Source organism: Desulfoconvexum algidum (genome assembly GCF_055382125.1).
This window is the reverse complement of sequence record NZ_AP042394.1, coordinates 1,786,165-1,843,835: the sequence shown is the minus strand read 5'-3', so window position 1 is coordinate 1,843,835 and position 57,671 is coordinate 1,786,165. Positions and strand designations below refer to the sequence as shown.

General features: G+C 45.9%; 42 protein-coding genes and 1 riboswitch (2 of these 43 only partly in view). Of the genes, 14 read left to right on the top strand and 28 right to left on the bottom strand.

The genetic code is table 11. The features are described 5' to 3' along the window. Both ACZ45G_RS08410 and ACZ45G_RS08405 read left to right on the top strand, forming a co-directional pair. Nucleotides 1–147, top strand: the 3' portion of a protein-coding gene (locus ACZ45G_RS08410) for a class I SAM-dependent methyltransferase (protein WP_464176944.1). Its footprint begins 573 nt before the window's first position; the window shows 147 of its 720 coding nt (coding positions 574–720); its start codon lies off the left edge, out of view; the stop codon is at nt 145–147. A gap of 119 nt (nt 148–266) precedes the next feature. Next, nucleotides 267–1,346, top strand: a complete 1,080-nt coding sequence (locus tag ACZ45G_RS08405; RefSeq protein ID WP_464176941.1) for a ChaN family lipoprotein — start codon at nt 267–269, stop codon at nt 1,344–1,346. A gap of 27 nt (nt 1,347–1,373) precedes the next feature. Here ACZ45G_RS08405 and ACZ45G_RS08400 read toward each other — a convergent pair whose 3' ends face one another. Genes ACZ45G_RS08400 through ACZ45G_RS08385 form a run of 4 tightly spaced genes read right to left on the bottom strand, consistent with a single transcriptional unit; the run spans nt 1,374 to nt 8,491 of the window. Next, a complete protein-coding gene (locus tag ACZ45G_RS08400; protein WP_464176939.1) occupies nt 1,374–4,685 on the bottom strand; it encodes a BTAD domain-containing putative transcriptional regulator in 3,312 nt (1,103 codons plus the stop codon). After that, complete coding sequence (locus ACZ45G_RS08395; protein WP_464176937.1) at nt 4,682–5,419, bottom strand: response regulator; 738 nt, start codon at nt 5,417–5,419, stop codon at nt 4,682–4,684. The genes ACZ45G_RS08400 and ACZ45G_RS08395 overlap by 4 nt, the downstream gene beginning before the upstream one ends. Beyond that, complete coding sequence (locus ACZ45G_RS08390) at nt 5,397–7,295, bottom strand: ATP-binding protein (protein WP_464176935.1); 1,899 nt, start codon at nt 7,293–7,295, stop codon at nt 5,397–5,399. Before ACZ45G_RS08390 ends, ACZ45G_RS08395 begins: the two co-directional genes overlap by 23 nt. Further along, complete coding sequence (locus tag ACZ45G_RS08385) at nt 7,292–8,491, bottom strand: ABC transporter substrate-binding protein (protein WP_464176933.1); 1,200 nt, start codon at nt 8,489–8,491, stop codon at nt 7,292–7,294. The genes ACZ45G_RS08390 and ACZ45G_RS08385 overlap by 4 nt, the downstream gene beginning before the upstream one ends. Before the next feature lie 210 nt (nt 8,492–8,701). Here ACZ45G_RS08385 and ACZ45G_RS08380 point away from each other — a divergent pair, with 210 nt between their 5' ends. The 3 genes from ACZ45G_RS08380 to ACZ45G_RS08370 all read left to right on the top strand — a co-directional run bounded on the left by ACZ45G_RS08380 (nt 8,702) and on the right by ACZ45G_RS08370 (nt 14,950). Continuing rightward, nucleotides 8,702–11,461, top strand: coding sequence for an SNF2-related protein (locus tag ACZ45G_RS08380; RefSeq protein ID WP_464176931.1), 2,760 nt, complete (start codon nt 8,702–8,704; stop codon nt 11,459–11,461). 10 nt (nt 11,462–11,471) lie between these two features. Further along, entirely contained in the window at nt 11,472–14,006 is a 2,535-nt protein-coding gene (locus tag ACZ45G_RS08375; RefSeq protein ID WP_464176929.1) for a helicase C-terminal domain-containing protein, read from the top strand. Between the two features lie 86 nt (nt 14,007–14,092). Beyond that, nucleotides 14,093–14,950, top strand: coding sequence for a YitT family protein (locus ACZ45G_RS08370; RefSeq protein ID WP_464176927.1), 858 nt, complete (start codon nt 14,093–14,095; stop codon nt 14,948–14,950). A gap of 87 nt (nt 14,951–15,037) precedes the next feature. Here ACZ45G_RS08370 and proX read toward each other — a convergent pair whose 3' ends face one another. The 3 genes from proX to proV all read right to left on the bottom strand — a co-directional run bounded on the left by proX (nt 15,038) and on the right by proV (nt 18,217). Next, nucleotides 15,038–16,072: a glycine betaine/L-proline ABC transporter substrate-binding protein ProX gene (gene proX / locus ACZ45G_RS08365; RefSeq protein ID WP_464176925.1), complete on the bottom strand. Its 1,035-nt coding sequence runs from the start codon at nt 16,070–16,072 to the stop codon at nt 15,038–15,040. 66 nt (nt 16,073–16,138) lie between these two features. Then, nucleotides 16,139–16,978 (bottom strand): ABC transporter permease, encoded by an 840-nt coding sequence (locus ACZ45G_RS08360; RefSeq protein WP_464176923.1) that lies wholly within the window; start codon nt 16,976–16,978, stop codon nt 16,139–16,141. A gap of 33 nt (nt 16,979–17,011) precedes the next feature. Further along, nucleotides 17,012–18,217, bottom strand: coding sequence for a glycine betaine/L-proline ABC transporter ATP-binding protein ProV (gene proV, locus ACZ45G_RS08355; protein ID WP_464176921.1), 1,206 nt, complete (start codon nt 18,215–18,217; stop codon nt 17,012–17,014). Between the two features lie 334 nt (nt 18,218–18,551). On the opposite strand from proV, the gene ACZ45G_RS08350 reads away from it, so the two are divergent. After that, the gene (locus tag ACZ45G_RS08350) at nt 18,552–19,052 is read left to right on the top strand and encodes a MarR family winged helix-turn-helix transcriptional regulator (protein WP_464176919.1); all 501 of its coding nucleotides are present in this window, start codon (nt 18,552–18,554) and stop codon (nt 19,050–19,052) included. A gap of 65 nt (nt 19,053–19,117) precedes the next feature. On the opposite strand, the gene ACZ45G_RS08345 is transcribed toward ACZ45G_RS08350, so the two are convergent. Further along, the gene (locus ACZ45G_RS08345; RefSeq protein WP_464179901.1) at nt 19,118–20,689 is read right to left on the bottom strand and encodes an SDR family NAD(P)-dependent oxidoreductase; all 1,572 of its coding nucleotides are present in this window, start codon (nt 20,687–20,689) and stop codon (nt 19,118–19,120) included. Between the two features lie 372 nt (nt 20,690–21,061). Here ACZ45G_RS08345 and ACZ45G_RS08340 point away from each other — a divergent pair, with 372 nt between their 5' ends. The 3 genes from ACZ45G_RS08340 to ACZ45G_RS08330 all read left to right on the top strand — a co-directional run bounded on the left by ACZ45G_RS08340 (nt 21,062) and on the right by ACZ45G_RS08330 (nt 23,465). Next, nucleotides 21,062–21,601 (top strand): gamma carbonic anhydrase family protein, encoded by a 540-nt coding sequence (locus ACZ45G_RS08340; RefSeq protein WP_464176917.1) that lies wholly within the window; start codon nt 21,062–21,064, stop codon nt 21,599–21,601. Between the two features lie 39 nt (nt 21,602–21,640). Beyond that, a complete protein-coding gene (locus ACZ45G_RS08335; RefSeq protein ID WP_464176915.1) occupies nt 21,641–22,294 on the top strand; it encodes a hypothetical protein in 654 nt (217 codons plus the stop codon). Between the two features lie 190 nt (nt 22,295–22,484). Next, complete coding sequence (locus tag ACZ45G_RS08330; protein WP_464176913.1) at nt 22,485–23,465, top strand: gluconeogenesis factor YvcK family protein; 981 nt, start codon at nt 22,485–22,487, stop codon at nt 23,463–23,465. Nucleotides 23,466–23,523: 58 nt separating this feature from the next. Here the strand turns inward: ACZ45G_RS08330 and ACZ45G_RS08325 are convergent, their stop codons facing one another. From ACZ45G_RS08325 to ctlX, 9 genes are all read right to left on the bottom strand, one after another. Next, nucleotides 23,524–26,274: a cache domain-containing protein gene (locus ACZ45G_RS08325; RefSeq protein WP_464176911.1), complete on the bottom strand. Its 2,751-nt coding sequence runs from the start codon at nt 26,272–26,274 to the stop codon at nt 23,524–23,526. Between the two features lie 21 nt (nt 26,275–26,295). Next, on the bottom strand, nt 26,296–27,342 hold the full coding sequence (locus ACZ45G_RS08320; protein ID WP_464176909.1) for an ABC transporter permease: 1,047 nt from the start codon (nt 27,340–27,342) through the stop codon (nt 26,296–26,298). Nucleotides 27,343–27,380: 38 nt separating this feature from the next. Further along, nucleotides 27,381–28,415 carry an ABC transporter permease subunit gene (locus tag ACZ45G_RS08315; protein WP_464176907.1) on the bottom strand — a complete coding sequence of 345 codons (1,035 nt, stop codon included), beginning with the start codon at nt 28,413–28,415 and terminating at the stop codon, nt 27,381–27,383. Further along, nucleotides 28,412–31,033 (bottom strand): alanine--tRNA ligase, encoded by a 2,622-nt coding sequence (gene alaS / locus ACZ45G_RS08310; protein ID WP_464176905.1) that lies wholly within the window; start codon nt 31,031–31,033, stop codon nt 28,412–28,414. Before alaS ends, ACZ45G_RS08315 begins: the two co-directional genes overlap by 4 nt. Nucleotides 31,034–31,150: 117 nt before the next feature. After that, nucleotides 31,151–32,179 carry a recombinase RecA gene (gene recA, locus ACZ45G_RS08305; RefSeq protein ID WP_464176903.1) on the bottom strand — a complete coding sequence of 343 codons (1,029 nt, stop codon included), beginning with the start codon at nt 32,177–32,179 and terminating at the stop codon, nt 31,151–31,153. A 10-nt stretch (nt 32,180–32,189) separates the two neighbouring features. Next, the gene (locus tag ACZ45G_RS08300) at nt 32,190–32,693 is read right to left on the bottom strand and encodes a phosphatidylglycerophosphatase A family protein (RefSeq protein WP_464176901.1); all 504 of its coding nucleotides are present in this window, start codon (nt 32,691–32,693) and stop codon (nt 32,190–32,192) included. 15 nt (nt 32,694–32,708) lie between these two features. Continuing rightward, nucleotides 32,709–33,926: a nickel pincer cofactor biosynthesis protein LarC gene (larC, locus tag ACZ45G_RS08295; protein WP_464176899.1), complete on the bottom strand. Its 1,218-nt coding sequence runs from the start codon at nt 33,924–33,926 to the stop codon at nt 32,709–32,711. Further along, nucleotides 33,927–35,069, bottom strand: coding sequence for a M20/M25/M40 family metallo-hydrolase (locus ACZ45G_RS08290; RefSeq protein ID WP_464179899.1), 1,143 nt, complete (start codon nt 35,067–35,069; stop codon nt 33,927–33,929). Nucleotides 35,070–35,272: 203 nt separating this feature from the next. Further along, nucleotides 35,273–36,274 (bottom strand): citrulline utilization hydrolase CtlX, encoded by a 1,002-nt coding sequence (gene ctlX, locus ACZ45G_RS08285; RefSeq protein WP_464176897.1) that lies wholly within the window; start codon nt 36,272–36,274, stop codon nt 35,273–35,275. A gap of 387 nt (nt 36,275–36,661) precedes the next feature. On the opposite strand from ctlX, the gene ACZ45G_RS08280 reads away from it, so the two are divergent. The 3 genes from ACZ45G_RS08280 to ACZ45G_RS08270 all read left to right on the top strand — a co-directional run bounded on the left by ACZ45G_RS08280 (nt 36,662) and on the right by ACZ45G_RS08270 (nt 41,131). Beyond that, nucleotides 36,662–38,128: an MltF family protein gene (locus tag ACZ45G_RS08280; protein ID WP_464176895.1), complete on the top strand. Its 1,467-nt coding sequence runs from the start codon at nt 36,662–36,664 to the stop codon at nt 38,126–38,128. Nucleotides 38,129–38,237: 109 nt separating this feature from the next. Then, nucleotides 38,238–38,379, top strand: a riboswitch (cobalamin riboswitch). 107 nt (nt 38,380–38,486) lie between these two features. After that, entirely contained in the window at nt 38,487–40,055 is a 1,569-nt protein-coding gene (locus ACZ45G_RS08275) for a sodium:solute symporter family protein (protein ID WP_464176893.1), read from the top strand. Nucleotides 40,056–40,096: 41 nt separating this feature from the next. Further along, on the top strand, nt 40,097–41,131 hold the full coding sequence (locus ACZ45G_RS08270; protein WP_464176891.1) for a methyltransferase: 1,035 nt from the start codon (nt 40,097–40,099) through the stop codon (nt 41,129–41,131). 15 nt (nt 41,132–41,146) lie between these two features. Here ACZ45G_RS08270 and ACZ45G_RS08265 read toward each other — a convergent pair whose 3' ends face one another. Beyond that, the gene (locus ACZ45G_RS08265; RefSeq protein ID WP_464176889.1) at nt 41,147–41,794 is read right to left on the bottom strand and encodes an NAD-binding protein; all 648 of its coding nucleotides are present in this window, start codon (nt 41,792–41,794) and stop codon (nt 41,147–41,149) included. Between the two features lie 248 nt (nt 41,795–42,042). On the opposite strand from ACZ45G_RS08265, the gene ACZ45G_RS08260 reads away from it, so the two are divergent. Together ACZ45G_RS08260 and ACZ45G_RS08255 are read left to right on the top strand one after the other, a co-directional pair. Continuing rightward, the gene (locus ACZ45G_RS08260) at nt 42,043–44,706 is read left to right on the top strand and encodes a DEAD/DEAH box helicase (protein WP_464176887.1); all 2,664 of its coding nucleotides are present in this window, start codon (nt 42,043–42,045) and stop codon (nt 44,704–44,706) included. A gap of 47 nt (nt 44,707–44,753) precedes the next feature. Continuing rightward, nucleotides 44,754–45,782: an SWIM zinc finger family protein gene (locus ACZ45G_RS08255; RefSeq protein ID WP_464176885.1), complete on the top strand. Its 1,029-nt coding sequence runs from the start codon at nt 44,754–44,756 to the stop codon at nt 45,780–45,782. Nucleotides 45,783–45,952: 170 nt separating this feature from the next. Here ACZ45G_RS08255 and ACZ45G_RS08250 read toward each other — a convergent pair whose 3' ends face one another. From ACZ45G_RS08250 to ACZ45G_RS08205, 10 genes are all read right to left on the bottom strand, one after another. After that, nucleotides 45,953–46,756, bottom strand: coding sequence for an enoyl-CoA hydratase-related protein (locus tag ACZ45G_RS08250; protein WP_464176883.1), 804 nt, complete (start codon nt 46,754–46,756; stop codon nt 45,953–45,955). A gap of 44 nt (nt 46,757–46,800) precedes the next feature. Continuing rightward, a complete protein-coding gene (locus tag ACZ45G_RS08245) occupies nt 46,801–48,603 on the bottom strand; it encodes an AMP-dependent synthetase/ligase (RefSeq protein WP_464176881.1) in 1,803 nt (600 codons plus the stop codon). 127 nt (nt 48,604–48,730) lie between these two features. Then, a complete protein-coding gene (locus ACZ45G_RS08240; RefSeq protein ID WP_464176879.1) occupies nt 48,731–49,891 on the bottom strand; it encodes an acyl-CoA dehydrogenase family protein in 1,161 nt (386 codons plus the stop codon). Between the two features lie 42 nt (nt 49,892–49,933). Continuing rightward, nucleotides 49,934–50,731: a TIGR03084 family metal-binding protein gene (locus ACZ45G_RS08235; protein ID WP_464176877.1), complete on the bottom strand. Its 798-nt coding sequence runs from the start codon at nt 50,729–50,731 to the stop codon at nt 49,934–49,936. Between the two features lie 77 nt (nt 50,732–50,808). Beyond that, the gene (locus tag ACZ45G_RS08230) at nt 50,809–51,960 is read right to left on the bottom strand and encodes an acyl-CoA dehydrogenase family protein (protein ID WP_464176875.1); all 1,152 of its coding nucleotides are present in this window, start codon (nt 51,958–51,960) and stop codon (nt 50,809–50,811) included. A 111-nt stretch (nt 51,961–52,071) separates the two neighbouring features. Next, nucleotides 52,072–53,832, bottom strand: a complete 1,761-nt coding sequence (locus ACZ45G_RS08225; protein ID WP_464176873.1) for an acyclic terpene utilization AtuA family protein — start codon at nt 53,830–53,832, stop codon at nt 52,072–52,074. A 41-nt stretch (nt 53,833–53,873) separates the two neighbouring features. Further along, nucleotides 53,874–54,659, bottom strand: coding sequence for an enoyl-CoA hydratase/isomerase family protein (locus ACZ45G_RS08220; RefSeq protein ID WP_464176871.1), 786 nt, complete (start codon nt 54,657–54,659; stop codon nt 53,874–53,876). 1 nt (nt 54,660) lies between these two features. Continuing rightward, the gene (locus tag ACZ45G_RS08215; RefSeq protein ID WP_464176869.1) at nt 54,661–55,221 is read right to left on the bottom strand and encodes a biotin/lipoyl-containing protein; all 561 of its coding nucleotides are present in this window, start codon (nt 55,219–55,221) and stop codon (nt 54,661–54,663) included. Nucleotides 55,222–55,238: 17 nt separating this feature from the next. Beyond that, nucleotides 55,239–56,720, bottom strand: a complete 1,482-nt coding sequence (locus ACZ45G_RS08210; protein ID WP_464176867.1) for an acetyl-CoA carboxylase biotin carboxylase subunit — start codon at nt 56,718–56,720, stop codon at nt 55,239–55,241. A gap of 69 nt (nt 56,721–56,789) precedes the next feature. Beyond that, nucleotides 56,790–57,671: the 3' portion of an acyl-CoA carboxylase subunit beta gene (locus ACZ45G_RS08205; RefSeq protein WP_464176865.1), read on the bottom strand. It continues 735 nt past the right edge of the window; 882 of the gene's 1,617 nt are visible here — the last part of the coding sequence; the start codon falls outside the window, past its right edge; the stop codon is at nt 56,790–56,792.

The following is a 57,671-nucleotide window of genomic DNA, read 5'->3' as shown; positions in this document are numbered from 1 at the left end:
GATTCAACCCTTGTAAATCTGTATCACCGGATCCTGGTCTGGGATTTGATGAAAAAACCAAAAATCACCACATTTGTGGACAGGCTCCTTAACCCGATTTTGGGGAAAAGCCTGGTTCTCTATTTCAAAAAACCTTTGGAACATTGATTCACTGCCAGCATGTAACCCAAGGCTAAATTTTCAGGTTTCTTCTTGAAGGTGGAAAATATTCTAAAAAAAAGTTATATTGTCTCGAACACTTTTTTTAACTTAAGGTGAGGACACCCATGACCCGATCCTTGTTCCATTTACTCCTGTTTTTTGTCGTTCCCATGATATTTGCCTGTGCCACGGCCCCAAAAGTGCCCATGCGACAGGACCCTTTGATTGATAAAATCATCCATACCGCCACCCGACACCCCATCCCTTTTAATACCCTGGTCACGCGCATTGCAGATTTTGATGTGATTTATCTGTCTGAAAAACATGACAACCCCATGCACCACGCCATCCAGCACAGAATCATCCAGCACCTTGTTGAACAAAAAAAAATCCCCATTCTTGGGTTTGAATTTTTTTCCATGGACGACACCCCTCTGTTATTAAACTTTTCCGACTCAGGCAGGGCGCCCCACTCCCCTAAAATGGAAACGGCCCTTGAACAAAAAATCCGAAAACAATTAAACTGGGATTCCCAGTCCGATACCATGTGGGCCTATTACTATGATCTTCTCAAGCTTGCCAGGGAAAATCAACTGCTTATTTCAGGCCTTGACCTGTCCGTTTCACAAAAACGCAGAATCACCCGAAAGGGGTTGGAAGGGCTCACAAATATCGAAAAAAAATTGATTTTTTCATCTCAATTTTCCAATGAACCCTATGCGGCATACATGAAATCTGTATTCAAAGAGGTTCACTGCGGCATGGGCCATGGCAAAATGACCTCCCGGCTCTATGACACCTGGGTGGCCAGAAATGATAAGATGGCCTTGTCCATATCACAATTATATGAAACCCAATTATATGAACAGGGTGCCAAGGGGCCCATCGTGATCATCATTGGAGGGGGGCATACTCAATATGGATTGGGGGTCATGGACAGGGTAAGGGCAATCAATCCTGACATTTCCCAGGTGAATATCTCACTAAGCGAAATCACAAGAAAACCTTCCAACCTTGGAGAGTATCTGGAACCCCTTGAACTGGAAGGATTTGAACCGGCGCTGCCCGCAGACTACCTCTGGTTTACCCAGCGGGTCTCTTATAAGGATCCCTGTGAAGAATTCAAAGCATCCCTTAAGAAGATGAAATCAAACCAAATGAAATCAAACCAAATGAAACCAAATAAGATGAAACCAAAAGAATAGATCCTATTTTTATATCAACCCCATTTATTACAACTTTTTGATCCTGGCATAAATCTGTTGGGTTTGAAATTCTGGTTCTGTGTCCAATTCTCGTTTAAGAATTCCTCGACATTCCTTGAACACATGAAGGGCTTCATTTTTACGGCCTGCGTCTGCATACAGAATCATCAGATTCCGGTAGGCTGCCTCAAAAAAAGGATCGTTTCCAAGGATAGCCCGCCAGGTAGCAACCGCTTCTGTCCATTGGTCCATCTCCTCATGGAGCCGCCCTTTTTTTTCCAGAATCTCAATATATTTGGACCGCAACAGATCCCTGCGCGGGCCAAGCCATTCCAGATAGGGATCTTCAACAAAATAATCTCCTTTGTACAATAGCGTTGCCCGGGAATAGCAGGCAAGGGCCTCATCTGGTTTATTCCCGGATTCCAGGCGGGCAGCCTTTGCCCCCAGGGCCATAAAAAGATCAATATCCAGGCAGACCAATTCCAAATTCAGGGAAACCAGGCCGGATTTCTGGAGAACATAGGCATATCCGAATTCCTTTACAGGAGAAGGCTCCAGCCCCTTTCTCAGTCGGTGAAGATTAATCTTGAAATTTTTTTCCCCGGCACTGGCGCTGGCATCGGGCCAAAGGGCATCAATAAGAATCTCCTTGGGAATATCCCGGGAACCGTTCATGACAATGGCCTTTAAAAGGGATATGGGTTTTGCCCCTTCAAAGACAGATTTATCCAATAGGGTATCATTAATCCAGACATTGAATTCTCCCAGGGTGTTGATCCTGATTTTGGGCTGCGTTAGTTTGTAGAGAGTTTTAAGTTGTTCTGTCCGCCTGGCCCGCTCCTTTTTGTTCCCAGAAGAAAGTGCCTGGATAATTTCACCCCGAATATAGGAGGCAAGATCTCTGGAAACCAGCTGAACAAAATAGGCGGCAAGATCCTGGTTTTCTATGGTCCCAGGGGAAAGGGTCCTGATCAGATTGATTTGGACAAGAACCTGGGCCAGAGTTTTCAAATCCAAAAGGGGGAAATAGGTGTACTGATTTCCCATGGCCTTTAAAAAACCTGCATTCAGATAGGTTCCCGCCTTGTTTTCGGCCTTGATCCCAAGGCAAATAAGCCCCAGGATGAAACTGGTTTCACAAAAATACAAATCAGATGAAATCCGGCTAAAATAGGCAAGAACTGGTTCAAGCTCTTGTTGGGCTGCCACAAAATCTCCCGTGTAAAAAAGAGAAAACCCATGGATTTGTTTTGCCAGAAAATAATGGATATCCCCCCGTTTGGACACCCCAAGCTCATTAACCGCCAGTAAGGCCGCTTCCTTTGCCCTAGTATATTTTTTTTCCTTTAAAAAACTCATGGCCTTAATGCGGTGGGAAATTCCCAGATAAAAATCATTCCCCTCCAGGATTGAAAAATCCGACAAATGCTCTGCCGTCTGAAGGGCCTGGGTAAATTGTCGGGTACTCACAAAATAAATGGCCCTTGCTTCCACAAACCCGGGATATAAAAAAATAAGACCAAATTTTTCAATATCTCGCTCAGAGGTTTCCAATAGGGTCCCGGCAAGCGTTAGCTCCCCTTTTTTCAGGGCATAGTCAATTTTGGTAATATTTTTAAGGGCCCGGTATTCTGGATGGCGGCCCTCCTGGGTGATATCCCGGATCTTTTCCAGCATCTCCCTTGCCCGGGTAAAATCCCCGGACTGAACAAATCCCAGGGTCAGTATCACCGATGCGTTGAGCAGCAAATCGGAATTTTCAATCCGCTGGGCCAGTAAAATGGCGTTGCGGCAAGCCGATATCCCTTTGGGAATATCTCCGTTGCCGGCAATATATCCCAGACCGATTTGCTGCCAGAGAAGGGTCCTGGCCCAGGTATACCGATGTTTTCCCTTCAGATTTTTTAAGCATGCTTCCCCGGCCAGTATCCAGGTTAAAATTACCTGGGACGGTTTTCGAATAAAAACAGCCGCCTCAATCAAATAGGCAGTACACAACAAAATCCCCCTATCATCCCCACTCTTTTTAAAAAATCCCAGGGCCTTGCCAAATGCCTGGATATTTTTTTCTCCGCCCTTTATTCTGCGGGTCATGGTGTCAAAAAAAATCAGCCAGGGATCCTTGTCCACCATTCCTCGGGGAAGGGCACGGATACATTCGGCAAGCCCAGCTGATCTTCCGGTAATAACATAATCGGTTCCCTTGATCCGGATGATCCTGGCAATATCGGAATAGGCTTTGGCAACAATGAAAAACCGGATGGCTTCCTCGTGGGCATTTCTCTCCCAAAAAAGTTTCCCGACCTTTTCGTGCAACTGACCATAGGCAGTTTCATCAAGGGTATTAAAAAGGTCTGCCTTTAAAAAATCCCGGAACAAATTGTTATATTTAAACACGGGCCATTGGCTGTCGGAATCGATCTGCTGGATAAAAAGGTTCCGCTTTTCCAGCTCCCTTAAAATCGCTACAGGATCAATGTCAGTAAAAAATTTTGTGAGCACCTGGGTGTCCAGGACATCAAACACAGCCGTTTGCATCAAAAACAATCGGGTTGCCCCGGGCAGGAAATTATATATTTCCCTTGAAAAATAGGAGAAGGCTTCCGAGGAAAGACGATGGGGTAATTTTTCAAGGTCATGGGAGCGCCTGACAGATTCAGATACCAGGATAAGCCCCCCGGCCCATCCTTCGGTAATTTTGAGAATTTTTTCAACCTCTTTTACCCCCATGGGGGTTGCCCTGAAAAACGCCAATGTTTCATCCAGGGTAAAGGCAAGGTCCTCATTGTTGATCACCATAAGGTCCTGCCTGATTTTCAATTGGTGAAGGCTTAAGGGGGGCTGGGTTCTGGACAAAAGAAAAAATCTCACCGTGCCAAAATTTTCCTGAATTAACTGCTCGACGAATGAAAAAGAAGACCCTTGTTCATCAAGGGATTCCAGATCATCCAATACAATATTCAAGGGGGAAGACATTTGCGTAAAAACCATGGTCAGAGTTTCGATCTGGCGAAAAAAGTCTTCCCGGGTGCCCAGGGTGGTCTGGGGAATCTGAATCTTTTGGATCTGTTCCTGATCTTTGAATAAATCATGAATCCCATTGATGAGGATCTCAAAAAGCCGGGTGTGATCCGAGGCATCTGCCGTAAGATGGCACCAGAGACTGGGATTTGCCTGTCCCTTGAGAAAAGAGGCCACCAGGGTGGATTTACCCTGGGCTGCCTGGCCGGTCACCAGAAAGACACGGCAGCTTTCATGGCGGCCAAGCAGGGCCAAAAGCCGTTGCCGTAAAACGATATCAGGCACCAGCGGAATATTGTATCTACCCTGGGTCAAGGGGTGGACTCCCCCGATAATGTATCGGTTGACTCACCGGTTAATTCGCTGGGCAATTCCGGTTCAATGGTGGCCATTTTATCCATACCGGCCATCTGGAAAAAACGATAATAATTATAGGAAAGTCCTCTCATGGAAATGCCGATTCCTCGTTCCTTCATCTGCTGAACACTTTCCATGAGCAGGGTGATCCCTCCGCGGTCTATGGAAAAAGTTTCGTCAAAGCAAAAAATCACCCGGGAATCCTTGTCATTAAATCCTATCAGCCCTTCAAAGGCACCTCGTGCACAAAGGGATAATTTTCCCTGGATATGGATCTCACTGGGGATGGTTTTTGGGTCTATCCGCAATTTAAACCCTTGATCTTGTGGCATCCTAGCTCTTTTTTCAGCCCGGGCCAGGGCAGAATTCAAGGCCTGGCGTTCCACTGGTTTATTGATAAAATCCGATGCTTCCAGGTCCAGGGCTTCAACCGCCTTTTCCATGTCCCCGTGTCCGGTGATGATAATCACCTGGGAGGTTTGATTTAATTTTCGGATTTGCCTTAATACCTCAAGCCCGTCTATTCCCGGCATACGGATATCCGTAAAGACAATTTCCGGCCAGAACTCCTTAAACTGTGCCAATCCTGTCTCCCCGTTTTCAGCGGTTATCACCTCGTACCCATAGGCCGTCAGGAAAAGTTTGAACATGGAAAGGGTGGGCTTTTCATCATCTATGACCAATATTTTCATGTGTTGACTCCTTTACAATTTTTTGAGGTTGGGCCGGGAACACTATTCTGAAACTGGTATGGCTGCCAGGGGTACTTTCCACGCTGATGGATCCGTTGTAGTCCCGGACAATGCCCTGGATAATAGGCAACCCCAGACCTAGCCCCTCCCCCATTTCCTTTGTGGTAAAAAATGATTCAAATATATTTTTCATCTGAGACGGTTTAATGCCAATGCCATTATCGGCAACGGCCAGGCCCACCATTTGGTTATCGGAAAAGGTAGAAATTTCAATTCTTCCCTGATCTATATCCATCCGTGTTTCAACCCGTTCATTGACCGCATCCCTGGCATTGGTCACCAAATTAAAAATCACCTGTTCCATCCGATTGTTATGGGCCAGAATATTGGGAAGGGGCTCGTCCAGACAAAGAATAAAATCGATATTCTGCAGGGTAATCTGCCGGCCAATGATCTTGTGAACAGACCGGACACAGTGGTTTAAACTAATCAGTTCCCTTGAAAAATCAGCCTTCCTTGAAAAAGTTTTTAACCGCCCCACAATTTCTGCAGCCCTTGTCACCTGGGAACTGATCTGGGTGAGCACCATTTTAAGATCAGCAGGCTTTACTGCTCTTTTCTGTTCTTCCATCATGCACAGGTATTCACTCCCCATTTTAATGGCATTTAAGGGCTGGTTAATTTCGTGGGCAATCCCCACGGACATTTTCTCAAGATTGGTCATTTTAGAGGCCTGGATCAGTTGGGAATCCTTTTCAACCAGCTCTGTAATATCGGTTACCGCCACAATGATCACATCCTTGTCCCGGTATTCAGCAGGACTTGCATGGATATTGACAAAGACAGATCCCCCGTCCTTTTTAAAAAACCGCACCTTGGAAGAAATCACCACCGATTCCCCCACAGGATAGGTCCTGGTAAATTTATCATCTTCAAGATTTCCCAGGCTCAGCAGGCTCCGGCCGATGAGTTCATCGCCTTGATACCCGAATAATTCAGTGGCTTTGGGGTTGGCATCCAAAATTTCAAAACTTCGCTTATGGATAACAAATATAGAATTGGGTCCGCTGTGAAACAAGGAGCGATATTTTTTCTGGGACTCCATGAGATTATCCGTGGAGAGCTTCAGCTTTGCTGTCATCTTGATAAAAGAGTTGGTCAAGGCGGCTATTTCATCGTCTCTGCCCCCCAGATCCCTGGACATGGACGCCACATCTTCCTTGGAAATCACACTGAAATTACTTGTTGTCAACTGATCCGTATACCGGATCAAAGCGGCCACAGGCTTTGTAATGTGCAGGGCCAGTTGATGGCTTAGAAAAAAAAAGATAATAGAAACCACAGACAAAAAACTGATAAATACCAGTCTAAGCCGGGATATCAAGCTTTCAATATGCTGCTGGTCAACCCCCACCTGGACCGAGCCAATGGTATAAATTCCTTCCATTACAGGAACAGATACATGGAAGACCGAATGATGGTCCACCTGGATGGGAACAATACTTTGGATCCCATGATCCCCTTTGTCCATATGGGCTTTCAATTTGTTGGGAAACCCCGTGGTAAAAGTATGACCCAAAATTGTGCCGGCCTTGTCAGTGATCAAAAGATAACGGACCATATCCTTCCTGTTTCCCAGACGGGCATCATAGGCAAGGGCTGTTAACTCGGCCCTGTTTTTGGTGAGAATAAATACCCGGGAGCCGTCTGCAACACTCTGGGCAATGCCCACTCCCCTTTTTTTCAATTCATTTGTCAAACTGGAAATCAAAAGGGCCCGGGTGAAAAGAGCAATCAAAACACTGACAATCAGGGTAAACCCCAGACAGGAAATAAAAATCTTATTTTTCAGTGTCAGTTCATTGAAAAAACTCATTTGATCAGCACCAACCTGCCCTGTTTTATTTGTGTAAAATAAACCCGGGTAAGACCCTGGTAATCATTTTTCCCAAAGGACAGGGGGTTTAAAATCCCCAGATCAAACTTGTGAATGGACTCAATGGCCTGGATAAAGCGTTCCCGGTTGATCTCTTTTCCGGCTCTTGTCAACCCCTCTACCAAAATTTTTGCATTGATATATCCTTCAAGGCCCACAAAACTGGGCCGACTTTTGGGGTAATATTTTTTTAACAGATCAATATATTCGGTAACACCGGGTAAGGTCCCATCTTTTTCGCCCGTATGGGGGGGGGGCACCACCTGGGTGACCAATACACCCTCACCAATGGGTCCCAGTCTTCTGGCAAGCTCCTTGGACCCCACAAAGGAAACATTGTGAAAGAGCGGAGAAAAATTTTGGTCCCGGGCAAGCTGTATGAACCGGGCACAGGAATCATAGGTACCAATCATGACCACTGCCTGGGCTTGGGACTCAATAATTTTGTCAAGTCCTGCTTCCACATCCAGGGTTCCCCTGACATAGGATCCCTTTGCAACAGGAATCAGCCCATAGGGTTTCAGGGCAATCTCCGTTCCCCTGAGCCCGTCAAACCCATACTCATCATATTGGTAAAACACCGCCACCTTGTCTAATTTCATCTTTTGAACAAAAAAATCAACGGCCGCCTTTGTCTCCTGGTAATAGGAGGCCCGGATATTAATCAAATAACGATTGATAGGCTCCCTCAACCGGTTGGCACCGGTGAACATACCGACAAGGGGAATCTTTGCCTCATTGACAAGGGGGATAATCCGCACGACTGTGGGGGTTCCCACATAGCAGAACAAAGAAAATACTTTTTCTTCAAGGATGAGCTGCTGGGTGTTGTAAAGACACCGGGTGGGATCATATCCGTCGTCCAGAGCGATAAGATTAATCATCCGGCCATGGATACCACCGGTTTCATTGATATGATTGATATAGGCTTTGGCACCGTGGAGCATCTGGCTGCCCAGGTAGCCGGCATGGCCTCCCAGGGCCAAAGAAGACCCGATGCGAATTTCATCTAGTGTAATCCCGGTGCGGTTTTCCTTAAGCGATAGGGGATTCTCTCCCTTGTCACAACCCAACACCACCAAAAGAATCAATAGGATCCATAATTTTCGAATAAAAAACCGGCCTGGCAACCCCATGTGAATCACGCGTTCTCCCCTGTGCTGAGTATCTTTATCTCTTCCATGTGTCCATCCACATCCAGACAATAAAATAGCGGCGCTATAATGTCAATCAAACAAAGTCTGAAATATCCAACGGGATAAAACGGTTCAAGACCCTGTGTACATGGACCACTTTTGGCAAGCAAAAGGGTTGATATGAAGCAATTTGCTTGTTAAGATGTCCCAATGACTGCTACAAATCCCAGGTCTAAATTGACCGCATCTAAATATACACCGGGCCAGCGATGGATCAGTGAAGCCGAACCGGAGCTTGGAATCGGCATCCTGGTTTTCCATGACAAAAGAACCATCAAGGTTCATTTTCCCGCTGGCGATTGTCATCGGCAGTATTCCAGAGCGGCTGCCCCTGTCAAGAGAGTGACCTTTAAAATTGGGGACAGGATACAACCCCGTGACACCGAAGAATTTTGTGTTGAAAAAATCCAGGAGTCCAATGGGTTATACTTTTATTGCCAGGGGGAAAACTGCATTTGCGAAACAGACCTTTGCGATACCATGGGGTTCTCTCTTCCCCAGGACCGACTTTTATCCGGTCTTGCCGGTTCCAGCAGGGCCTTTGATCTGAGAGTGTCTATCTTGACCCAGAGAGCCGCCTATGAAAAATCTTGCGCCAGGGGGTTTCTCGGAGGGCAGATTGATTTAATTGCCCACCAGTTTTTCATTGCCAAAGAAATCACCTCACGGGCCACCCCCCGGGTGCTGTTATCCGATGAAACCGGTCTGGGCAAAACCATTGAAGCCTGTTTGATTCTCCACCAACTGCTTATCAGCCACCAAATCCAAAGAATCTTAATCATTCTTCCCGAATCCCTTGTTCACCAATGGTTTGTGGAACTTTACCGAAAATTTAACTTAACTTTTCGAATTTTTAATGAAGAAAATTGCCGGGAGATGGAATTGACAGCCCCCGGCGAAAACAGCACAAACCCCTTTTTGGATGCCCAGGAGGGCATTTGCAGCGTGGACTTTATCCAATCCAGTGAAAAACGAAGACAGCAGGTCCTTTCGGCCGGATGGGATATGGTGATCCTGGATGAGGCCCATCATATTCTGGACCACCCCCATTTTTACACCTTCATGCAGGCCCTTGGGATCAGGACAAAGGGGCTGATGCTGCTGACGGCCACCCCGGAACAAATGGGACTCAACACCCATTTTTCCCAATTACAGCTCCTGGATCCCCACCGATATTTTGATTTAACAACATTTCAGTCAGAAACCAGAACCTATGGGAAAACCGCCCGCCAGGTAGCAACCCTTATCAAAGAAAAAAAAGATCCAGGCCCCCTATTGGACACCTATGGACCGGGCCGGGTCATTTTCAGAAACAAACGAGCGAGTATCAAAGGATTTCCCAAAAGAAAGGCAAGGCTTATTCCCCTTAAAGGCGCTGCTGAACAAATTCGATGGATCAACCAGGAATATGAAGATCCCCATTGCCTTCCTGCACAAGGATTGGGCAAGGACCCCAGGATTGCCTGCCTGGCAGCCCTGTCCAAACAGATAAAGCCAAAAAAAATACTGGTTATCTGCAGTTCCAAGACCAAGGTGGAAGCCATTGACAGGGCATTAAAAGAACATTTGGCCATTGATGTGGCCAAATTTGACGAAACCATGAGCCTGCTGGCCCGGGACAAGAATGCCGCCTGGTTTTCCAGGGAAGATGGGGCAAGGCTTCTGATCTGTTCTGAAATCGGCAGCGAAGGCAGAAATTTTCAATTTGTTCACCACCTTTTTTTATTTGACCTGCCGGAGAACCCAGAGCTTTTAGAACAGCGCATCGGCAGGGTAGACCGCATCGGTCAAAAACATGAGATCCAGATCCATGTTCCCTTTGTATCAAATTCCATTGGGGAGGTCCTTGCCCTCTGGTATATGAAGGGGCTGGACCTTTTTGAAAAAAACATCAACGGGGCCCATGCCATATTCAAACAATTTGAAGACAGGCTGGACCATCTGATCCTGGAAACCAGGGCCCTGGGAAGAATTCCCTTAAACGTTCAAAAAAACTTGCTGGAAAAAGCAGCCCTGTACACCGCCAAAACCCAGAGAGAACTTGCCTTTGGAAAAAATATTCTGCTGGAACTCAATTCTTTTAAGCCCGGGCCTGCACGGCAGTTAATCAAGGCTATTCAGGAGATGGACCAAAATCCCGCCCTGGAACAACTTCTTGAAACCCTGTTGGCCCATTACGGTATTGAAATGGACAAAACCATTGATATAAAAGGGGAACATATCATACGCCTCGGCATGGGCGACCTGCCCGTGGACGAAAAGTTTCCTGCCCTTCCCCGCCATGGAGAGGTGATCACCTTTGACCGAAAAACAGCCATTGCCAGGGAAGACCTAGGATTTTTCAACTGGGACCACCCCTTTGTCAACCAGGCCTTTGATTTTTTCATTACCCAGGCAGAAGGCATCTCATCCACTGCCTGTATAAAAGGAGAATCCAATCATGGGCTTTTTCTTGAAACCGTGTTTGTTCTGGAATGCGTGGCCCCGTCCCATTTGAACATTGAGCGGTTTTTATCCGCTGAACCCATTCGACTCCTGGTCAGTCACCTGGGCGTAAACCATAGTGATCAAGACCCTTTTCCAGATTTTTTGCGCCGTCTTGAGCCGGATGATCCGGGCTGGTTCATGGAATTTGAACAAATCAAGGTCCAATTAATTCCGGAATTGCTCGCCAAGGCCCTGGCCCTGGCCCAAAAGAAGGCCGATCACTTCCTGGCCGACGCCCGGAAACAAATTTTAAACACCATTGGCAAGGAAGCAAAAAGACTGATCACTTTGCAAAAAATAAACCCAAATATCCATAAAACGGAAATAAGTCTTGCCCAGAAAAATCTAAATGACGTATTGAATCACCTGGACCGGTCATCCCTGCGCCTGGATGCGGTTCGGCTGATCCGGGTTAAGCCCTGAAGGCAGGCAATTGAGCGAGAAAGAAACATTCAGGGTCTCTGTCAGGGACCTGATTGCAGCTATCGGTCAACGAGGAGACCTCGCCCAGGCATTTGTCAGCAGGACACGGGGCCTTGTGGGTATCCGGGAACATACAAGAATCCAGGCCACGCGGCCCTCCGGATATGAAAAGGAAGTCCCTGTCTCCATCCGGATAGACCATGATCTTTTTTTTCTGGATATTTTCGGACGGATCGACGGGATGATGGTAACAGAGGATCGGGTTTTAGTGGAAGAGATCAAGACCGCAAGACAGGACCCAACTTTTTTGTGCCAAAATCCCCTTCCCGCCCACAAGGCCCAACTCAAATGCTATGGGTATATGGTTGTAAAGAAAAAAGGTATTGCAACAATTGATCTTCAACTCACCTATGCCCACCCCCAGTCAAAAAAAACAGGAGAACAGACAAAAACCTATTCCGCCCTGGATCTAAAGATTTTTTTTGACAAAACCGTTGCCGCCTATGTCGCACAATTTAAAACCAAAGCTGACTGGAAGCATATCCGAAATCAGTCCATTAAAAGCTTAGGCTTTCCCTATGAAGATTTCCGGGAAGGCCAGCGGGAGCTTGCCGAGGCGGTTTATAAGATTATCAAAAACAAAAAGATCCTTTTTGCCAGAGCACCCACGGGCACGGGAAAAACCATTGCCACCCTTTTTCCCGCCATCAAATCCCTTGGCCTGGGTCAGATTGACAAAATATTTTATCTCACTGCCAAAACCCTGGGCCGAACCGTTGCCCACAAGGCCCTCACAGATTTAGGGAAAAAAGGGGCCAGGCTCAAAAGCGTTATCCTCACGGCCAAGCAGAAAATCTGTTTTTCGCCAGACAAGATTTGTGACATGGACACCTGCCCCTATGCCCAGTCCTATTATACCAAACTCAACCAGGCCATGGGCGAAGTGGCAAAACATGACCTCTTTGACCAGAGTCGAATCCAAACCATTGGACAAACCTATCAAATTTGTCCCTTTGAACTGTCCCTTGATATTTCCCTTGTCTGCGATGTCATTGTCTGTGATCTGAACTATGCCTTTGACCCCCGGGTATATCTGAAACGGTATTTTGACACGGCCACTTACAAAATTACCTTTCTCATCGACGAGGCCCATAATCTGCCCGACCGGTTGCGATCCATGTATTCGGCAGATCTCTTAAAATCAGATATCTTGAACACCCAGAAACTTGTCAGGGAGATTGCACCGGACCTGTCCGCTTGCCTGGTGAAGATGAACAAGGAACTTGTCCGTCTTAAATCAAGGGAATTGGAAAAAAATAAGGCCTGTAAGGTTCCCGGCCTGTTCCCTGATCCAGCCTGGGATCCGGATTTCAGGGAATTGACAGATCTGCCAAAGGACTACATGGCATCCATCGAAAAGTTTGTGGTCAAGGCAGACCTGTGGCTGGACAAGCACCCGAAATCCCCCATACGGGCTAGTCTTATGGAATTTTATTTTATGGCCGCAGCCTTTTTAGCCATCGCCCGGTTGTTTGACAGCCATTTCCGGTTTTTCATTGAAAAAAAAGGCAACCAGGAGATCAATACCAAGGTGTTCTGCATGGACCCCTCCTTGATCTTTTCCAGGCTGATTCAAAGAAGCGATTCAGCCATCCTGTTTTCAGCCACTTTTTTCCCCACGGCATATTACCAGGCCATCCTCTTTGGCAGTAAAGAGGATCCCAAGGGTTCCGATGCCACAAAACCGGATACCACAAAAACAGACGCCATAAACATGGCTGCCATAAAGACGGCTGCCATAAACATGGCTGCCCAAGAGACGACTGCCCAAGACGTTAAAAATATTCTCCCTTATTCCATTGTGCTGCCCTCCCCTTTCCCAAAGGAAAACTTCAAGCTTTTGATCCACAGCACTATCCAAACCACCTACAAGTCAAGACGGCAATCCTTTAGCCAGGTGGCCAGGGTTATCACCCAGACCGTGGACACCAAACCCGGTAATTATATGGTTTTCTTCCCTTCCTATGCTTACATGAACCAGGTGGTGGACATCATTGAACAAGAGGGTCAGATAGAAAATATCCAGGTCCAGGCCCCTCAAATGAGTGAACCGGAACGAGAACTTTTTTTAAATCAATTTACCCTGGACAGCCAGGTCCTGGGATTTGCCGTAATGGGGGGGATCTTTGGAGAAGGTATCGATCTTGAAGGGACTCGGCTCATTGGGGTGATTGTGGTGGGCGTAGGCCTGCCCCAAATCTGTCCAGAACAGGACCGGATACGGGCTTACTATGAGGAGTGCAATGAAGACGGATTTTTCAATGCCTACCAGATGCCCGGATTCAATCGGGTCATGCAGGCAACGGGCCGACTCATCCGCACAGAAACAGACCGGGGGGTTGTGGTACTCATTGATGAGCGGTTTACCAGGAAGGATTACAAAATTCTGTTTCCCGACGAATGGCACCCCTATGAAATCATTTCCAATGATCTGGAATTAAAGAAAAAACTCCTTTGTTTCTGGGGACAGAAAAACAAAACTTGATTTATTATTAAACTTTGATGAAAATAACTTGTTTTTCCATTCTCTTTATATTATTAGAAGTGCCTTTTTACACTTGAGGTAAACCAATGAAATTGCAAAACATTACCTATTCCGTTCCATGGAACCTTTTCCTGATCACTCTGGGAAGCGTCATCCTTGCCATCGGGCTTAAATCCATCATCATTCCCCACGGAATGATCACCGGCGGATTTTCCGGGCTGAGTATTTTACTGCTCTATTATTCCGACACCTTCACCCCGGGCCTGTGGTATCTGCTCTTGAATATTCCCGTCTTTATCATCGGCTGGAAATTTATCAGCAAACGCTTTTTGTATTACAGCCTTTACGGAATGATTGTCCTGACCATTAGTCTTGACCTTACAAATTTCAAGATTGAAATAGCGGATCCCTGGCTGGCCGCCCTTGCTGGCGGTATCTTGTCTGGGGCTGGTGTCGGTATTGTTTTCAGATCCCTTGGGTCCTCGGGCGGCAATGATATCATCTCCATCCTGCTCAACCAGAAATTTGGCATCCGCATCGGGACCTATAATTTTATCTTCAGCGTTATCCTCTTTCTCTTCAGTTTTGGCACCATGGACACGGATCTGATCCTCTACTCCATGGCCACAAGCTATATTGCTTCCCTGGTTATGGAATATTTCATGACCCTGTTCAACCAGCGGAAAATGGTCATTATCATCTCTGAAAAATCCCGCCCCATTGCCGATGCCATCAATAGAAAACTCAACCGGGGTGCCACCTTTTTAAAGGGGGAAGGGGCCTATACCGGCAGAAACAAGGATATCATCCTCACCGTTGTCCACACCTTTCAGATCAAACGCATCGAGGAAGTGGTCTTTGGCATTGACCCCGATGCCTTCCTGATCACAGAAAATACCCTTAATGTTCTGGGCAAAGGATTCTCCCAAAGAAAAGTTTATTAATAAAAAGCGTCATAAAAAAAACATCCCTGATCAGCGTGAAACCGATCAGGGATGACAGAACATAAAACTTAAATTAACTAACGAGACCTATTTGGCAGCATCTCTTGCCTGGTCAAGCCACTTGTTCCACTGGGCTTGATTTTGGGCAATCCATTCTGCGGCATGACGTTTCACATCCTTTTGGGATTTTTCACCTTCACTCATTTTTGTATTCTGAGCACTGACATCTGCCAGAGAAAGCGTAAATACTTCAAAGAATTTTTTGGCGGCCGGATTCTTTTCCATAAACTTTTTATTGGCAACGATACGAATATCGGAAACAACAAACCCCAATTTTATGGGATCACTCACAGCGCCGACAATCCCAGATTGTGTCATGCGGTCAACGGCAGACATCTGGGATTCTTTGGGGATAATTTTAGGAACGTTAATCCACATGACATCCTGACCGGGTTTAAGTTTATAAACGGTCCAGTTGGGCGTCCAGGTATAGAAAAAGACAGGCTCGCCCGCCTTAAATGACCCGAGAGCAGAGGCCATGCCGGCCTCATAGGAAGCTTTAACCGGATTAATATGATCAGACAGATCATAAACATCCATGTGATGTGTAATAACGCTTTCACAGCCCCAGCCCGGAGGACAAGCCGTCAGATCCGCTTTGCCGTCGCCATTTCTATCAAAGGCTTTTTTGACCTCAGGGCGTTTGAAATCATCTAAAGATTTGATATTGTACTTTTCGACTTCTCTTTTAGAAACCAGATATCCTTGAAGGCCGCCTGCTTTCATCACATAGCCGTAGGTATCTGCCACATCAAAAAAGTTTTTAGGCAACTGGGCGTTGTGCATGGGAAACCATCCGTTTGTCCAATAGTCCAGATCGCCCAGGGCCAACGATTTATAAAAAATTGGATTTGTAAGATCCTTGGCTTTTTTTACCTTATATCCAAGCTCTTCAAGTCCCTGTCTTACAATGGCTTCCTGGAAAAAACCGGTATTCCAGGTGGCCCTTGCAGGCTTAACCGTCACGCCTTCTCCGGGTTTGTCCGCCGATGCCCAGGCCGTTGAAATAGTCACCATGGTGCTGCATAACAAAACAAGCAATACTTTTTTTACAATACTCATACATCCTCCTACGGTTATCATTCGGTTATTGATTATCTTTAGGTTAATTGTTTATTGGTATTGTGATTATCTATTTGTATTTTTCCCTGCCATGGACTGGGTAATCCGGTCCAATACCATGGCAAGCAGAACAATACTTAAGCCCGCAGTTACTGCCAGCCCAATGTCAAGGGAATTCAGTCCCAAAACCACGGGGGAGCCAAGTCCGCCGGCACCGATCAAGGCTGCTATCACCACCATGGCAAGGGCCATCATGATAGTTTGATTAAGACCTGCCAGAATGGTCGGCATGGCAAGGGGCACCTGGACCTTTACCAGCACCTGCCATTGATTGGCGCCAAAGGCAAGAGCGGCCTCCACAAGTTCCGGGTGAACCTGCCGAATGCCTAAACTTGTCAGCCGGATGATGGGCGGCATACAAAAAATAATGGTGGCCAGCACTCCGGCCACGTTTCCAACGGAAAACAGCATGACAATGGGGACCAGGTACACAAAGGAAGGGGTGGTTTGCATGGCATCCAGAAACGGCCTGAGCACCTTGTCAAACCCATCACTTCGCCCGGCGGCAATCCCCAGGGGGATTCCCACAATAGTGCAGAACAATACAGAGGACAGCACCATGGCAAGGGTGGTCATGGTATCTTCCCAGAACCCCAGCAAGCCGATAAAAACCATGGCCACAATGGAAAAAACAGCCAGCCCCTTTCCAGAGAAACGCCAGGCAAGCAGGGCTACGGCCAAAATAACGACAACAGGGGACAAGAAATTTAATCCCATATCAAAGCCGGTTAAGGTCTTGTCAACAGGCCATTTGAGCAATTGAAAAAACTCTCTGTGATTCTCCACAAGCCAGTCAACAAGTCCTGTTACCCAAGCGTCCAGGGGAATCATTTTATCTTCAAACATATATTTATGTCCTTTGGTATTTTCGCAATACCCTTAGTTTCCGTTCTGATCTGATTTGTGAAGGGTTTTTAGAAACCGGTTTTTGGAAACCACGCCCAGGTACCGGTTATTGTCATCCACAACAGGTATGGGCCAAGTTCTGGAAGCAACCTCCGAAAGAATTTCCTGCATACAGTCATTGGCATTCACACTTCTTGCGTCCTTTATGAAACAGGTCTCAATGGGCTGATCCGTCCTGTTTTTATCAATGGCGTCTTGAAGGTTCTCAGCGGATAATATGCCCTTATATTGACGGTGGGAATCCAAGACATAGGCATGATTTCGATCCTTTGAACTTAATAGTTCATGGGCGGACCGAATTCCCCCAAGTTTTGTTCTAATAATGGTGAGTTGTGAATCTTTTACAATGTCTCCGGCCGAGATCACAGTGGTAGGATCAACGCCTCTAAAAAATGCCCTCACATAATCATCCGCAGGATTCTGCAGGATCTCTTCGGGAGATCCCACCTGCACCACTCGCCCGCCTTCCATGATCGCAATCCGATCACCAATTCTCAAGGCTTCATCCAGGTCATGGGAAATAAAGACAATGGTTCTCTTGGAGTTATCCTGGAGTTTGAGCAGCTCATCCTGCATTTCCGTCCGAATAAGCGGATCCAGTGCAGAAAAAGCTTCATCCATGAGTATAATATCAGGATCAACCGCAAGTCCCCTGGCAAGCCCCACCCGTTGCTGCATTCCCCCACTGAGCTGATCCGGATATTGATCTTCCCATCCTTCCAACCCGACCTGAGCAAGGGCTTCCATGGCCCGTAATTTTCTTTTTTCAGGGTCAACCTTGGAAAGTTCAAGACCAAATGCTGCATTTTCAAGAACGGTCATGTGGGGCATCAAGGCAAAGGATTGAAAGACCATGCTCATATGATTCAGCCGGAAACGAACCAATTCCTCCTGCTTCATGGCCGTTATATCCTTGCCGTTGATAATGACCTTGCCGCTGGAGGGTTTGATAAGCCGGTTCAGCATTCGCACAAGCGTGGATTTACCGGACCCTGAAAGACCCATCACCACAAAAATTTCACCCTCTTTTATGGTAAAAGAGGCATCATTCACTCCAACGTTCATTCCGGTTTTTTCAAGGACATCACTCTTGTCATGGCCTTGCTTGAGCATTGAAATTGCGGTTTTAGGATCAGGCCCAAAAACTTTATATAAATTTTGAATCTCTATTTTATCCATTCATTTTCCTTATATTGTCTGCCAAAGAATAATTAAAACGGGCAAACGCGTCAAAGACCTCACTATTAAACCTAGTGAAGTCAAAAAAATTAATATATCGTATACAATGCAGTTTGTCAAATCAACACAAGGCAAAAACAAGCTAAATTTTCACTCAAGTCCTTTTAAAATAATGGCTTAAATAATTCTTTATTAAATTATTACTTTAAAATATACTTAGAATACTTTGTTTAAATTGCAATGGATAGATCCTATATTGATCCATTTGTAAAAATAGAGTAAGATCATTTACAAAAACGCCAATGCTATATTTTTAAAACAGGAACTACAGGGAATGAACCGATTAGACGAACAACGATGCAGAGAGTTATTAATCGCTCTGAGAAAAATCATACAGGCAATTGATATTCATTCCAGAATGCTCAATAAGTCCTTTGGATTAACAGGGCCCCAGCTTATTGTGCTTCAAGAAATTTCAAAACAGGATAAAATCTCGGTTACGCCCTTGTCAAAAATCACAAGTCTCAGCCAGGCAACCGTCACAGACATTACCAAGCGCCTTGAAAAAAAAGGGTATCTCCTGCGCAGAAAACGAGAAGATGATAAGCGGGCGGTAAGTCTTTCTCTTTCAGAAGCCGGGAAAGAAATCATCAAAGAACTCCCCCCCCTCTTACAAAAAACATTCACCCAACGATTTTCCAAAATTAAAGACTGGGAACAACTCATGATCCTAAGCTCATTTGAAAGGGTGGTCAGCTTGATGTCTGCAGAAGAAATTGAAGCGTCGCCGATGTTGGTAACCGGCCCTCTCATTGACCTTCAAAAATCCTCGTGAGGTAGCATCTTTTCCCAAAGACAGGGTCCCTTGGCTTCCAGGCCTTGGAAGCCAGGGGCTGGATCCTACCAGTCGATGGGAAAATAGTCCTTTAAAAATTTACCGCACCAGTGTTTCCCCGTCAAAATACCGTGAAAAAAAGGATCACATATCCTGGCTGCCCCATCCACAATATCCAAAGGGGGCTGGAAATCATGGCGGTCCTCTTTGAGCCTTGCCAGGATAGCAGGGTCCTCATCGGTGACCCACCCCGTGTCCACGGCATTCATAAAAATTCCGTATTTGGCCAGATCCGAGGCAGCAGTATGGGTGAGCATATTCAGGGCGGCCTTGGCCATATTGGTATGGGGATGACGGCTGCCTTTTTTAAACCGCAAAAATTTTCCTTCCATGGCAGAAACATTGACCATGTGTTTTTGCCCGGTATAGTCCTGCTTCATTAAATCTGCCAGCCGATTGCACAGAACAAAGGGGGCCACGGCATTGACCAGCTGAATTTCCATCATTTCCGAGGTCTGGATATCCCCCAGACGTAGCCGCCAGGAATTGGTCTTGCGCAGGTCCACCTGCTGGAGGTCGGCATCCAGTTTTTCCGCCGGGAAAACAGCAGGCACATCCAGTGAATGGTCATAGGAGTAAGGAACTTGGGACAATTGAGCAGACATGCGCAACCCCACCCCCGGAGCCGTACCATTCCAGGTCACGGGCAGGGCCTTTTCAGCGCCCAGATTGGCTATTTCCCCATATTCCAATTGGGAAATACAGGCCTGGTGCTCTCCCAGCAACGCCTGGGCATCTGCTGGCAATTGACCCACATCCTTTGCTTCAATATCCATAAGATGGGCATAAAACCCCGGAGGCCGCCGGACGGTCTGGGCAGCATTGTTGATCAGAATATCCAGCCGCTGGTAGGTATTTGCAATATAATCGCAAAACAATTCCACGCTGGGCGTATGGCGAAGATCCAGCCCGTAAACCTGGAGCCTTGTGCCCCAATCGGAAAAATCAGGTTCACGGGAAAACCGCAGCGCCGAATCCTTGGGAAACCGAGTGGTGGCAATCACCTTTGCCCCAGCTCTTAGCATCATCACAGTGGCCTGGTAGCCGATCTTGAGCCGGGAACCGGTTATCAATGCCACCTGCCCTTTTAAAGAAGCCGTCTGGAAACGTTTCTGATAATTAAACGCTGCACATTCCGGGCACATGGTATCATAAAAATGATGGAGGACTTTAAACTCGGCCTTGCACACATAACAGTTCCGGGGCGTTTCCAGGGTCTTAGGATTTTCTTCCATCACAGGTTCTGGACCGCAAATCTGTTGGGGGGCGGTAAAAACGGCATCCTCACGGGCCCGGCGAATCCCGGTGCCAGCCCGAAGACGTCGCTCTTTTTCAACTATGGCGTTGCGTTTCTGGGCTTTTTTGTCTTTATTCCGCTTTTTAATCTCTCGTTTGTCGGGCCGGGATATTTTTCCTGCGGCCACTATCAAAGAGATGCGCTGGGATTCGGGCAAAAGGGCCAAAAGCTCGGACTGATCTGCCAGGGTTTCCAGAAGGGGGATACACTCCCCCAGGGCTGTCAGAATCTGTTCTTTCTGCCCAATAGGGGGCTCAGAATTGTTTATGTCTGTGATCATATCTGGTTGTTTGTCCGATTGTTTGCCCGATTTTTCGTCTGGGCTGTTGGGGTCCGTGCCGATGGGGCTCACTTTAAATTTATATCCTTCAAGTTCCGGTAAAAAATCTGGTTGCCCCTATTGAATAAAAATAGGAGCCAATATTTTAAAAGAATGAAATTATTATAGATTTTTAACTCTTTTGTCAATAAAACTTACCATTCCCGATGTCAGGAACTCTCTCAAACCTCTGTTTTCTCCTGTTTCAAACGACCCGGTTTCTTTCTTTTATTAACTTGATATGAGTATCAAAAAAAATATCACTGGAAATAAATTAATTTCACCCCTATAACTCAAAAATGATTAACATTAAGACCACTGCAAGGAGACCCCATGACCCTCTATTCATATAAAAACTATGACCCCCAACTCCACCCGAGTGTTTATATCGCACCAACAGCCCAAATCATTGGAAATGTGGTTATTGGCAAAAACACCTCTGTCTGGTTTCAATCGGTTCTTCGGGGTGATTTGGCGAGCATCAAAGTTGGTGAACGAACCAATATCCAGGATCTTTGCACCTGTCATGCCGATGAAAATATACCATTAAAAATTGGAAACGGGGTTACCATTGGCCATAGAAGTATTCTCCATGGCTGTACAATTGCCGACGATTGTCTCATCGGGATGGGGGCCATCGTTATGAACCAGGCAGTGATCGGACGTGGGTCCATAATCGCTGCGGGCGCTGTTGTGTTGGAAAAAACAATTATCCCCCCCTATTCACTTGTGGTGGGTTCCCCGGGGAAGGTTAAAAAAACATATGAGAATCGAGAAAAAATTGAACAGGATATAGAAACCATGTCTAAAAGTTACATGGATAACGCCAAAAGCTTTGGATCGCCCCAGGTATTTTATGAAATAAAAAGATAAAAACCCATTTTAAACCTATCCCACTTAAGGAGATTCCCCATGACCGATGCAACCCTTCTTGCTCTGGACGGCCTCAGAGACTTTTCCATGCTCAAATGGTATGTCATCCCCCTGCTGTCCATCACCTTTTATATTTATACCCGGGAAATTAAGGAAGCCCGCCAGACCCAAAACTGGAATGCGGTCTTTGCTGGGCTTACCATCTTTGGAGTGGATTTTTTCAATGAGACCTGGAACTCCTGGGTCATGGTTCTTTCCGGCCGGTCCGCCTTCTGGACCACCCCCGGGGACACGGCGCTTCGAACACTGGTCGGCTGGAACATTGAAATCATGTTCATGTTTTCCATCCTGGGGATTGTCTACTACCATTCCCTGAACGAAGACAGAACGGCCAAAATCCTGGGGATCCCGGACATGTGGTTCTGGGCCATCGGCTACTCAGCCTTTAGTGTCTTTATTGAATGTTTTCTAAATCTGGGCGGCCACCTGGTATGGGAATATCCCTTCTGGGGAAGGTCATTTGGGGGTGTCTGGCTGATTTTTCTCATCGGTTATTTTCATTTTTTCTGCGCCGCCATCTTTGTGATCACAAGAAAAACCACAAAAGCCAAACTGATCACCATTGGGATCATCTATCTTATCCCCATTCTCATGAATATCCTGGGGCTGGGTGTCTTTAAATGGAATTATTAATTCCCAAACCATTCCAATGGATTGTAACGTGATCCCCCGGTAAAAATAAAACCGATCGAGGGTTAATGTTGAACTCTCCTCTAGGAAAATGTAAAATTTTCAAACTAAGATTTTTTACATTCCCTTTTTTGTCTGGTATAGGCTTTTTAAGAATTGATGCGTCAAGATGAAATTTAAAAAAAGGCGGTCCATGGAAACCAAAGAAAAAAAATTAGTGACAATCGGTGGAGGGAGCGGACAATTTGTCCTGTTGTCCGGGTTAAGGGAACTTGAGGACATACAGATAACGGCAATCGTTTCAATGGCAGATTCAGGCGGCAGTACGGGCCGACTAAGAGATGAACTTGGGATCCTGCCGCCGGGGGATATCCTAAAATGCATATTGGCCCTTTCCCCTTATCAGCAGACCTGCCGCTCTATCCTTCTGAAACGCTTTAAAAAAGATCGTCGTCTGGCAGGCCACAGCGCAGGGAACATGCTTTTAACAATGCTTTCAAGATATACGGGAAATTTTCCCACAGGCGTTGCCGCCCTTGCTGAAATACTGGATGTAGACGGCACGATCCTTCCGGTTACCATCGACCGGGCAACTTTGGTGGCCGAATTGACGGACGGAACAAGAATATACGGAGAAGAGGCAATTGATTTACCAAGGGGAACCCAGCGTGAACAAATAAAAGAGGTGTTCCTTGTGCCGCACCACCATTCTTCAATCTCTGTATACCCACCCGTTTTAGATGCCATTCGAGATGCCGATTATATTTTTATCGGACCGGGGGATTTGTTTACCAGCATTATTCCAAACCTTATCGTTCCCGGAGTTAAAGAAGCCCTTAAAACCACCTGCGCAAAAATTTATTTCACCATTAATATTATGACAAAATTTGGGGAAACCCATAATTTTTCAGGAATAGATTTTATCAACAATTTAGAAGATTGTCTTGGACGACAGTTTGACGGCCTTATCGGGAACAGCACAAAACCTGCCCAAAGGGTGTTGGATATCTATGCCGAGCAAAAATCCAATTTTGTTCAAATAGACCCAATAGATCCATTTTGGGCGAATCGTGGATTACTATTGAGCGATGTTTTGGATTCCAATACAATGATTGCCAGGCATGACCCCAAAAAAATAGCCGCTATTATTCAACGAATAATACACCCAGATTAAAAGATGATGAGGCCTCATTTAAAGATGGGTTCCATGTAACCCAGAGGATATAGCCCCTTTAAAAAATCGATTGTATGGGCAGTTTTATGATAAACTTTGTCCCTTTTCCCACCTTTGATTCAACGCCTATCTCTCCGCCATGATCATCCACTATAATAAAATAAGAGACCGAAAGGCCAAGGCCAGTGCCTTGATCCACACGTTTTGTTGTAAAAAACGGTTCAAAAATCCGTTTGCGTGTAAGAATGTCCATTCCAGGACCATTGTCCTCTATTTCAATATAAGCCGATTTTTGTTTTGCATAAAGGCGAAGGATTAACCTAGGCGTTTTCTCTTGGGATTTTTCAGCCCCCATGGATTCCGATGCATTTTTCAACAAATTAAATAACACCTGCTGAATTTTACTTGCTTCACATAAAACCTTCGGAACCGGGCTGAATTCTCTGATTATTTTAATTTGTTTAAAATCATATTTTTTCTTAAGGTTGTAATCATTTTGAGCAAGATCCAGGGACGCTTCGATTAACTCGTTTAAATAATGTTGAGTTTTAATGGAATCAGTTTTCCTTACAAAACTTAACATATTCTTGACAATTTTTGCCGCATTCCCGCCAGCTTGGTTGATATTTTCAAGCTGTTTTAATATTCCTCTTTTTTCCATGAAACTTTTTATGACCGCCATTGAGGTGCCGACCTCTTTTGCAGCGGCCTCATTGGCAGGGAAATCGCCTGAAAGCCGATTATGAATCACCTGGGCATTTTGCATCATACCCGCCAATGGATTATTTATCTCGTGGGCCATTCCAGCAGCAAGTCCCCCGACGGATATCATTTTTTCAGTCTGGATCATCATGCCCTCAATTTTCTTGCGCTCGGTAATATCGTGGACAACCACTCTGGAACCCGTCAGTATTCCCTTGTCATAAATAAGATCATTGTTTAAAATGACACACAACTCCTGGCCATCTTTTTTACGAATGGTGTATTCGATATTGTCGGATTCCCCTTCGTCCCTTCCAAATTTTTCAAGCCTTGCAAGAAAAAGAGATTTGCTTTCCTCTGTCAAAAGGTCAAAAGGCGTCAGTGTCAAAAATTCATCTTCACAATAACCGGAATATTCACACATGGTCTTATTTACATTAAGAAACCGACTCTTTATAAAATCAATTTCATACATTCCCGCTGGTGAATGATTGAAAAGGTGTTTATATTTTTTCTCACTCTCACGCAATGCGGTTTCAGAGGCCTTTCGATCAATGGCAATGGCAACCTGATCAGAAACCGACACTAAAATCTGTAAATCCTGCTCATTATACCGGTGGGGGTCTGTATAGCTCTGTACTGCGATCACCCCTATCACCTTCTCCTTGACGATTAAGGGGACGCCCATCCAAATCAAGGGAATGGGCCCCCAAACTCCGTTTTTTGATGATCTCGCCTCGAGTTCCTTCTCATTTAACAAGATAGGCCTTCGCTGGGAAACCACCAAGCCGCTCAATGAATCACTTGCATCATAAGTAATCGAAGAAAAATCTGTATCCACTGTATCTACATAATATGGAAAGTGAAGGGTTTGTTCTTTGGCATTGACGATTACGATAAAAAAATTAGTGACATCAATAATCTCGCCCAATAAAATATGAATCTGTTCATATAGGTCGGTCAGGCTTGAGGTTACATTTACGGCATTTGAAATTGAAAAGAGAGTTTTGTTAATCGCCTCAGCGTGTTTGATTTTACTGATATCTTCAACAAAGGATTGCATGCCTACCAGTTTTTTTAATCCATTCGCCTCTTCAAAAAATGACTGGGAATGAATTTTTATCCACTGTATTTCACCTTTGAAATTAAACATCCTCACCTCATAGGGGTCTGTGCTGCCTTTCCCTTGAAGCCGGAGTCTTATTTTATTTTCAATAATGATCAAATCCTCGGGATGAACAACCGGATGATATGATTTATTGATCCAAGCCTCTTTTTTATATCCTGTGATCTCTTCAAGTTTTTTATTCAGGTAGGTAAACTCTCCTTTTAAATTAGTCGTATACATGCCCATGGGTGAATTATCGATAAATTTACGATGTATTTTTTCACTTTTTATCAATTTTTCTTCTGATCGTTTCCGTTCCTTTTCTATTCTTATGGCCTGGCGTGTCAGGTAGAGGGAAAGACCCAGGGCGATCATTAAAATAAAAAGGGATGTTATACTAAGATTACGCATTATCAATTGAATTTCATGGTCAACATCTTCAGTGTATATTCCCGTACCGATAACCCACCCCCAGGGTTCAAACCCTTTTACATAGGAAATTTTTTGAACTATTTTTTTGGGGTCGTCTTTCCATTGCCACAGGTAATCGACATAGCCTGCGCCTTCTGCCTGAACCATATTTACAAATTCTACGAATAATTTTTTCCCTGCCGGATCGGTAAAATTAGATATATCCTGTCCCTCAAGGTTTGGAAAGTAGGGGTGCATTATCATCCTTGGATGCATATCGTTTATCCAAAAATAATCTTTATTTTCCGGGCCATACCGAAAATTTTCAATTCGCCTGATCGCTCTTTGCTGGGCGTCTGAACGTGTCAGCTCTCCTGATAGAATTCTTTGCTGGTATTCTAAAAGAAGGCTGTGGGTGATATCCGTTAACTCTTGAATCGTTTCTTTTTTCTGGGCCAGCAGGTTTTGTTTTAAGGAGGGCACAAACACGAACACGATACTTAACACAAACAAGATAAAGGTAATCCATATGGGAATCGTTATTCTAATAATTTTTAACACGAGTTTGCTTTTATTGGTTAATATCATTTTTTTTTGCAAATTCAAGATCTATTCGTAAATGGTATGCTTCTTGGGATCAAAAGCTTCCCTGATCCCTTCCCCTGTAAAGGTAACGGTCATAAGGGTGAGAACCAGGGCACCGACAACCGAGGCTGCGATCCACCAGGCTTCCATGTTCTGCCAGCCCTGGGACAATAGTTCCCCCCAGGAAGGCGTGGGAGCTGGGAGGCCGAATCCCAGGTAATCCAGAGAGGTCAGGGAAACGATGCCCCCGGATATGGCAAAGGGGGCATAGGTGACAATAACGGAAATGGTATTGGGGATAATGTGCCGGAAGATGATTCTAAAATGGGAGGCGCCCAGGGAGCGGACAGCCAGGACATATTCCTTTTCCTTTTCCCGATAGGTCATCGTGCGCATGACCCAGGTAATGCCGATCCAGCCGAAAAACGCCATGATCAAAATCAGAATCATGAAATTGGGCACTATAATGGACGAAATGATAATAATAACGTATAGAAACGGGACATTGCTCCAGACCTCAATGACCCGCTGGAAAAACAGGTCAAATTTCCCTCCGAAGTACCCCATGGAACAGCCAATGGTGATGCCGATGGTGTAGTTGAGCAGCAAGAGGACACAGGAAAAAATAATGGCGGTGCGAAACCCGAAGACAAGGCGTGCCAGAATATCCCGGCCCACATTGTCCGTGCCCAGGAAATGCCGGTCTGAAAAGGAGGGGGGAAAGGGAGGGTATTCATTGAACCGAAGATCGTTTTCGTAAGGGTTGTAGGGAACAATGGGCATGAGGACAAACCCGGATCCCGGATCCTTGCTTAATTTTATTTTTAATTCTCTATAATTGGTTTCATACCCGTATTCCAGACCAAAGGTGGATCCTGGAATCATTTGCCCATAGGTGGGAAAATAAAATTTATCCCCATAATGGACAAAAAGCGCCCGGGAATTGATAAAGACTTCACCAAAAAAGGAGATAAAAATCATAGCCATGATGATGACAAAGGACCAAAACCCCCGGGATATGGAACGGAAGCGTTTCATTTTCTGGAGGGTAGAAGGATTTAAGGATATCATGGTGCTGCCTTACCTAAATTTAAGTGTACAAAACATAATTATTTAAACCGGACCCGGGGATCCACAACGGCCACGCACAGATCAGACAAGATATTCCCCACCATGAACAACAAAGAGGATATCACCAGGATTCCCATGACAACCGGATAATCCCGATCCACGATGGACTCGTATCCCAAAAGTCCCATACCATTGATATTAAATACCTTTTCAATGAGAAAGGACCCCATGAGAAGGATGGAAATATTGTTCCCAAAGCTTGTGGCAATGGGGATCAGACTGTTTCTCAGGGCATGGCGGAAAACCGCCTTTTTAAAGGAAAGCCCCTTGGCAATGGCTGTTCTCACATAATCGGCGGACAAATTGTCCATGAGGGTGTTTTTCATGAGCAGGGTCATGACGGTAAAAGAACCGATCATGTATGAAAACAAGGGAAGAAGGGTATGCCAGGCAATGTCCATGAATTGTTCAGCAAAATTCATTTCATCAAAAAAATCAGAGGTCAGCCCCCCAAGGGGAAACACATCAAACCGGGAAGAAAACAAGACCAGCATAAAGACCCCTGCCACCCACCCGGGGATGGCATACCCCGTAAAAATAACAGCGGAGGTAAAATTATCAAACCCGGACCTGTGGCGAACCGCTTTGGCAACCCCCAGGGGGATACAAACCCCGTAAATGAGAATCAAACTCAAGATTCCAAAATAAAGGGAAATGGGGATACGTTCTAAAATCATATCCCACACCGGGTCCTGGTACCGGGTGGACCGGCCCAGATCCCCCTGGAGCACTTTTCCCAGCCAGGCGAGATAACTTTGGAGAATCGGCTTGTCAAATCCATAATATTCTTTTAATTTCTGGATCTGATCTTCGGAAAGGGGCTGGCCAGACCCGGGATTTGCCTTGGTTGAGGAACCGTCCCCCGCCTGCCCCATCTGCATGGCCCTTGTTTCGGCAATAATACGTTCAATGGGGCCCCCCGGCACAAACCGGGTAATGGTAAAGACCATGATGGTGATACCGATAAAGGTCGGTATCACCAACAACAGCCGCCTGATAAAATAGGCGATCATGAAACGGTCTGATAAACCGATTCAAGGGCCGCATCAAGAAATTCAGGCTTTGTACCGCCGGCCTGGGCCATATCCGGCCGCCCTCCGCCGCCGCCGCCCACAATCTTGGCTGCCGCCTTGACAATATCACCGGCCTTGAACTGTTTGGTTAAATCATCGGTCACAACAGAAATGAGCAATGCCTTGCCATTGGACTGTGCCCCCAACAGCAAAACACCGGAACCAAGCTTTGTCTTGAACTTGTCTGCCAGGTCCCGAAGCTGGGAAGGATTTTCAATCTCCACCCGTTTGGCCAAAACTTTCACCCCGTTAATTTCCCGAATATCCTCATCGATATTTTTAACGGACTTGGCGGCCAGTTTGGCTTTGATGGAAATCAACTCTTTTTCAAGGGATTTTTTCTCCTGCAGCAAAGCATCCACACGGATCACCACATCCTCACGGCTGCCCTTGACAAGAGTGGCAACCGCTTCAATGGCTTGTTGGTCAACATGGACCCGATCCAGGGCCCTCTGGCCTGTGGCAGCTTCAATCCTTCGCACCCCCGAGGCGATGCCGCCTTCGGACAAAATTCTGAACAACCCGATATCTCCGGTAAACTGGGTATGGGTTCCCCCGCAAAGTTCCTGGGAGAAATCTCCCTGGGAAACCACCCTCACCACATCCCCGTATTTTTCTTCAAACAGGGCAGTGGCACCGGCACGAACCGCCTCATCCATGTCCATTTCTTTAGTTGTGATCCCGTGATTTTCCCGGATTTTCCAATTCACCTCATTTTCAACGGCTGCAAGCTCTTCAGGCGTAATGGCGGAAAAGTGGGTAAAGTCAAACCGCAGCCGGGTATCGGTCACCAAAGACCCGGATTGCTTGACATGATCCCCCAAAACCTTTCTCAGGGCGGAGTGGAGGATATGGGTGGCCGAATGGTTCACCGCCGTTGCCCGCCGCTTTTTTGCATCCACCTTCAGGGTAAACACATCCCCCTTGGCGCACTGGCCGGAGACCACTTTGCCCTTGTGGATAAAAAGCCCGGAAGGATCAGACACTGTATCAAAAATCTCGATGACACAATTTTCGTTTTCAAAGGTTCCGGCATCACCGCTCTGACCGCCGGATTCCGCATAGAATACAGTCTGGGCAGTGACCACCTCGATCTTGTCTCCCTTGACCGCTGTCGCTAGTTCCTTGTCATCGCGCACCAGGATCAAAACATAGGATTCCACCTCCAGGGCATCATACCCAGCAAAAAAGGTTTTAACCCCGTTGGAAGTCAAGGGCTTATAGGCTTCCCCCACCCCGGCAAATTTTTTCTTGGATCTGGATCTTTTCTTTTGCTCGGCCATGGCAATATCAAACCCCTCCATGTCCAGCTCAATCTCCATCTCTTTAACATGGTCTGAGATGATGTCCACAGGAAACCCAAAGGTATCATAAAGCTTAAAGATAACCGCTCCGGGAATGGTGGACTGCCCTTGTTTCCGGGTGTCCTCAATGGTGGCCTCCAGTAATTTCATCCCCGTCCCCAGGGTTTCCAAAAACTTTTCCTCCTCGTTTTTCACCACATTGAGGATAAAGGCAGCAGACTCTTTGAGTTCGGGATAAGCCTCGTCCATGATCTGGAACACCGTCTGAACTGTCTCATGGAGAAAGGGTTTCACAAGACCGATGCTTCTGCCGTAACGAATGGCCCGGCGCATGATGCGACGCAGCACATAGCCCCGGCCTTCGTTGGCAGGCAGCACACCATCACAGATCAAAAAAGCCGTTGCACGGGAATGATCGGCAATCACCTTCATGGCCACTTCCACCAGACGAGATTCATTTCGCTTCCTGCCGGACAATTGTCCCACCCTTTCCATGATGGGCATAAAAAGGTCGGTATCATAATTGGTGGGAACATCCTGGAGCACAGAAATGACCCGCTCAAGTCCCAGGCCCGTATCGATGCTGGGCTTGGGCAGGGGCGTCATGGTGCCGTCTTCCGAGCGCTCAAACTGCATGAAAACCAGGTTCCACAACTCCAGCCACCGGTCGCAGTCGCAGCCCACAGCGCAATTTTCAGCGCCACAGCCAAAGGCCTCGCCCCTGTCAATGTGGATCTCGCTGCAAGGCCCGCAGGGACCGGTATCCCCCATGGACCAGAAATTATCAGCTTCCCCCATCCGGGAAATCCTATTTTCAGGAACCCCGATCTTGTCCCGCCAGATGTCATAGGCTTCATCGTCATCCAGGTAGACCGATACATAAAGCTTTTCCTTGTCAAATCCATATCCATTGGTCAACAAATCCCAGGCCATTTCAATGGCCTGGTCCTTAAAATAATCCCCAAAGGAAAAATTGCCCAGCATTTCAAAAAAGGTATGGTGCCGGGCCGTGTACCCGACATTTTCCAGGTCATTGTGCTTGCCGCCGGCCCGAACACATTTCTGGGAGGTGACCGCCCTGTCATACTCGCGTTTCTCATCCCCGGTAAAGACCCGTTTGAACTGGACCATGCCCGCATTGACAAACAAAAGCGTCGGGTCGTCCTGGGGCACAAGGGAGGAGGACCGAACCTGCTGGTGGTTGTGTTTTTTAAAGTATTCTAAAAAGAGTTTCCTGGCTTCATTACCTGTCATAGTTTCGCTCCTGGTTTTCGCTCCCGATCTTTGCGCCTGATCTTTGCTTCTATTTTTTTTTCTGGTTTTTACTTCTGGTTTTTTACTCAGGGGCCTGACCCATCTATGGGCAGGTCCTTATTTTTTGGTATTTGCCTTGTTGGGAAGTGCATCTGAAATTCCCAATGCCTCTCGAACCCGTACTTCTATTTTTCCAAATATATCGGGATTATCAATTAAAAAGACCTTTACATTTTCCCTGCCCTGACCAATGCGTTCCCCTTCAAAGGAATACCAGGAACCGCTCTTGTCAACGATATCAAGTTCGGCCCCCATGTCCAGCAAATCGCCGGTCCGGGAGATTCCCTCCCCGTACATGAGATCAAACTCCACACTTTTAAAGGGGGGCGCCAACTTGTTCTTCACCACCTTGACCTTGGTCCTGTTCCCCATAATATCCTGGCCCTCTTTAATGGCCGCCGCCTTTCGAATCTCAAGACGCATGGAGGCATAAAATTTTAAAGCATTACCACCGGTGGTGGTCTCGGGATTTCCGTAAACAACACCGATCTTCATGCGGATCTGGTTGATAAAAATAAGGGTGGTATTGGTTTTTCCAATGGTGCCGGTAAGTTTTCGCAATGCCTGGGACATGAGGCGCGCCTGGAGGCCCATGTGAGAATCCCCCATTTCCCCTTCAATTTCAGACCGGGGCACAAGCGCTGCCACCGAATCCACGACCATGATATCGATTCCACCGCTTCTAACCAGCATGTCAACAATCTCAAGGGCCTGTTCACCGGTATCGGGCTGGGAGATTAACAGCTCATCGCAATCCACGCCCAACCGTTTGGCATAGGCAACATCCAGGGCATGCTCGGCATCAATAAAGGCAGCAATACCTCCCGTTTTCTGAGCTTCTGCCACTGCATGGAGGGCCAGGGTTGTTTTTCCCGAAGATTCCGGTCCATAGATTTCAATGACCCTTCCCCGGGGATATCCCCCCACACCCAATGCCTTGTCCAGGGCCAGGGAGCCCGTACGGATAACCGGTACGGCTTCGACTTCCCTGCCACCCAGCTTCATGATGGATCCCTTGCCAAACTGACGTTCAATCTGACTCATGACTGTCTGAACAGCTTTTTCCTTGTCTAAATTTTTTTCCATCCCTTTTCTCCTAAAACAAACCCGCTATATATAAAAATTTAAGCACAAGTGCTGCCAGCACCCCTGCCATTATGTCATCCAAAACAATACCGGCTCCCCCTGAAAATTTATTTTCAAAATATTTCACAGGGACCGGTTTAAAAATATCAAAACATCTAAAAGCGACAAACCCCAGCACGATACTTGCCCATCCCACCGGCACCAAGGTCATGGTGACGCAAAAGCCCGCTATTTCATCAATCACAATACTGCCGGGGTCCTTCGCCCCCAAGAGGGTTTCAGCCCGGTCCGCCACATAAACAGCCAAAAGGATCAGGCCGACCAGAAAAAAGGCCATCAGCCCCGGATCCGACCACGCCATCAGCCAGATCAAAGGAATGGCTGCCAGGGTGCCAAAGGTACCCGGCGCCACAGGTATGCGGCCCAGGCCGAATCCTTGCGCCACCATCAGTATCAATCGATCAAAAATAATCATCTTGCTATTTTGTTTCACCTGGTTTGTATCCGTATTCATTTTGTATATCCTGCCCTAGGCCCTGTCAAGGGGATTCACCTCTGCCATAATCCTTGAATAGACATCCCTTAGGGGAAGGTCCTGTTCAAGGGCAATTTTTTTACAGACCTCATATTCAGGCACATATCTCACCCGATCCGGGCCCTTGATTCTTTTCACCAAAACCTCTCCCCAAAGGGTTTCCCGGGTCACCACCGCACGTTCCAGCACTACCCGTTCACATTCATGGTATCGCAACCCGATGGCCGTGGTCTGGGTAAGAATCAGCCGGGACAGCGTCTCAAGATCCTTGCCATGGCAAATCACCTCAATCTGGTTGCCGGGCCGGTTTTTTTTCATCTGGATTGGTGTAAAAGAGACATCCAGAGCTTTGTTTTCAAACAGGCGCTCCATGACAAATCCCAAAATTTCCGGGTTCATGTCATCCACATTGGTCTTGACCACAAAAACCTTTTCTTGATGAAGGCAACTTTCATTCTTAAACAAAACATCTGACTCATAGTCTTTGTCTGCAGGGGGAACCGCCTCGCCCAAAACCATGCGCAAAAGATTGGGCAGGCTGGAATTGGTTTCCCTTTTTCCTGCCCCATAGCCAATGCGGGAAATCTGCATTTTAGGCATCGGCCCGAAGGAGCCGGCAAGGGTGGCCACAATGGCGGCGCCTGTGGGAGTCACAATTTCTGTGGTCGCATCAGAACCTGTTACCTCAATCCCCGCAAGGATGGCCAGGGTTGCCGGCACGGGCACGGGGATCCTGCCGTGGACGCAGTCCACAAATCCTGATCCCAGGGGAACCTTTGAGGAAACGATGGTTTTAATGCCGAGATAATCCACCCCTAGAAAACTGCCGATGATGTCCACCAGGGAATCGATGCCGCCAATTTCATGGAAATGGACGGTTTCAATTTCCTTTCCGTGGATGGTGCTTTCTGCTCTTGCGATTCGTTCAAATGCGGCAAGGCTGTTTTTTTTCACTGGTTCGGGCAAATCTGCCCGGCCAATAAGGTCCCTTATATCCAGATAAGTTCTTGCCGCGGTAGTGTCTTCAACCGCCACAACCAGGTTCACAGCCCTCAGGTGATGCTTAAACACAATTTCACTTTGAAGAGAAAATCCGCTCAACACGGGTTTTAACTTTTGTTCAAGCCATTCCAAAGGCACCCCAAGATCAATCAAGGCCCCAAGGGTCATATCCCCGCTGATACCGGAAAACAAATCCAGATAAAGTATCATTTATTGGACATCCCCTGCGGCATGGACCCGAAGGATTTCAAGCACCAATTGGGCTGTGTTTTCCATATCTGAAAGCGCAATGGATTCTTTGAGGGTATGGACATCGGTCATTCCCGTACCAAGCACACCGGCCACAACGCCTTTTCCGAAAAAGATATTGGCATCGGCCCCGCCGCCAATTGTTTTGCTCGCCAGTTCCCGGCCAAGATTGTCAGCCGCCTTCCGGGCAAGGGTAATGGCCAAATGGTCTTCGGGAATATGGGTGTTGGGAAAATCCTCTTCCACCTCAATTTCAACCCGGGGAAGATCCTGACCCTCGGTTTGAAGCCTTTCCATGGCCGTCTCAAAACCTTCTATAATCGAGTTGGTAACCTGTTTTAGCCGTTCCAAATCATGGGATCTGGCTTCCCCATGGATCTCCACATATTCGGGCACAATATTGGTGGCCATGCCGCCAGAAATCGTGCCCAGGTTACAGGTGGTAATCTCATCCATTCGACCCAGTTCCAAGCTGGAAATTGCTGTGGCTGCCGCAAAAATAGCAGAGATCCCTCGTTCCGGGGCTGACCCAGCATGGGCTGCCCGGCCATGGACCTTGATACAAATTTTATTGGCGCTGGGGGCCTTGGTGACAATGCCTTCTGTGTCTGTGGAATCCAGAATATAGCCAAATTTTGCATCCATCAGGGAATAATCCAGATGTTTGGCCCCCATAAGTCCTATTTCTTCGCACACGGTAAAAACAATTTCCACGGGGGGACAGGGAAGATTATTTTCCTTGATCACTTCCATTACTTCTAAAATGATGGCAAGGGCGGATTTGTCATCCCCCCCTAAAATGGTGGTGCCATCGCTCGTAAAAATCCCATTTTCAAATTGAACCTTTACCCCGCGGCCCGGCAGCACCGTATCCATGTGACCGGAAAGAAATAAGGGGGGAACATCCATTGTGCCTTTAAATTTTGCCACCAGATTTGAACAGTCTCCGCCCACCTTTTGTGCTGCATCATCAAAACAGACACTTGCCCCTAAATCCAATAAAAATTTTTCAAGCACCTTGGAAATATTGGCTTCATGACGTGATTCTGAATCAATTTGTGCCAGCATTTTAAAGCGCTCACCCAGTCTTTGCGTATTAATCATTTGCATCTTTATAATATTCCTTATAATATTCCTTATCTCTCAGGGAACTGATCTCTTGTTGAAACCCATCCCCAATAAATCAAATTTGACCAAAATGTTATTTATACTAAACTTCGAGTTTTAATTCCATACCTAATGAAAAACGTCTTGCCTGGGAGAAGAAAGACTGCTTAGAAATTACAAAACCACCCCAAAAGTTATGGTTATTTTTTTTCTGAAAAGATTTCCGCCATCATGCACCGGGCACTGCCCCCACCCACGGATTCAATGGTGGTAAGATCCATGAACAAAATTTTACCATGGGTTTCAAGCCGTTTGATCTGCTCCTTTGTAAAGCCTTCAAAGGCACTCTTGGACATGACAATCAAAGGCGTTCCACCGGCTGAATTGACCTGTAGGATATTACCGCAGAAAAAATTTTCCATCTGATCCATGGAAATTTCAATGACTTCAAAGGATGCTTCAAGGGAGGTTTGCACCTGTTTTTTTTCCGCCGTGTCATGGATACAGTCCAAACAGACCACGGCAAACTTGTCCCCGATACTCATCATGACATTGGTGTGATAGATGGGGGTTCCCTTGGTGCTTCTTGTATTGAACAAAATCCCCTGTTCGTAAAACCGCAGACGGATAAAATTATCAAACTGCTCCTCATCACACCGGTTGGACCTTGCTGCATAGACCACCTCGGCCCGATGATCAATAATCATGGAACCTGTGCCCTCCAGAAACCGGTCGGTTTCATCCAGCTGTCCTACATTAATGACATTTCTAATCTTGTACCCATTGGCCCTTAAAAGTTTTTCCACATCTTCGGGCCGCCGCTCGTGACGACGGTTCATGGCCGCCATGGGATAGGTGATCAGGGTACCGTCATGTTCCGTTGAAAACCAATTATTGGGAAAAATGGCATCCGGTAGCTTTCCAGCGATCTTTTTTCCATCGGTTGATGTTGCATCGGTTGATGTTGCATAAATTGAGCGTGCATCGGGTTCCGGTTTTTCCAGAATCAAAACCGTGACCCCTTCTAACCGCAGGGTATCCACCATGGCCTGGAACTCTGCATTGGCTCGTGTATTGATCTCTCGTTCAGACAGGTCCAGACGCTTCTGGAACTGATTGTCCAGACCGGTCTCCTCATTAAATCCAAAATCATAGGGTCTGACCATCAAAATCGTGTTTGTTGTTCTGGAAACATCTAACATAACCCGCCTCACTTTTTTTTACACCACCAAAGCCATAAAAATCTTGTACCTGAACTGACCTGTTACCATCTTTTAGTCTTTCTCGTCAAGACGTTACAGCTGCCGGAAAACAGAATCATTTCCTGCTAACACACGCTCCTAATAAAGCCCGATCACCTTCCACCATATACCACCGATGCCCATCCAGATAATGAGAAATACAAAGATTAAAAAGATACCAGGCCTGGGGGGTGACCTCCGAGGGTATAGATGAGAACCAGATTAAAGCCATCTGTTGCACTGAACTTTTATTTTATAATACTTGCAGGAAAAAACCATCTATTTTATTATAGCGAATTCTAAACTTCTGATACCATATCATTACAAAAAACAGCAAGGAGGTCTCCTTTGAAAAATGGAAAAATGACCCTTCGTAAAATTGAACTTTTATTGTTGCTGATTTTGACGGCAGGTCTCTTGTTCGCCTGTCCTGCATTTGGGGCTAAAGATCTTAAGAAGGTGATCGCCTCATTGAACAAACCATGGACTGGTGATTTTGATCAAATGGTTCAAAAACGATCAATTCGGGTTTTGATACCCTATAGCAAAACCTTTTATTTCCTTGATAAGGGAACCCAGCGCGGCGCAACCTACGAAATGGTCCGGCAGTTTGAAAAAAGCATCAATACGGAACTGAAAACCCGCCATCTCAAACTCCATGTTCTCTTTATTCCCACCCCCAGGGAAAAATTGATTTCAAATCTGGCAAACGGACTGGGTGACATTGCAGCGGGCAATTTAACCGCCACGGACAAGCGGATGAAACAGGTTGATTTTTGTGATCCTTTTTCAACTGAAGTTAATGAAATTTTAGTAACCGGACCCAAAGCCGGTGAAATTAAAGAAATTTCAGATTTGAGCGGCAAAAAAGTTCATGTGCGAAAATCAAGCAGTTATTATGAAAGCCTTGAAAAGGCAAACAAAAGATTGACGGCTGCCGGCAAAGCCGGAATAAAGATTGTTCTTGCCGATGAAAACCTTGAGGATGAAGATCTTCTGGAAATGCTGAATGCAGGTCTGATTCCCATGATGATCATTGACAGTCACAAAGGGAAATTCTGGGCAAAAATCTTTAAGAATATCACCCTCCACCCGGACATCAGATTCAGGGAAAACTCTAAAATTGCCTGGGCCGTTCAAAAAAAGACCCCCGAGCTTAAAATAAAAATCAATGCCTTTGTTAAAAAAAACAAAAAAGGCACCTTAATGGGAAATATGGTTTTCCAACGATATCTCAAGGATACTACCTATGTAAAAAGTAATCTTGAAGACAAGGCCCGGAAACGATTTGAAAATACCATTTCTTTTTTTCAAAAATATGCCGGCATGTATAAATTTGACTGGCTGATGCTTGCGGCTCTTGCCTTTCAGGAGTCCGGTATTGACCAAAGCAAGCGCAGTAACACCGGTGCCATCGGTGTGATGCAGATTCTGCCGACAACGGCAATGGATAAAAATATTAACATCCCTGATATTGAAAAAATAGAACCCAATATCCATGCAGGGACCAAGTATCTTCGGTTTATTATGAACCGATACTTTAATGACCCGGATATTGGCAAACTGGACCGGGTACTGTTGACATTTGCAGCCTATAATGCCGGCCCTGCCAGGGTTTCAAAATTGCAAAGAGAGGCCAAATCAATGAACTTGGATCCCAACATCTGGTTTAGAAATGTCGAGGTTGTTGCCGCCAAAAGAATTGGCAGGGAAACCGTTACCTATGTGAGTAATATATTTAAATACTATATTGCCTACGCCGCCATTATGCCCCAGGCCAATGCAACAAAAGAATCAAAAACAACAGGGCAATAAAGATATAAAGTCTTTATTGAAACCTTATAAATACTGTGGTATAGACTCTCCCACGTTGGATCCGAGAACAAGATTCAATGACAAATACAATTAAGAGAAACTTTTCTTTGGGAAACCCGGTTAAATTCCGGGGCGGACCCGCCGCTGTAAGTGGGAACGAAAGCCGTACACTGTCACTGTGCTGGATACACCAAATACGAGACAGCATGGGAAGACACGGTGATTAGGATGATCCACCAGCCAGAATATCCATGGAAAAGAGATGAAACAACTTTCCGGAGAGACGGTAAATCCCCGGGCTGAACACTTTTAGCTTAGTGTCGGCTGGGGATTTTTTTTGCCGACGGGGAGTTTTTTTATGGGCGCATACCCGCTTTTTCTTCTGGTACTTTTTATCTATATTTTCGGTTTGATCCTGATCGGACTCTATTTCAACAAACAGCAGACATCCCCCACAGACTTCTGGCTGGCCGGCAAATCAGCCGGATTCCTGTCCATCGGGTTTTCCGCTGCCGCATCCTGGCTGACAGCAGGTGCCCTTCTGGCGGTAATAGGGTTTTTCATTCTCTTGGGCATGGGGTCCATCTGGGGATTTGTTGCCCCCAATATCCTGGCCCTTTTCATCATTGCTTTTTTTGTGAAAAAGATCAAAAATCTGCCCGCCATTACCCAGCCGGAACTGCTTGAAATGCGGTATGGGCCTTTTTTAAGACTGCCCGTGGCCATTATCATCACCGTGGTCATGATCCTCTTTGCCGTGGCCGACATTAAAGGATTTGCCATGGTACTTGAAATCTTTTATGGAATTGATCCTCTCTATTCCGCATTGATTGTGGGTCTGGCGGTTTCCATCTATGTCACCCTGGGAGGATTGTCAGCTGTTATTGCCACGGATATGGTCCAGTTTATCTGTCTGTCCGCCTTTATCCTGGTCATGGCCTTTCTGGTCATGGGAAGTGCCGGCAGCGCCACAAACCTGTCACCGGGCCAGCTGATCGCCACCGTGCCCGACGGATGGTGGAACCCTATTTCCATAGGGATGCCCATGGTGCTCATCTTTGTCCTTGCCATTGTTCCCGGCTGGATCACGGAACAGGACCCCTGGCAGCGGGTATGGGCAGCTAAAGATGAACGAAGTGCCCGGAACGGCATGTTTCTGGGAGCCTTTCTGGTGGCAATTGTCTTTGGGGGGTGCGCCCTCATTGCCTTAGGGCTTAATGCCCTGTATCCGGAAATTGCCAAAATGGGATTTCCCATGGGAATGGCCAAGGCAGAGCCCGCTTTGCTGAGCTTTATCATGGGCAGCAAATTTTCCAACCTGGCCCTGGCCCTTTGTGCCGTGGCCCTTGCAACGGCAGCCATGTCCTGCACCGATACCTTTGCCACCTCCGGGGCCTCGTGTATTGCCCGGGATATTTTCCAGCGTCACCTATACCCCGGGGCCACCATGCGACAGATGCGCCTGGTAAACCGGATCAGTGTTCTTGTCATCATCTTTCTGGCCACCACAGGATCATTTTTCATCCACAGCATCATTGATGCCATCCATATTGCCACCTTTATTGCCTCTGCCTCCTATTTTTTCGTCCTCATGGGCGGACTTTACTGGAAACGGGCAACAGGACCGGGAGCTATCGCCTCACTGTGCACGGGGTTTGTCCTTCAGGTGAGCCTTGTCATCATTGATCTGGCAAAAACTGCTCCCATGTCCCCCCCGTTTTTGGAAGGTCTCCATCCTGTCTTCATGGGACATGGCGTGATATTTTCCATGCTGGCCTCAGGCGTTGTTTTTATAGGGGTTTCCCTTGCCACCAAACCATCTGACGAAACCCTTTTGGCACCCTTTTTCAAGGATACGCCAGAAGGCAGTGACCTTACACATGGCAGCCTGGAACAACCCCCAACGATATCAGCCCAGCCCTCATAGAGCCCTAGGCCTGATATTTAATTTTATGGAGCCGCACCCCCATGGCGTTTGGATTTAAAGATGTAACAACAGCCCACACAGGTTTTCAGTTTCTTGAAGACCTGTCCACGGCCTATTGGTATTCCCAGGTGTTGTTTACCGGTCTTGAATTAAACTTATTCCAGTATATGGATCAGGAGTTTTGTTCGGTGGAGACCCTTGCCAGGGAGACGAATAGTCAAGAAGAGGAACTGTTGCGCCTCCTCCGGGCCATGGAAAAGACAGGGCTTGTCACCTGCCGGTCAGAAAACTGGTGCAATACCAAAGCTTCCTCCCTGTTCCTGGTGCCGGGGAAACGAGACTATATGGGGGAGTTCTTCCTTTACCGGCAGTATATGCGTCCCCAATGGGATACGCTTACCCAAAAGATAGCGCCAGAACAAAAAAAAGCAAAACCGCTAACCGCGCTTTCCTATGAAGAGAGGACCCTTGGCTATGTGACTTCCACCGACACCCTGGTTCGGCAAAAAGCCAAGCAAATTGTCCGGCTGCTCCAGCCGGACAACATCAGCGGCCCCATACTGGACATCGGAGGAGGCGCCGGCAGCCTGATCCGGGAACTGAAGATACTGGCACCCGATACCGGGGCAATCCTTTTTGATATTCCAGAGGTTATTGAAGCGGCCCGCACCCTGTACCCGGATACGAAGGACTGGGACGGCATCACCCTTTGCGGCGGGGATTTCAGATTCCATGAATTTGAAGGAACGTTTTCCTTGATCTGCATGAGCAATTTCCTCCATACCTATGGACCGGAGGAAGCCAGGATCTTGCTTTTAAAAGCTGTCTCCCTTCTTCGCCCCAAGGGCGTTATAGTCATCCACGATTATTTTCCCGACCGGAAAGGGGTGGCTCCCGAAAAAGGCTCTTTCTATGACCTTGCCATGATGCTCAACACCTTTAACGGCGTCTGCCATGAATCCTCAACCATACGCCAATGGCTTGGGGAAGCCGGGATAAGCACTTCTGATATCAAGGACCTTGCAACAGACAGCACCCTGATCATGGCAAAAAATATCAATGTCAATCTCACATAAAACAGCACCAGGGACCTATCTCTTATGGGTCCCCCCAGTAATCACACCGTGGCATCGGCATGCGGTACTCAAAAGAAAGGGCCCTTTTATCCCCTTAATTTTTTTTAACAATGAAAAAAGAGCCTCTGGACCATAACCCCCTACCCCGGGTGCCAGCTGATGGCTTTGTATGACCAATGAAGAAAAATCTTTAAACCGCAATTTAGCAAGCAATTTAAACATCTCCTGTTTGCGGGGCTGTTGGGTAACCGTACAGATATCATCGGGTTCACAGCAATTGACGGGACAAATAAAATTTGCATGGCTTACATAGATATCTCCATTTGAGCCGTGCATGGGATTGGGCAGTTGCCCATCTATCTCAGCAGAAATGTTCACACGGGTTAACCCTTCGGGCCCCAATTGTCTGAGGCACCATTCCCAAACCAGATGAACCGGCAGTGCAGGCACTATCCAGTCGGGCAGATTACCGGGTTTTAAATGGGTCTCTAAATAGGCGCCACCATCTGAATGTACGGTGAGACACGCCATCCCCCTGGCCCGATCAAGTTTTTCGCAATCTTGATCCACGAGCACGATTTTCAAATTCTTGTGCCGGCGTGACAAAGAGGTTACCGCACGCATCCCAAATTTCCCCGCACCTATTATCCATATGGTTTCCATGACCGCGAGTATGCGCCTTTTCAACACCGGATGTCAAGTATATGGGTGAAGACAAACGAGCGCTTTTCATCCAATCCTTTTGATTTCGATTCCTTTTTATAAGGGGTGCCATTTTTTTGACCCTACCCCAGGAAAAACACTTGATCATTCCATTGGCTGTCTGATAAAAAGAGCCCTATGAATTCAAATCTAAAAGACAATTTACACAAGTCTCACCTGCCATTCAGGTATAGATAAGCAGGCAGGCAATGAAAGAACTTATAGCAGACATCATGCCCTCCCATGAGCTTGTATTAACCTGGGAAAATTCCGGGGAACGCCTGGGAAAAAAACAGCAGGCATTAAATGCGGAAATCCACACTTCATACAGTGAAAATGATAAAAAATGGCTGCTTCGTCTGGGCTGTTCCGACCATAAAATACCCCTGTCCCCTTCCCTTAACTTCTGGCGGGGTCTGGCACAAGTTTTCCTGGAAAAGCTCAAACGCACTCCTGATATTGAAGATATCCGCCACAACGCCGACATTGATGTTTTACCGGAAGAATTAGACAACTTAATGGATTCAGCCCCGCTTATGATCGGCAGGGAGTATCTGGACAGGACGCTTTTGTCGGATATGTGGAAGGAGCTGAACCAGCTTTTTTCCAGGGAAATTAAAATATTTCCCGGCAGTGTAAAGGAATTTTTCCATGAATTCAGCCCCCACATTCATTTGGCCGGCAGGGTTTATTTTCATCTCGTGGAAAGCAAGGATGAAGACTTCCCGTTTCAGTTCCTTGCAACCTATGCCACCCAATCAAAAAATTCTCAAAAACACCGTCCCCTCCACTATGCCCTGGAAGAGTACCGGGATCACCAGGACCAATTATTGGAATTGCTCACCACGGTCCATGCCGCAGCACAAAAAAGTGGCCTGTTAAAAAAACTGCTGGATACGGGAGAATTGTTCCACCACCTTGCCTGGGACACAAAAGATGCCTATGCTTTTTTACAGCAGATTCCAAGCTTTGAGCACTGCGGTATCATTTGCCGAATTCCGGATTGGTGGAAAAAGAGTAGTTCAAAACCGATCGTTAAAATCAGTCTTGGCAACAGTGAACCCTCCTTTCTAGGGATGAATACCCTGCTTGATTTCCAGGCCGATATCCTGATGGGAGACACGCCCATTACCCTGAAAGAGGCTCAAGAACTCCTTGCCCAGACCAGCGGGCTTGCCAGGATCAAAAACCGCTGGATCGAAGTGGATAAAGTCAGACTTCAAACCTTGCTCAATGCCTACGAAAAGGCTCTATTGAAAAACGATACCGGCCTTACCATCAAAGAAGCCCTTCAATTGCAGCTTCACCCCGACAGACTCTCCTCCGGGGATAAAACAGATCTGGAAATATCAAACGGGGAATGGCTTGAAAGCATTGTCAAACGACTCAACCAGCCTGAACTTGTGATAAGTTCCGACCCTGCAAAAGATTTTGTTGCAATCCTTCGGCACTATCAGCAAAAAGGATTAAACTGGCTTTCATTTCTTGATTCCCTTGGTTTTGGCGCATGTCTTGCCGATGACATGGGGCTTGGCAAGACAATCCAGATCCTTGGGTTTTTAAGCATTTTAAGGATTAAAGAGCCGGAGACAACATCCTTACTCATTATACCGGCATCCCTTATCTCAAACTGGGAAAATGAAATACTCAAATTTTTGCCCAACCTGAAATATTATATCGCCCATCCTGGTTATTTAAAAAAAGAGCATTTAAAAAAAGGCCAGAATAAACAATCGAAACAAACACCGGACCTGGCATCTTTTAATCTTGTTATAACAACCTATGCCATGGCCCAGCGACACAAATGGATGGAAGATATCCAATGGAGATGCCTGATACTGGACGAGGCCCAGGCCATTAAAAATCCAGCCACCCAACAGTCAAAACAGGTCAAAAGACTGAAAGCTGCTACAAAAATTACCATGACAGGCACCCCCATAGAAAACAGCCTGACAGATCTCTGGTCTTTGTTTGATTTTCTTAATCCCGGTCTTTTGGGAACCGCCAAGGAATTTAAAACCTATTCCGCCCAATTAAAAAAAGACCCGGCAAGATACCTGCAGTTAAAAAAGGTGATTTCCCCCTTTATCCTCCGGCGAATGAAAACAGACAAGACCATTGCTCCGGATCTTCCGGAAAAAATCGAGATGAAAACCTTTCCCCAGCTCAGCAAAAAGCAGGTGGTGCTGTATACAGATTTTGTCAAAGAATTGGAAGCAAGGCTCACCCAAGCGGACCAGGGCATTCAGAGAAAAGGGCTGATCCTGTCTTCCCTGATAAAATTCAAACAGATCTGCAACCACCCGGACCAATACCTGGGAACCGGAGATTTTGATCCCCGAGACAGCGGAAAGTTTATCCGCATGGGCGAGCTGTGCGAAACCATTTATGCCAAACGGGAACGGGTGCTGGTCTTTACCCAGTTCAAAGAGATGACAGCCCCCATTGCCAAATTTCTTGAAACGATTTTCCATCACCCGGGATGCATTATCCATGGCAGCCTGGGTGTTAAAAAAAGGAAAGAGGCCATTGAGCAATTCCAGCAACAAGCGTACCTGCCCTTCATGGTGCTCTCGTTAAAAGCTGGCGGTGTGGGGCTAAACCTGACCCGGGCCAACCATGTGATACACTTTGACAGATGGTGGAATCCTGCGGTTGAGGATCAGGCCACGGACAGGGCCTTTCGCATTGGCCAGGACAAAGGGGTCCTGGTGCACAAATTTATAACCAAAGGAACCATTGAAGATAACATCGACCAGATGATTGAAAGTAAAAAAGAACTGTCCCAAAAAGTAATCTCTGATTCCCAGGCAAGTTTGATAACGGGTATGGATAACCAGGCGTTGTTGGATATGTTCAAACTTAAACTATGATACCTGAAAACTTGATACCCGAAAACTTTAATAATGGATGAGGTAATATGAGTCGTTACTCCTACGGTTATCCCAAATATGTCAGTGTTGCTGAAAAACGAGCAAAGGCTGAAAAAAAACTTTTACAATTAAAGAAAAAGAATCCCGCCATCTCCCCGGTTTGTGTAAAGGGAAATAAACTGGCAGAATCCTGGTGGGGTATTTCCTGGAACAAAAACCTTGAAAGCTATGCAGATTATAGCAACAGAATCGGCAGGGGCCGCTCCTATGTCCGCCATGGTGCGGTGCTGGATCTGAAAATCAAATCGGGGAAAATAGTTTCTCTTGTCCAGGGTTCCACTTCAAGGCCCTATACCATTGAAATCAGCATCCAAAAAATCAAGACGGCTGCCTGGGAGAACATCCTCCTAAAATGCCAGGGACAAATCGATTCCCTCCACGCTCTTCTCGACGGAAAACTGCCCAAATCCATGGTGGACATCCTCATCGACAAACGAGACGGCATTTTCCCCTCCCCCGGTGAAATAAAATTTTATTGTTCATGTCCTGACTCGGCCACCATGTGCAAACATATTGCCGCAACCCTCTATGGTGTCGGAACCCGGCTTGACCAGGACCCTTCCCTGTTTTTCACCCTGCGGGGTGTTGACATGAAAAAGCTGGTTTCCCAGGCCATCCAAAAAGAAGCAGACCAGCTCATTAAAAAATCCAAAACAAAAAGATCCAAAAGGATCATCCGGAATGCAGATCTTTCTTCAACATTTGGAATTGATTTTGATACGTCTCCCCTGCCCGCTGCCACCAAGCCCATGGTGACCTCACAAAAAAGATCAACCAGAAAACCAATCAAAAATTCAATTGCAAAACCAATCAAGAAAGCCGGCAAACAAGACCTATCCCCCTACGAAACAGTGGTTCGCATTATTTCAAGAAGAAAAGTCACCCCAATTGATTTCAAAGAAATAAAAAAAAGGACCGGGCTTGAAGATACCTTGATCCGAAATAGTATCGCCCGGGCAAAACAAAAAGGGGCGATTAAAAATAAAGGCCGGGGGTTATATATCAAGCAAACTTAACGCCCCACCAAGACCTCAAATGAAAAATAAAAGAGTGCGTTTAATGTTTCTATATACAGCTATTGTATACCTTCAATACAAAAAAAAGCACTCTTTTTTCAAGTGCTTTTGGTGAATCAGAACTGGGGCTGGCCTAGCACAACCCGGTGGCGATTTTACAAGGCAGAGGCCTATTTACCTTTGAAGCGAGGCTTTCGTTTTTCTTTAAAGGCCTTTGGGCCTTCCTGGGCATCTTGGCTCATGAACACCGGGACGGCCAGTTCAAACTCATTCTTCAGGCCCTGCTCAAGGGTCAGCCCCGTATTGGTCATCACGGCCTTTTTGATGGCGCTCACGGCCAAAGGCGCGTTTTGAATAATGATCCGGGCCATGCGTTCACATTCTTCCATGACCTTTTCCCGGGGGACCAGTCGGTTGATCAACCCCAAGGCCAGGGCATCTTCCGCATCGATAAGTTCACCGGTAAGCATCATTTCCATGGCCCGGGCATAGGGGATCTGCCGGGGCAGCTTTACACTGGACCCACCCATGGGGAAAAGCCCCCACTTCACCTCCTGCAGCCCAAACTTTGCCCCTGCGGCGGCAATGCGAATGTCTGCGGCATAGAGCAACTCCAGCCCCCCGGCAATGGCATGGCCGTTAACACCGGCCACAATGGGCTTATAGATATCCAAATCCCTGAGCCAGGCTTTTTGCACCATCAACGGATCGGCCTGAACCTGTCTTTCCGCTTCTGTCTGTGCTTTTCTGCTCCCTGTAAACAAAGGTATCAATCGTCTCAAATCCGCACCCGCGCAAAAGCTTTCATCCCCGGCCCCCGTGATCACAGCACACCGCAGGTCATCATCGTTCCGGTATTCTTCCCAGGCCTGGATCAGGTCCACGACACTTGCCGCATCCAGGGCATTTCTGGCCTCCGGCCTATTCAAGGTAATATAGGCAACATGATCTTTTTTCTCAAAAATAAGAGACATCAGTCCTCCCTGATTTGCATCAACATACATGGATTCATATGTACTTATAACGAGTCGTATATCTGTTGAATAAGAGGTTCATACTTCTCGTAAATTACATTTCTTTTCAGCTTTAACGAAGCGGTCAGTTCTCCTGTTTCCTGGGAAAATTCATTCTCAATAATTTTATATTTTTTAATGGTTTCATAACGGGCCAGATAAGAATTTCTTTCAGCAACATGTTCGTCAATGATGGACAAAAATTCTTTATTCTTAAGAAGTTCTTGGGGCCTATCAAAACTGATATTCTTATTTTCCGCCAGGATTTTAGCTTGGTTAAGGTTTATATTGACCAGGGCGCTAAGGAATTTTTTCTTTTCTCCAATTACGACAAAACTTAAAAATAACGGATCAGATAAAAACAAACCTTCAATTTTCTGAGGGGCCACATTTTTACCCCCTGATGTTATGATTAGATCTTTTTTTCTATCCGTAATGGTGAGAAAACCATCTTTAATTTCTCCGATATCGCCGCTCTTTAAATATCCATCTTCTGTAAATGCCTCCCTTGTCTTTTCTTCCATCTTCCAGTAACCGGCAAACACATTATCTCCCTTTATGAGAATTTCACCATCCGGGGCAATTTTAATGTCCACATCAGGCAAGGGTTTGCCAACCGTTCCTATCCTGTAATCATATAAGCCGCTTAAGGTTGCCGGGGCACAGCACTCTGTCATTCCGTATCCTTCAATAACCGAGATTCCTGCTGCATTAAAAAATTGAATTATTTTTTTGGATGTGGGTGCTCCGGATGCTGTCATCCAGCGCACTCTGCCACCAAGGGCCTGGGACAATTTTTTAAAAATCAAAAAATAGGCAATTTTATATTTTAATGCCATTAAGAGGGGTATTTTTTTCTTTCTCTCTTTTAATTCACTTCTTTGGAGACCGATTTCATGGCCCCAGTAAAATAGCGTTTGTTTCCATTTAGGCTGTTCATCAACCTGCATGGTTATTTTCTGGTAAACTTTTTCACAGACCCTTGGAACAGCCAATACAACAGTGGGCTTTTTTTCTTTTATATCCACGGCAAATGTTTCAATACTTTGAGCATATGAAGATGTAATTCCGGCATACATGCCATAAAAATGACCGGCGACGCGCTCAAAAACATGGCTTAAGGGAAGAAACGGAACGCTTTGATCATTTTCATAAACAAAGGGGGGGGAAATTTTGTTGAGTGATTTTATAACCGCCATGATATTTTTATGCAGAATCATGGCCCCTTTGGGAACACCTGTGGTCCCGGAAGTATAGACAATCGTCGCAGGGTCTTCGGGTGCAACCTCTTTTGAGAGAGCAAGAAAAAGCGGGGCTGATGCTTCAAACTTTTCCCTGCCCAGTGAGATCAATTCTTCAAATGAGATGATACTTGAATCTGATATCTTGCGATCAGGCATTTCTATTACAACAATCTTTTCAAGGGCCTTAAGTTTATTTTTAAATGTAAGCACCTTGTCCAGTTGTTCATGATTTTCAACGATGAGAACTTTTGATTCAGAGTTTTCTACAATATATTCTATTTCTTCTGCCGTTAATGTCGTATAAATCGGTACCAATACAGCACCGATACCAAGGGTTCCCATATCAGAGTAAAGCCATTCCAGCCTGTTTTCAGAAAGAAGGGAGACGCGATCCCCTTTTTTTACACCGATCCTTGTCAGGGCAAGACCCAGTGCACGGGAGTTATCATAGTATTCATTCCAGGTTGCCTGCTCCCAGCGCCCATTCTTTTTTTTTTCGACGGCGATCCTGTCCTTGGATTTTTCTACCCGGTTTCTGAACACTTCATTAATTGTTTTTTCCATTTTAATAAAAACTCCTTAAGTTATTATTAACGGCAAAGTAAAAAAATTGCTCCAGGTTTGGCAGGTATCAATGGCTGCATCTTGGGCACGGCACTTATTTCTGAGGTCCTTAGGAAATATGTTAGGGCTACATCAATTTAGAAATAATTTCTTTCATAATCTCTGTGGTACCGCCACCAATGGAAAGGATCCGATTATCCCTTGCAAGCCTTTCAACTACAGTTTCCCGCATATATCCATATCCACCAAAAATCTGAACAGCATCATAGGTTACTCGGTCACTGACCGAACAGGCAAAATTTTTGGCCATGGAAATCTCCTTGACCATATTTTCACCGCCATTTATTTTTGCAGCGATTCTGTATGTAAACTCCCGGGCAATTTCCACCTGGGTTGCCATATCCACCAGTTTATGGCGGGTAATCTGGAAACCGTTTAAGACTTTTCCAAAGGCCTTTCTCTCTTTGACATATTTTATGGACTCTTCAAGTGCTATCTGTGCAGTCATATATGCCATCACACAAATTTGAAGGCGTTCGTTCTGAAAGTTTTCCATCATATAGTAAAAGCCCATGTTTTCTTCACCAATAAGGTTGGAAACCGGTACCCTGCAATCGTCAAAATAAATCTGAGCTGTATCCGACGCCCACCAGCCTGTTTTTTTTAATTTTTGTGAAACCGAATACCCGGGCGTATCTGATTCAATAATCAGCATGCTGATTCCCTGGGCGTTATCTTCACCGGTTTTTACGGCTGTTGTTAATTGATCCCCACGAACACCGCTTGTGATAAATGTTTTGCTGCCGTTAACAATATAGTGATCACCTTTTCGGACTGCCGTGGTTTTAATATTGGCCACATCAGATCCCCCGCCCGGCTCGGTAATGCCAAGAGCCGCAATTTTTTCTCCGGCGATGACCGGTTTGACAAATTTTTCTATCTGTTCTTTTGTTCCTTTTCTGACGATGAGGGGGATTGCAATATCAAGGGAGCCAATTCCGGAAACAAATCCGCCGGATGTGGAGCGCATCAACTCCTCACCGGCAACAATTTTCATAAAGACATCCCCAGGCGTTCCGCCGCATTCATCCGGGTATCCGATACCTAGAAGACCCAAATCACCCGCTTTTTTATACATCTCTTTGGGGAATTCCCCATTTTCTTCCCACTCATTTATATTGGGCAGCACCTCTTTTTTTATAAATTCTCTTATGGATTTACGAACAAGATCATGTTCCTTTGAAAAATATTTCTGATACGCTCCGCTGTAGTTCATGTCAAAACCCATTTCCAACTCCTTTCCCGTCATAAAAGAATACGTGAAATCTGTTTAAATTTGTTTGAATTTACCAGCATCAGGGCCTCGTTCAGCCGGACCTGCAAATACCTGGGCCAGGGTCATCCATTCACGGGCAATGGGGCCGCTGGCCATAAGGCGGGTATCATCAATGTGCCGTCTTTGGGCGACAACCAGGCAAAAATCTTCAGCACTGCCTGTAATTGAATTTTCAGTCTGTTCCGGGTTCCACCGCCAGGTTTCACCTGAAGGACTTTTAAGTTCCACACAAACTTTTTTAACTGGTTTTTCAAGGCCCCTGTTTTTATATGACCAACCAAAGGTTTTTACACCAAGATGGGCAATATGCTTTAACCGTTCAGTGGGTGTCCTTTTAATTTTCAGTGCATCGACAACATCCTGTCCATGGGCCCAAGTTTCCATCATTCTTGCTATTACAAAGGATTCGGCCGTCATGGGGGGGCCGTACCAGGGAATCTTATCCTGGGGCCCAAGAACTTCAATGGCGTTTATCATTTTTGTTCTTTCATTGATCCAGAAGTTCATTAAAGCTTTTGAGGAGAGTTTCATCAAATCCTTTACGGTATTTTCAAGAAACGCATCAACAGAGGTGACACCCTCAAAAATTTCCAGCATATCCGTTTGAAAACCATCCGGATCAGTGGCGGCCAGTCTTGCTTTATCATCAAAATATGCGATATGACAAATTTCTTGTCTGATGGTCCAGTCATCAAAAGGGGTTATCATATCCCATTTTGACTCCCCTATACCCTTAACAATTTCATCAAGGGCTGCATGCTCCTGGGCAAGTTCCCTGCACAAATCCTTCATCTTTTTCTCCCGGGTGTCATTGATTTATTATCAATTTAATGGTTAAAAAATTAAACCATATTGCTGCATCGAAACCTTTATATTCCTGATGTTTTAGATATAATTTCACACATCACTTCGTTTGCGCCGCCGCCAATGGCAATGAGCTTGGAATCCCTGAAAAACCTTGAGATTCTCATTTCATTCATAAACCCCATACCGCCATGCATTTGAAGACACCCGTCCGCCACTTTGACGATGAGCTGACCTGATAGAAGCTTGCCCATGGAGATTTCCTTTGTTACATCCTGGCCCTTCATTTTCATTTGAACGATGTGATAGGTCAGCTGTTTCAAGGCTTCAGCTTCAGCAAGCCATTGTGCAATCCGATGCCGCAGCACCTGCTTTGCAATAAGCGGTTTTCCAAAAACAATTCGTCCCTTCAAGTATTCGACGGTGAAATTAATGGCATCAATAGCGCCAAGATAGCTGGCTGGAAGTGCGGTGAACCTTTCGTGCTGAAACTGCATCATCTGCTGGATAAACCCTTCTCCCTCTTTGCCGATAAGGTTTTGGGCAGGAATTTTTACATTGTCAAAAAATAGTTCAGCCGTATCACTGCTTCGCATACCAAGTTTATCAAGCTTTTTGCTGACTTCAAATCCTTTAAGGTCAGTGGGGACGACAAATAAACTAAAACTATGGTATCCGGGATCATCACTTGTCCTGGCCAAAAGGGTCAAAAAATCTGCCTGGGTGCCGTTTGTAATATAGGTTTTAGAACCGTTTAATACATAGTAGTCCCCCTCTTTTTTTGCAAAAGATTTAAGCGCGGCAACATCAGAACCGGCATCTGGTTCCGTAACTGCAATGGCGGCAACCATTTCCCCTTTAATGGCAGGCACAAGGTAGCGTTCCTTAAGATATTCAGATCCGAACTCGTCAATGGCAGGTGTTGCCATGTTTGTCTGAACGGTAATTGCCAGGGGAATACCACCGCAGTGGATGTGGGATAACTCTTCAAGGAAAACCAGTTCATACCAGTAATCAAGACCCATTCCACCGTATTTTTCATCGTATCTTATACCCAGAAAACCCAGGTCACCCATTTTTTTAAAAAGATCATGCAGGGGCGTTATACCCTTTTCTTCCCACTCATCCACATAGGGATTTATTTCTTTATTGACAAAGTCTTTTACAGCTTGTCTTACCTGCTGGTGTTCTTTTGTAAAATATATATCGTTTCCCATTATTGCCCTCTCTTCTTTATGAAATATTGATGTTTCAGGACGATGACCTGTCCGGATTATATTATTTTTTATAATGCTTAAATTATGATATTTAAATTATGATATTTAAATTTAAGGCGCCACGCTTTTTGGCACATGAATTTTTTTAGCTCTTAAATATTCTCCCAAAGTTTTTGCCTGGGGATCGTTTCTGAAAGACGCCGCCACCCCTTCTCCCAACACACCCTTTATATAAAAATTAACGGCAAAAAGATTTGGCAGATCATATTTTTCAATTTCAAAATCAGCCATGTCAGGAAGCAGTTCTTTGAGCTTATCCACCGAGAGAAACTCATTTAAAAATGAATAGGTCTCAATTGTTTTTGCCCAGACACCCAGGTTTGCATTTCCGCCCTTGTCTCCTGACCGTGTGGCAAAGATTTCCCCAAAACAAATCTCTTCGGTCGGTTGAGCGTCAAGGTCAATTGTTTTAACTTTAATCGGTTCAATATCTGTGACATCAGGATATACCTTTGTTGGTTTTACTAAAAACTCTCGGTCATCCACACATATTTTTTGCTCTATAAATTTATTGCTGACCAATGTGGGCCAGTGCTGCAGTGCCGGGGTGCCGTTTGCAGGAGGCGTTGTTAATGTGAAACCCGGTATGGTGGAAAGCGCCATCCCGATCAATGTGCTGGAAAATTTTTTCCCAACTTTTTTCTGATCAGGGTCCATGAGGGATATTTTTAAATGGGCAGAGGCTTGATCATTGTGTTGAGGATCTTCTTTGTCGATTCTTATCAGCTGAACATCTGTGGCTGCAAATTGTTCTTTCCCACCTAAATTATAAAACAATGTATCTTCAACAATCTTGGCTTTTTTTTCAATATCCATTCCGGTAATGACGGCTGTTAATGAATTGCGGTATCCATAAAAGTTGTTGATGCATACCTTGGCAGAGCCTGTGGGGGGCTCCCCCTTGACGCCTGTGATATGCACACGATCTTTTCCCGCTTGGTTTAGCCGTATGGTATCAAATCGAACCTTAACATCCGGCGTCAGATAACAAGGTTGCCTGATCTCATACAAAAGCTGGGCTGTAGCTGTTCCAACAGAGACAAGCCCCCCGGTTCCCGGGTGTTTTGTGAGAACAAAAGACCCATCTTCATGCATTTCAGCAATGGGATACCCCATGTTTTTAAACTCAGGGACTTCATCAATAAACGAATAGTTTCCGCCTGTGGCCTGGGTGCCGCACTCGATAATATGTCCGGCTGTGTATGCGCCGGCAAGTTTATCCCAGTCGTTTTCCTTCCATCCAAACTTCCATGCACAAGGTCCTGCCACAAGAGCGGCATCCGCAAGTCTTCCCCCGATAACAATATCAGCACCTTCATTCAGGGCTCGGGTAATTCCCCATCCGCCGAAATAGGCATTGGCTGTGATGGGCATGGCGCCGGCTGATTTCAAACTGACGCCCTTGTCAAGATGAAAAAATTGTTCCCCCTGCTCCTGGAGATCGGCTATTCTCGGCAGAAGATCATCCCCTTCAATGTAGGCAATCTTCGGATGGAGACCCAGCTCGCGTGCAATGTTTTCAAGCTCTTTGGCAAGTCCTTTTGGGTTAAGACCTCCGGCATTGGTAACGATTTTAATGTTTTTATCAAGGCAGGGCCCCATGACATCATTCATCTGTTTTAAAAATACTGCGGCATAGCCTCGTTCCGGTGCTTTCATTTTCATTCTAAAAAGCAGTGCCATTGTAAGTTCGGCAAGATAATCTCCGGTGAGCACATGGATTTCTCCCCCCTCAACAAGCTCCTTTGCTGCGGAAACCCTATCCCCCAGATAACCACTGCAATTGGCCACTTTCAGTATTTCAGCCATCATTTTTCTCCCAACATTTAGTATTTTAAGATCACTTGGGTCTATTATTTTCCTGTAAACTCAGGCCTGCGCTTTTCAAAAAATGCGGTGATACCTTCCATTGCATCCTGGGTACTGGCAACTTCAATGAGTTTTTCAGACAGAAAATTAACCGACGTTTCAAGATCCATTGTTTCAATGCCTTGAAAGGCCTCTTTTCCGATTCGCATTCCAATGGGGCTTTTAGACGCAATGATTTTCAACACCTTCTCCACTTCCACTTCAAACTGATCTCGTGGGACAGCTCTTGTGATCATGCCCATGTCAAGGGCCTCTTTTGCCGTTAGTTTTTCCCCAAGAAGGATCATTTCCATGGCTTTTTTTCTTAAAACATTTCTAAAAATCAAAGCGCCGATAATCATGGGGAAGAGTCCCACATTCACTTCAGGTGTTCCAAACTTCGCGTCATCCTTTGCAATAACAATGTCACAGGCCAGCATAAAACCGGTTCCGCCTGCCATGCAGTGCCCGTTAATTTTTGCAAGGGTCGGTTTGGGAAACTTTGCCAGTCGTGTTATCAACCGTGCATAATTTTTAAATGCCAGGTTTTCCTGTCCACCAGCATTGCCGCTGGCATTGCCGATGCCGCCGCCAAGATCCGCGCCGGAACAAAAGATCTTTTCACCGGCACCACTTACGCAAACAACCCTTACATTGTCGTCCTTTTCAGCTGTTTCAAGGGCTTCAAGGAAAAGCGTGACGGCTTCACTGCTGATTGAGTTTCGGTTTGCCTCTCTGTTTATGGTGATATAACCAATGTTTTCTTTTACTTGATATAAAAGATCCGGCATTTTAGCGTCCTCCCTCAAGTTCAGAAACCGCTTCATCCTTCATTTCATCTTTATTTTCATCCTTGATTTCATCAATATCAACAAGGATATCACCCGGCATCACCTTGTCACTGGCCTGGACATTTACCCGGGTAACCATGCCGTTATAGGGAGCCAAAAGGGTTGTTTCCATTTTCATTGCAGAAACCACCACCAGCTTTTGACCTTTTTCAACCCTGTCTCCCACATTGACATTAACCGCTATTACCACAGCAGGCATGGGAGGCGTTACCGTTGTGGGGCCATCAATCCCTCGTTTCTTTTTAGGCCCTTTGGCAAGGTTATCCATATCTTGAACCTGATAGGTCCTGCCGTTGAGCAGGATCGTTTTTCCGGTCTTGGTTTTGGCAAGGTAAACATTTACACTTTTCCCGTTGACCAGAAGATGGAGTTCATTCTCTGAAATAAGCGTGTACTTTAAGTCATAACCCCTATCTTCAATTGTTGCAGTTGCTGTATTTGCTTCTTTGCTGTTTATTTCAACAGGAATTGTCTCTTCTTGTATCTTGAGCCTGTATTCCATTTTTCCTCCTTTATGACTTAAAGTCTCCAGTTTCCGAGTGTATTAAATGGCGTCGGCGCAACGTGTGCGACACTGTCTGTTTTTGTTCTCTTGTTGCACAGTTCATCCACAACGTAGGCAATTGCGGCAATATCCTTCTCGTCTAAGTTTTCTTCCCAGTCAGAAAAGTGAGTCTCTATAAAGTTTGTAAACACATCCCCTTTTGAAAAGGGTTCAGACATCAATACGTCCAAAAGAAAATCAATGGGTGTCCGAATGCCTAAGATAATGTACTCTTTCAAAGCTTTTATCATCTTATCAATGGCCTGGGAACGGGTCTGGGCATGAACCACCAGTTTTGAAATGATGGGATCGTAATCCACAGGCACGTCAAAACCTGAATAAGCCCCGCAGTCATTTCTGATTCCGGGACCTTTTGGCTCTTTAAGAAATTCAATCTTTCCGGGGGAAGGGAAAAAATTATTTGCCGGATCTTCAGCATAGATTCTGCACTCAATGGAGTGACCACGGCCCATGATATCTTCTTGTGTTAAAGACAGTTTATTCCCCGCAGCGATTTCCAGTTGCTGCCGGACAAGGTCAATTCCGGTGATCATTTCCGTAACCGGATGTTCGACCTGAAGCCGTGTGTTTATCTCCAGAAAATAAAAATTGTTTTCCGCATCCAGGAGGAATTCAACCGTTCCGGCGTTCACATAACCTGCAGCTTTTGCAGCAGCAACAGCTACCGCACCCATTTTTTCACGAAGTTCCGGGGTTAAAACACTTGCGGGAGTCTCCTCGATTATTTTTTGGTGACGCCTCTGGATAGAACACTCCCGTTCTAAAACATGGATGGTATTTCCAAAGGTATCCGCTAAAATCTGGAACTCAATATGTCTTGCCTCGGTGAAGAATTTTTCAAAATAGATTTCACCATTGCCAAAGGCACTTAAGGCTTCTCTTGATGCGGATGCACAGGCATCTGCCATTTCATCGGGGCTGTTTACAATTCTGATCCCTTTTCCGCCACCGCCGGCTGTTGCCTTAATCAGAACGGGGTATCCCACTTTTTTTGCCTCTGCGGCCATTACATCAACGTCTGCTTCTGTGCTGGTAAGGCCCGGCGTGACAGGAACATTTCCTTTAACCATGAGTTTTCTGGATGTGATTTTATCGCCCAGATCCTTAATGGCTTTTGACCCGGGGCCAATAAAAACAATCCCCTCACGTTCACATCGTTTTGCAAACTCATAATTTTCAGCAAGAAAACCATAGCCCGGATGAATTGCTTGGCAATTTGTATCTTTTGCCGCTTTAATAATTTTATCAATGTTAAGATAACTCTCCAAAGGTTCGGGAGCACCAAGACAGACCGCTTCATCAGAGGAAAGAACGTGGATTGCTTTTTCATCTGCATCTGAATAAACCGCAACTGTTTGGACACCCATCTCCTTGCAGGTGTTTATGACGCGAAGGGCGATTTCCCCCCGATTTGCTATTAATATTTTTTTAAACATAAGGTTACTTCCCTGTTAAAATTGGCTCATAATTACTATTTTCTATTTTCTAATTGCCAAGGACCATGATTACATTCTGAAAACACCGAACCCCTCTTCACCATCCCTTAGGGGCGCATTTAATGCGGCTGAAAGGGCAAGGCCTAAAACATCCCTTGTCTTTGCAGGGTCAATGATGCCGTCATCCCACAGTTGTGACGTGCTGTAGTATGCGTTTCCTTCTTTTAATGCAGCGCCAATTACAGGCTCTTTAATAGAATCGACTTCTTCCTGGCTCATCTCTGCCTGGCCTGCTCTCGTCCGCTGGTCATTTGTAATTTTAATGAGCACGTCTGCCGCCTGGGCACCGCCCATGACACCGATTTGTGCATTTGGCCACATCCACAAAAATCTTGGGGAATACCCTCTGCCGCACATTGCATAGTTGCCGGCGCCAAAAGAGGCCCCCACTATAACTGTGAATTTTGGAACGGTTGCGGTTGAAACAGCGTTTACCATTTTATGACCGTTCTTGGTAATTCCACCGGCTTCATATTCCCGGCCGATAATAAACCCGTTAATATTCTGGAGGAACAGGAGGGGGATTTTTCTTTTGTCGCAAAGTTGAATAAACTGGGTGGCTTTCTGGGCGCTGTCAGAGAACAAAATACCATTGTTTGCCAGTATGCCAACCGGATACCCATGGATGTTGGCCCATCCTGTTACCAGAGTGGAGCCGAACATCTCCTTGAACTCAAGGAACTTACTGCCATCCACAATTCTTGCGATAATCTCTCTACAGTCATAGGGTTGTGAAAGGTCAGAACTTACGATACCATAGAGCTCTTTTGAGTCATAGGCCGGTTCTTCAACCGGGGTCATGGTCAGTTTTGATTTCTCATTATCCGGAAGGTTCCCCACAATTTTTCTGATCATTTCTATGCACTCTTCATCAGTGTCTGCATAGTAATC

Excerpts from the sequence above, each read along its gene's own strand:
- ACZ45G_RS08405 (WP_464176941.1), top strand. The coding sequence starts at position 267 with ATGACCCGATCCTTGTTCCATTTACTCCTGTTTTTTGTCGTTCCCATG.
- ACZ45G_RS08395 (WP_464176937.1), bottom strand. The coding sequence starts at position 5,419 with ATGAAAATATTGGTCATAGATGATGAAAAGCCCACCCTTTCCATGTTC.
- ACZ45G_RS08390 (WP_464176935.1), bottom strand. The coding sequence starts at position 7,295 with ATGAGTTTTTTCAATGAACTGACACTGAAAAATAAGATTTTTATTTCC.
- ACZ45G_RS08385 (WP_464176933.1), bottom strand. The coding sequence starts at position 8,491 with ATGGGGTTGCCAGGCCGGTTTTTTATTCGAAAATTATGGATCCTATTG.
- ACZ45G_RS08380 (WP_464176931.1), top strand. The coding sequence starts at position 8,702 with ATGACTGCTACAAATCCCAGGTCTAAATTGACCGCATCTAAATATACA.
- ACZ45G_RS08370 (WP_464176927.1), top strand. The coding sequence starts at position 14,093 with ATGAAATTGCAAAACATTACCTATTCCGTTCCATGGAACCTTTTCCTG.
- proX (WP_464176925.1), bottom strand. The coding sequence starts at position 16,072 with ATGAGTATTGTAAAAAAAGTATTGCTTGTTTTGTTATGCAGCACCATG.
- ACZ45G_RS08360 (WP_464176923.1), bottom strand. The coding sequence starts at position 16,978 with ATGTTTGAAGATAAAATGATTCCCCTGGACGCTTGGGTAACAGGACTT.
- proV (WP_464176921.1), bottom strand. The coding sequence starts at position 18,217 with ATGGATAAAATAGAGATTCAAAATTTATATAAAGTTTTTGGGCCTGAT.
- ACZ45G_RS08350 (WP_464176919.1), top strand. The coding sequence starts at position 18,552 with ATGAACCGATTAGACGAACAACGATGCAGAGAGTTATTAATCGCTCTG.
- ACZ45G_RS08345 (WP_464179901.1), bottom strand. The coding sequence starts at position 20,689 with ATGATCACAGACATAAACAATTCTGAGCCCCCTATTGGGCAGAAAGAA.
- ACZ45G_RS08340 (WP_464176917.1), top strand. The coding sequence starts at position 21,062 with ATGACCCTCTATTCATATAAAAACTATGACCCCCAACTCCACCCGAGT.
- ACZ45G_RS08335 (WP_464176915.1), top strand. The coding sequence starts at position 21,641 with ATGACCGATGCAACCCTTCTTGCTCTGGACGGCCTCAGAGACTTTTCC.
- ACZ45G_RS08330 (WP_464176913.1), top strand. The coding sequence starts at position 22,485 with ATGGAAACCAAAGAAAAAAAATTAGTGACAATCGGTGGAGGGAGCGGA.
- ACZ45G_RS08325 (WP_464176911.1), bottom strand. The coding sequence starts at position 26,274 with ATGATATTAACCAATAAAAGCAAACTCGTGTTAAAAATTATTAGAATA.
- ACZ45G_RS08320 (WP_464176909.1), bottom strand. The coding sequence starts at position 27,342 with ATGATATCCTTAAATCCTTCTACCCTCCAGAAAATGAAACGCTTCCGT.
- ACZ45G_RS08315 (WP_464176907.1), bottom strand. The coding sequence starts at position 28,415 with ATGATCGCCTATTTTATCAGGCGGCTGTTGTTGGTGATACCGACCTTT.
- alaS (WP_464176905.1), bottom strand. The coding sequence starts at position 31,033 with ATGACAGGTAATGAAGCCAGGAAACTCTTTTTAGAATACTTTAAAAAA.
- recA (WP_464176903.1), bottom strand. The coding sequence starts at position 32,179 with ATGGAAAAAAATTTAGACAAGGAAAAAGCTGTTCAGACAGTCATGAGT.
- ACZ45G_RS08300 (WP_464176901.1), bottom strand. The coding sequence starts at position 32,693 with ATGAATACGGATACAAACCAGGTGAAACAAAATAGCAAGATGATTATT.
- larC (WP_464176899.1), bottom strand. The coding sequence starts at position 33,926 with ATGATACTTTATCTGGATTTGTTTTCCGGTATCAGCGGGGATATGACC.
- ACZ45G_RS08290 (WP_464179899.1), bottom strand. The coding sequence starts at position 35,069 with ATGATTAATACGCAAAGACTGGGTGAGCGCTTTAAAATGCTGGCACAA.
- ctlX (WP_464176897.1), bottom strand. The coding sequence starts at position 36,274 with ATGTTAGATGTTTCCAGAACAACAAACACGATTTTGATGGTCAGACCC.
- ACZ45G_RS08275 (WP_464176893.1), top strand. The coding sequence starts at position 38,487 with ATGGGCGCATACCCGCTTTTTCTTCTGGTACTTTTTATCTATATTTTC.
- ACZ45G_RS08270 (WP_464176891.1), top strand. The coding sequence starts at position 40,097 with ATGGCGTTTGGATTTAAAGATGTAACAACAGCCCACACAGGTTTTCAG.
- ACZ45G_RS08265 (WP_464176889.1), bottom strand. The coding sequence starts at position 41,794 with ATGGAAACCATATGGATAATAGGTGCGGGGAAATTTGGGATGCGTGCG.
- ACZ45G_RS08260 (WP_464176887.1), top strand. The coding sequence starts at position 42,043 with ATGAAAGAACTTATAGCAGACATCATGCCCTCCCATGAGCTTGTATTA.
- ACZ45G_RS08255 (WP_464176885.1), top strand. The coding sequence starts at position 44,754 with ATGAGTCGTTACTCCTACGGTTATCCCAAATATGTCAGTGTTGCTGAA.
- ACZ45G_RS08250 (WP_464176883.1), bottom strand. The coding sequence starts at position 46,756 with ATGTCTCTTATTTTTGAGAAAAAAGATCATGTTGCCTATATTACCTTG.
- ACZ45G_RS08245 (WP_464176881.1), bottom strand. The coding sequence starts at position 48,603 with ATGGAAAAAACAATTAATGAAGTGTTCAGAAACCGGGTAGAAAAATCC.
- ACZ45G_RS08240 (WP_464176879.1), bottom strand. The coding sequence starts at position 49,891 with ATGGGTTTTGACATGAACTACAGCGGAGCGTATCAGAAATATTTTTCA.
- ACZ45G_RS08235 (WP_464176877.1), bottom strand. The coding sequence starts at position 50,731 with ATGAAGGATTTGTGCAGGGAACTTGCCCAGGAGCATGCAGCCCTTGAT.
- ACZ45G_RS08230 (WP_464176875.1), bottom strand. The coding sequence starts at position 51,960 with ATGGGAAACGATATATATTTTACAAAAGAACACCAGCAGGTAAGACAA.
- ACZ45G_RS08225 (WP_464176873.1), bottom strand. The coding sequence starts at position 53,832 with ATGATGGCTGAAATACTGAAAGTGGCCAATTGCAGTGGTTATCTGGGG.
- ACZ45G_RS08220 (WP_464176871.1), bottom strand. The coding sequence starts at position 54,659 with ATGCCGGATCTTTTATATCAAGTAAAAGAAAACATTGGTTATATCACC.
- ACZ45G_RS08215 (WP_464176869.1), bottom strand. The coding sequence starts at position 55,221 with ATGGAATACAGGCTCAAGATACAAGAAGAGACAATTCCTGTTGAAATA.
- ACZ45G_RS08210 (WP_464176867.1), bottom strand. The coding sequence starts at position 56,720 with ATGTTTAAAAAAATATTAATAGCAAATCGGGGGGAAATCGCCCTTCGC.